This is a genomic window from Streptomyces sp. TSRI0281, assembly GCF_001905125.1.
In the GTDB taxonomy this organism is placed as follows: domain Bacteria; phylum Actinomycetota; class Actinomycetes; order Streptomycetales; family Streptomycetaceae; genus Streptomyces.
Window position 1 is genome coordinate 1 of record NZ_LWLE01000003.1, and the last position, 57,671, is coordinate 57,671.

General features: G+C 69.0%; 48 protein-coding genes, 1 tRNA gene and 3 pseudogenes (1 of these 52 running past the window's edge). 30 read left to right on the forward strand and 22 right to left on the reverse strand.

Annotated features, from left to right (window positions below; translation table 11 throughout):
* Positions 1-150: 150 nt before the first annotated feature.
* From A6A29_RS08375 to A6A29_RS08395, 5 genes are all read right to left on the reverse strand, one after another.
* Positions 151-726: a hypothetical protein gene (locus A6A29_RS08375; protein WP_073719372.1), complete on the reverse strand. Its 576-nt coding sequence runs from the start codon at positions 724-726 to the stop codon at positions 151-153.
* 200 nt (positions 727-926) lie between these two features.
* Complete coding sequence (locus A6A29_RS08380; RefSeq protein WP_073719373.1) at positions 927-1,418, reverse strand: zinc finger domain-containing protein; 492 nt, start codon at positions 1,416-1,418, stop codon at positions 927-929.
* Between the two features lie 115 nt (positions 1,419-1,533).
* Positions 1,534-2,193: a hypothetical protein gene (locus A6A29_RS08385; RefSeq protein ID WP_143196960.1), complete on the reverse strand. Its 660-nt coding sequence runs from the start codon at positions 2,191-2,193 to the stop codon at positions 1,534-1,536.
* An 804-nt stretch (positions 2,194-2,997) separates the two neighbouring features.
* Positions 2,998-3,864, reverse strand: a complete 867-nt coding sequence (locus tag A6A29_RS08390; protein ID WP_073719375.1) for an HIT family protein — start codon at positions 3,862-3,864, stop codon at positions 2,998-3,000.
* Positions 3,858-4,346 carry a TIR domain-containing protein gene (locus A6A29_RS08395; RefSeq protein ID WP_073719376.1) on the reverse strand — a complete coding sequence of 163 codons (489 nt, stop codon included), beginning with the start codon at positions 4,344-4,346 and terminating at the stop codon, positions 3,858-3,860. Before A6A29_RS08395 ends, A6A29_RS08390 begins: the two co-directional genes overlap by 7 nt.
* Before the next feature lie 345 nt (positions 4,347-4,691).
* Between A6A29_RS08395 and A6A29_RS08400 the strand changes: the two genes are divergently transcribed.
* The gene (locus tag A6A29_RS08400) at positions 4,692-5,183 is read left to right on the forward strand and encodes a toll/interleukin-1 receptor domain-containing protein (RefSeq protein ID WP_073719377.1); all 492 of its coding nucleotides are present in this window, start codon (positions 4,692-4,694) and stop codon (positions 5,181-5,183) included.
* 102 nt (positions 5,184-5,285) lie between these two features.
* Here the strand turns inward: A6A29_RS08400 and A6A29_RS08405 are convergent, their stop codons facing one another.
* Positions 5,286-5,489, reverse strand: coding sequence for a hypothetical protein (locus A6A29_RS08405; protein WP_073719378.1), 204 nt, complete (start codon positions 5,487-5,489; stop codon positions 5,286-5,288).
* A gap of 95 nt (positions 5,490-5,584) precedes the next feature.
* Complete coding sequence (locus A6A29_RS08410; protein WP_241838387.1) at positions 5,585-6,940, reverse strand: tetratricopeptide repeat protein; 1,356 nt, start codon at positions 6,938-6,940, stop codon at positions 5,585-5,587.
* Positions 6,941-7,201: 261 nt separating this feature from the next.
* Here A6A29_RS08410 and A6A29_RS08415 point away from each other — a divergent pair, with 261 nt between their 5' ends.
* From A6A29_RS08415 to A6A29_RS08435, 5 genes are all read left to right on the forward strand, one after another.
* Complete coding sequence (locus A6A29_RS08415) at positions 7,202-7,387, forward strand: hypothetical protein (RefSeq protein WP_073719379.1); 186 nt, start codon at positions 7,202-7,204, stop codon at positions 7,385-7,387.
* A 125-nt stretch (positions 7,388-7,512) separates the two neighbouring features.
* Complete coding sequence (locus A6A29_RS08420; RefSeq protein ID WP_073719380.1) at positions 7,513-9,420, forward strand: nucleotidyltransferase domain-containing protein; 1,908 nt, start codon at positions 7,513-7,515, stop codon at positions 9,418-9,420.
* Positions 9,417-10,535 carry a hypothetical protein gene (locus A6A29_RS08425; protein ID WP_158074375.1) on the forward strand — a complete coding sequence of 373 codons (1,119 nt, stop codon included), beginning with the start codon at positions 9,417-9,419 and terminating at the stop codon, positions 10,533-10,535. The genes A6A29_RS08420 and A6A29_RS08425 overlap by 4 nt, the downstream gene beginning before the upstream one ends.
* Positions 10,516-11,307, forward strand: a complete 792-nt coding sequence (locus tag A6A29_RS08430; protein ID WP_073719382.1) for an SDR family NAD(P)-dependent oxidoreductase — start codon at positions 10,516-10,518, stop codon at positions 11,305-11,307. Before A6A29_RS08425 ends, A6A29_RS08430 begins: the two co-directional genes overlap by 20 nt.
* A gap of 30 nt (positions 11,308-11,337) precedes the next feature.
* Entirely contained in the window at positions 11,338-11,775 is a 438-nt protein-coding gene (locus A6A29_RS08435) for an NUDIX hydrolase (protein WP_073719383.1), read from the forward strand.
* Between the two features lie 162 nt (positions 11,776-11,937).
* On the opposite strand, the gene A6A29_RS08440 is transcribed toward A6A29_RS08435, so the two are convergent.
* The 4 genes from A6A29_RS08440 to mobC all read right to left on the reverse strand — a co-directional run bounded on the left by A6A29_RS08440 (position 11,938) and on the right by mobC (position 16,417).
* On the reverse strand, positions 11,938-13,107 hold the full coding sequence (locus A6A29_RS08440) for a helix-turn-helix domain-containing protein (RefSeq protein WP_073719384.1): 1,170 nt from the start codon (positions 13,105-13,107) through the stop codon (positions 11,938-11,940).
* Entirely contained in the window at positions 13,094-13,888 is a 795-nt protein-coding gene (locus tag A6A29_RS08445) for a hypothetical protein (RefSeq protein WP_073719385.1), read from the reverse strand. Before A6A29_RS08445 ends, A6A29_RS08440 begins: the two co-directional genes overlap by 14 nt.
* A 381-nt stretch (positions 13,889-14,269) precedes the next feature.
* Complete coding sequence (locus tag A6A29_RS08450; RefSeq protein WP_073719386.1) at positions 14,270-15,919, reverse strand: relaxase/mobilization nuclease domain-containing protein; 1,650 nt, start codon at positions 15,917-15,919, stop codon at positions 14,270-14,272.
* Positions 15,920-16,417 (reverse strand): plasmid mobilization relaxosome protein MobC, encoded by a 498-nt coding sequence (gene mobC / locus A6A29_RS08455; protein WP_241838388.1) that lies wholly within the window; start codon positions 16,415-16,417, stop codon positions 15,920-15,922.
* Positions 16,418-18,539: 2,122 nt separating this feature from the next.
* On the opposite strand from mobC, the pseudogene A6A29_RS08465 reads away from it, so the two are divergent.
* Positions 18,540-18,752: pseudogene (locus tag A6A29_RS08465) on the forward strand (excisionase family DNA-binding protein).
* Positions 18,752-19,962 (forward strand): annotated as a pseudogene (locus A6A29_RS08470) (tyrosine-type recombinase/integrase). The pseudogenes A6A29_RS08465 and A6A29_RS08470 overlap by 1 nt, the downstream one beginning before the upstream one ends.
* Positions 19,963-20,179: 217 nt before the next feature.
* Here the strand turns inward: A6A29_RS08470 and A6A29_RS08475 are convergent.
* Positions 20,180-20,253 (reverse strand) — tRNA-Gly (locus tag A6A29_RS08475).
* A gap of 534 nt (positions 20,254-20,787) precedes the next feature.
* Here A6A29_RS08475 and dcd point away from each other — a divergent pair.
* A complete protein-coding gene (dcd, locus tag A6A29_RS08480; RefSeq protein WP_073719389.1) occupies positions 20,788-21,363 on the forward strand; it encodes a dCTP deaminase in 576 nt (191 codons plus the stop codon).
* A gap of 10 nt (positions 21,364-21,373) precedes the next feature.
* On the forward strand, positions 21,374-21,871 hold the full coding sequence (locus A6A29_RS08485) for a phosphoribosyltransferase (protein WP_073719390.1): 498 nt from the start codon (positions 21,374-21,376) through the stop codon (positions 21,869-21,871).
* A gap of 65 nt (positions 21,872-21,936) precedes the next feature.
* Here the strand turns inward: A6A29_RS08485 and A6A29_RS08490 are convergent, their stop codons facing one another.
* The 4 genes from A6A29_RS08490 to A6A29_RS46325 all read right to left on the reverse strand — a co-directional run bounded on the left by A6A29_RS08490 (position 21,937) and on the right by A6A29_RS46325 (position 27,485).
* On the reverse strand, positions 21,937-22,893 hold the full coding sequence (locus tag A6A29_RS08490) for a Yip1 family protein (protein ID WP_073719391.1): 957 nt from the start codon (positions 22,891-22,893) through the stop codon (positions 21,937-21,939).
* A gap of 262 nt (positions 22,894-23,155) precedes the next feature.
* The gene (locus A6A29_RS08495) at positions 23,156-24,274 is read right to left on the reverse strand and encodes an FG-GAP repeat domain-containing protein (RefSeq protein WP_073719392.1); all 1,119 of its coding nucleotides are present in this window, start codon (positions 24,272-24,274) and stop codon (positions 23,156-23,158) included.
* Positions 24,275-24,580: 306 nt separating this feature from the next.
* Entirely contained in the window at positions 24,581-26,848 is a 2,268-nt protein-coding gene (locus A6A29_RS08500; RefSeq protein WP_073719393.1) for a (Fe-S)-binding protein, read from the reverse strand.
* An 82-nt stretch (positions 26,849-26,930) separates the two neighbouring features.
* Complete coding sequence (locus A6A29_RS46325; protein WP_385732377.1) at positions 26,931-27,485, reverse strand: sugar transferase; 555 nt, start codon at positions 27,483-27,485, stop codon at positions 26,931-26,933.
* 654 nt (positions 27,486-28,139) lie between these two features.
* On the opposite strand from A6A29_RS46325, the gene dnaK reads away from it, so the two are divergent.
* The 4 genes from dnaK (at position 28,140) to A6A29_RS08530 (ending at position 32,357) form a co-directional block, all read left to right on the forward strand.
* Positions 28,140-29,987: a molecular chaperone DnaK gene (gene dnaK, locus A6A29_RS08515; RefSeq protein WP_073719394.1), complete on the forward strand. Its 1,848-nt coding sequence runs from the start codon at positions 28,140-28,142 to the stop codon at positions 29,985-29,987.
* The gene (gene grpE / locus A6A29_RS08520; RefSeq protein ID WP_073719395.1) at positions 29,984-30,634 is read left to right on the forward strand and encodes a nucleotide exchange factor GrpE; all 651 of its coding nucleotides are present in this window, start codon (positions 29,984-29,986) and stop codon (positions 30,632-30,634) included. Before dnaK ends, grpE begins: the two co-directional genes overlap by 4 nt.
* 93 nt (positions 30,635-30,727) lie before the next feature.
* Positions 30,728-31,909, forward strand: coding sequence for a molecular chaperone DnaJ (dnaJ, locus tag A6A29_RS08525; RefSeq protein WP_073719396.1), 1,182 nt, complete (start codon positions 30,728-30,730; stop codon positions 31,907-31,909).
* Position 31,910: 1 nt separating this feature from the next.
* Positions 31,911-32,357: a heat shock protein transcriptional repressor HspR gene (locus tag A6A29_RS08530; protein WP_073719397.1), complete on the forward strand. Its 447-nt coding sequence runs from the start codon at positions 31,911-31,913 to the stop codon at positions 32,355-32,357.
* 130 nt (positions 32,358-32,487) lie between these two features.
* On the opposite strand, the gene A6A29_RS08535 is transcribed toward A6A29_RS08530, so the two are convergent.
* On the reverse strand, positions 32,488-33,489 hold the full coding sequence (locus A6A29_RS08535; protein WP_198953027.1) for a helix-turn-helix transcriptional regulator: 1,002 nt from the start codon (positions 33,487-33,489) through the stop codon (positions 32,488-32,490).
* 110 nt (positions 33,490-33,599) lie between these two features.
* Between A6A29_RS08535 and A6A29_RS08540 the strand changes: the two genes are divergently transcribed.
* Complete coding sequence (locus A6A29_RS08540; protein WP_198953037.1) at positions 33,600-33,920, forward strand: hypothetical protein; 321 nt, start codon at positions 33,600-33,602, stop codon at positions 33,918-33,920.
* Positions 33,917-34,234 (forward strand): (2Fe-2S)-binding protein, encoded by a 318-nt coding sequence (locus A6A29_RS08545; protein ID WP_073719400.1) that lies wholly within the window; start codon positions 33,917-33,919, stop codon positions 34,232-34,234. Before A6A29_RS08540 ends, A6A29_RS08545 begins: the two co-directional genes overlap by 4 nt.
* Positions 34,235-34,339: 105 nt before the next feature.
* Here A6A29_RS08545 and A6A29_RS08550 read toward each other — a convergent pair whose 3' ends face one another.
* Complete coding sequence (locus A6A29_RS08550; RefSeq protein WP_073719401.1) at positions 34,340-34,741, reverse strand: pyridoxamine 5'-phosphate oxidase family protein; 402 nt, start codon at positions 34,739-34,741, stop codon at positions 34,340-34,342.
* Positions 34,742-35,052: 311 nt separating this feature from the next.
* On the opposite strand from A6A29_RS08550, the gene clpB reads away from it, so the two are divergent.
* The 6 genes from clpB (at position 35,053) to A6A29_RS08580 (ending at position 41,316) form a co-directional block, all read left to right on the forward strand.
* Complete coding sequence (clpB, locus tag A6A29_RS08555; protein WP_073719402.1) at positions 35,053-37,638, forward strand: ATP-dependent chaperone ClpB; 2,586 nt, start codon at positions 35,053-35,055, stop codon at positions 37,636-37,638.
* A gap of 153 nt (positions 37,639-37,791) precedes the next feature.
* A complete protein-coding gene (locus A6A29_RS08560; protein ID WP_073719403.1) occupies positions 37,792-38,349 on the forward strand; it encodes a YbjN domain-containing protein in 558 nt (185 codons plus the stop codon).
* Positions 38,350-38,668: 319 nt separating this feature from the next.
* Complete coding sequence (locus A6A29_RS08565) at positions 38,669-38,971, forward strand: WXG100 family type VII secretion target (RefSeq protein ID WP_073719404.1); 303 nt, start codon at positions 38,669-38,671, stop codon at positions 38,969-38,971.
* 66 nt (positions 38,972-39,037) lie between these two features.
* A complete protein-coding gene (locus A6A29_RS08570) occupies positions 39,038-39,331 on the forward strand; it encodes a hypothetical protein (protein ID WP_073719405.1) in 294 nt (97 codons plus the stop codon).
* 31 nt (positions 39,332-39,362) lie between these two features.
* Entirely contained in the window at positions 39,363-40,061 is a 699-nt protein-coding gene (locus tag A6A29_RS08575; protein WP_073719406.1) for a hypothetical protein, read from the forward strand.
* A 25-nt stretch (positions 40,062-40,086) separates the two neighbouring features.
* Entirely contained in the window at positions 40,087-41,316 is a 1,230-nt protein-coding gene (locus tag A6A29_RS08580; RefSeq protein ID WP_073719407.1) for a hypothetical protein, read from the forward strand.
* A gap of 100 nt (positions 41,317-41,416) precedes the next feature.
* Here the strand turns inward: A6A29_RS08580 and A6A29_RS08585 are convergent.
* Positions 41,417-45,783: pseudogene (locus A6A29_RS08585) on the reverse strand (FtsK/SpoIIIE domain-containing protein).
* A gap of 242 nt (positions 45,784-46,025) precedes the next feature.
* On the opposite strand from A6A29_RS08585, the gene A6A29_RS08590 reads away from it, so the two are divergent.
* The gene (locus A6A29_RS08590; RefSeq protein ID WP_073719408.1) at positions 46,026-46,967 is read left to right on the forward strand and encodes a hypothetical protein; all 942 of its coding nucleotides are present in this window, start codon (positions 46,026-46,028) and stop codon (positions 46,965-46,967) included.
* A 3-nt stretch (positions 46,968-46,970) separates the two neighbouring features.
* Here the strand turns inward: A6A29_RS08590 and A6A29_RS08595 are convergent, their stop codons facing one another.
* The 3 genes from A6A29_RS08595 to A6A29_RS08605 all read right to left on the reverse strand — a co-directional run bounded on the left by A6A29_RS08595 (position 46,971) and on the right by A6A29_RS08605 (position 49,862).
* On the reverse strand, positions 46,971-47,555 hold the full coding sequence (locus A6A29_RS08595; RefSeq protein WP_198953028.1) for a sigma-70 family RNA polymerase sigma factor: 585 nt from the start codon (positions 47,553-47,555) through the stop codon (positions 46,971-46,973).
* Between the two features lie 131 nt (positions 47,556-47,686).
* The gene (locus A6A29_RS08600) at positions 47,687-48,472 is read right to left on the reverse strand and encodes a LamG domain-containing protein (protein WP_073719410.1); all 786 of its coding nucleotides are present in this window, start codon (positions 48,470-48,472) and stop codon (positions 47,687-47,689) included.
* A gap of 208 nt (positions 48,473-48,680) precedes the next feature.
* Positions 48,681-49,862: a pyridoxal phosphate-dependent aminotransferase gene (locus A6A29_RS08605; RefSeq protein WP_073719411.1), complete on the reverse strand. Its 1,182-nt coding sequence runs from the start codon at positions 49,860-49,862 to the stop codon at positions 48,681-48,683.
* Between the two features lie 755 nt (positions 49,863-50,617).
* Here A6A29_RS08605 and A6A29_RS08615 point away from each other — a divergent pair.
* The 7 genes from A6A29_RS08615 to A6A29_RS08645 form a co-directional block, all read left to right on the forward strand.
* The gene (locus A6A29_RS08615; RefSeq protein WP_073719413.1) at positions 50,618-51,139 is read left to right on the forward strand and encodes a DUF2617 family protein; all 522 of its coding nucleotides are present in this window, start codon (positions 50,618-50,620) and stop codon (positions 51,137-51,139) included.
* 98 nt (positions 51,140-51,237) lie between these two features.
* Positions 51,238-52,836, forward strand: coding sequence for a polyamine aminopropyltransferase (locus tag A6A29_RS08620; RefSeq protein ID WP_073719414.1), 1,599 nt, complete (start codon positions 51,238-51,240; stop codon positions 52,834-52,836).
* Between the two features lie 129 nt (positions 52,837-52,965).
* Complete coding sequence (locus A6A29_RS08625; RefSeq protein WP_073719415.1) at positions 52,966-53,868, forward strand: SRPBCC family protein; 903 nt, start codon at positions 52,966-52,968, stop codon at positions 53,866-53,868.
* 22 nt (positions 53,869-53,890) lie between these two features.
* The gene (locus A6A29_RS08630; protein ID WP_073719416.1) at positions 53,891-54,685 is read left to right on the forward strand and encodes an aldose epimerase family protein; all 795 of its coding nucleotides are present in this window, start codon (positions 53,891-53,893) and stop codon (positions 54,683-54,685) included.
* A gap of 30 nt (positions 54,686-54,715) precedes the next feature.
* Positions 54,716-55,255 carry an orotate phosphoribosyltransferase gene (gene pyrE / locus A6A29_RS08635; protein WP_073719417.1) on the forward strand — a complete coding sequence of 180 codons (540 nt, stop codon included), beginning with the start codon at positions 54,716-54,718 and terminating at the stop codon, positions 55,253-55,255.
* 189 nt (positions 55,256-55,444) lie between these two features.
* Positions 55,445-56,467 carry a class II fructose-bisphosphate aldolase gene (gene fbaA, locus A6A29_RS08640; protein ID WP_073719418.1) on the forward strand — a complete coding sequence of 341 codons (1,023 nt, stop codon included), beginning with the start codon at positions 55,445-55,447 and terminating at the stop codon, positions 56,465-56,467.
* 99 nt (positions 56,468-56,566) lie between these two features.
* Positions 56,567-57,671: the 5' portion of a MalY/PatB family protein gene (locus A6A29_RS08645; protein ID WP_073719419.1), read on the forward strand. The gene runs 59 nt beyond the window's last position; only the first 1,105 of its 1,164 coding nucleotides appear in the window; the start codon lies at positions 56,567-56,569; its stop codon lies beyond the right edge, outside the window.

Here is a 57,671-nt window from a genome sequence, read left to right on the forward strand (position 1 = left end):
CCAGTGGGTCAAAGTTCGACCGCCCAAACTGGGTCAGGATTCAGCCGCCGCCGACACACGCACCGGATCCGGTCCATGCCCGCTGCAGTCACCACTTACCTCGGCTTCGCCCGCTGATTCACTTCAACCTCGATGTTTCCGTTCCAGGCATTACGGAGATGGCGAGGAGGCTGACGGCATCGCCGATTCCGCAGATCGGCGGGCATCAAGGCGCGAGACGGCTTCTGCCTCGCGCGTGGCGAACTCTCGCCGCTTTGTGCGGGCGCGTTGAAGAGAGCGGATCGCCTCTGTTGTGGCCGCCACCATGGGCAGAAGAGTGATGAAGACGAGGCCAGCAGCGATGGCCAGCAGGCAGAACCTTGCTGTCGCCGGGTCCGCCCCGCTGATCTCACCTGGCCCGCCACTTTCGGCCAACCAGCTCAGCGCGTTGATCACACATATGACCATGGCGATCCCGAGTTGGGTCCATGCCAAGTAGAGAAGGACCGAAGGCAGCGCACGCCGGTCCTGCCGACCGACGGACATCCAGTTTCTGCGTGCTTGAGCGAGGCCGGCCTCATTGTCGACGACGGCGATGGCGCCGAGACACTCCGCAGCCAGACGATCCCGCTCGTCGCGTACCGCCCACACACGCTTCATCACCTGGTGAACTTCGACAGTTCCGATTGCCCAGACCACAGGTGCCACGGCTGCGACAGTTGTCGCGTAGGGCTCAGACATATCCATGTCATCATTCTGCGATCTGGCCAGGTGTGTCGCCCTTGGATTTCGGGATCCTCTGAAGCCGGCGTCTACGCGAATCACGATCTTCACCGCTTCTGCGGGCCATCCCCAATCCGCAGCCGCGGTCGGCTGAATTTCTGGGTTGCGGGACCGGCTCCCTTACTGGGGTTTTTGGGGAGGCAGCGCGGCCGGGCGAAAAGACTTCAGCGGGTGCCGTAAGCCTGGTGGTACGGCAGTTCCGCGTCGGTGGCCCTGAGGAAGTGCGGGGCTCGAACCCGCCCGCCGGCTGTGTGGCAGGCATCGCCGATTCGTGCCCCGCAGGCGCGGCAGTCCCAGTCCAGTGCTTCCTTGATGCCTTGCGCCTTGATCTCCTCCAGCACGGCGGTCCGTTCTGCCCACCACGCCCTTCGATCAGGTTCGTCGGCAGGGGAGTCCGCTTGCCGTTTCCGGAAGGCGGCCTGCCGCGTGGGATCCGCGAGCGGACCCGACAGTGGCTTTGTCAGCACGGCGTCTTCAGCGGACCGCTTGATCGCTTCGATCTCTACCTCGACGTCTTCCATCTCCAGGCGGATGTACTGCTCGAAGTCGGCAAGGGTGGCGTCGGGCTGTGACGCGGCAAATGCGGTGACCTGGACATGAATCATGCGAAGGATGTGCAGCGTCTGCTGGTCTTTATGGTTGGTGAACTCGCCCATGGAAGGTCCTTCTGGCTGAGATGGGAAGGGTCGGACTCAGTTGGCGAGCAGGGTGTTCTCCAGGCGCTGCACTGCGTCTTCGTGGGGCCGCATGTGTGGCTGCATCACCCACAGGTCATCGTGGAACGGGTTCGAAGCCCAGTGACTGCCATGTCTTCTGCACCACAGACGTCTCCCTCGCGAGCCTGGCCGTGTCGTCGCGTTCGTCGACTGGGATGTCGATGGGAAACGGGTGAGTGGCCACCAGCGCCGCCGAGTTCGTCGTCCAGCGGAGCAAGCGCCCGATGAGCAGCCGGCCCACGCCGCCGAGACCACGCCAAGCGGGGGCAAGCCTGGCTCGGTCAATCAGGACAACGTGGGTGCCACCGATCAGACACTCCTCGACCTCAGCGTGCAGTCCCATGTCGCCCGAGGAATCGAAAAGCCGGGCGAAGTGCTCGTAATCGGAGCTACGGGAGTCCAACGAGTCGTAGATGCGGTGGATCCGCCACAGGTCGAGGGTGAGGCCCGACATCTTGAAGATGGTCAGCTCCTCGCCGTCGTCGCGTGGAGAGCGTGACAGGGATACATCTGGCGAGAGGAGTCCTTCGCCCTCGGTGACCTCCTCGTCGTCCATGGGTTCCCACACGGGGAGCACGGCCTTGCAGCTCCATTCCAGCGTCGCGGGGTCGTCATCCGCGTCCGTAGCCACCAGTGACGCGCTGGAGCTGAAGCGCAGTTGGAGGCGGGGTAGGTGAGTCAGAAGGTCCACCCCGATGGGGGCTGCGGCTGTCATGTTGGCAAAGCTAGACCGGTGAGGGAGGGTGCTGGGTGCCCTTTCTGGGAATGCGCGGCAGAGCCGCTGAGCGGGGTGCCGTCACTGCATGACGCATCGCCTTCTTCGCTTCACGTTCCGATCGGCGTGACTCGAGAGTGTCCCAGATCACTAGGGGTGAGGCGGGGCCGCGAGGAGCGGAGCTTCTACACAGGGCGGACGGAGCGGGTCGGTGCAAGGCGTGCCCCAAGATGGGGCACGCGGAGGGCGCTCCACGCCTCAAGAGGCTTAGACAACAAACAAGGCCCTGGTCGCTGACCAGGGCCTTCATTCAAGTGCGGATGACGGGAATCGAACCCGTGCTATCAGCTGTGGGAATCTTGATCCGGAAGTCCTTGCTTGGCCCTCTGAATTGCTGCGATACCTCCCCGGGCGGCGACCCCAAAGGCCGCGGACGGATCCGTGATCGACGGTGGTTGACCGCCCTAGGTGGTGCGGCCCTTGAGTTCATGATGTGTCGCCGCACACACGCCTTCCAACTGTCCGCGTGACTGCATGGAGGCGCCCCTACAGGTTCGGGGGCAGGCGGGGTGAGTGATCTGCGCCGCCGGCTAGAGCACTGGGCAAAGAACAGGACAACGGGAAGACAAGGCTACGGCCAAGCCTAGGCTCGGCCGCCTCCACAGCAGATGCTATGGCGTATATCTGCCCAGTAACTGATCCGCAGGCTCGTGTTGGCGCCCCAGAACCCCCACAACCAGGCTCGCCTACGAGGTTCACTCTCCTACTGCGGACCTCCATAGATTCTGTTACTTCAAGAAATACCTAGTTTCCGAAAATTAGCCAAGCGGTGATCGCTAGGCCAGCCAGGATTAATGGAAGGTATACCGGCGCAACCGCCCATGAGCGGATGTCAGGTTTGTCGGGCCAGTAGTTAGATCTGGTTCCAGATGGCGAGGCGAGGGTGGGGTTCATGGAGAATGCTGGGATGGGGCGGCCGGATGCGACCTCATCATAGAGCTTGCGGAACGCACGCTCTTGCTTGAGATAGTTGGCATCAAGGACACCGAAAACGAGTACTGCTAGACAACCGATCATCCCAACTGGGATCGACTTGTTGGTAATTGCGTATCCGTAAGTGAGTGTCACAATTGGGAGTAGCCACGACTTGGAAGATGATGAGGCTTGGGACATTCGAGTAATCACCGATTGGATAAAAGACAGATGTTGTCGCCGATCCTCGGCTGATGCCACGCTATCCTCGTTCGGGAAGACTCTCTGAATAGTAATTAGGGTCTGATCTTGGGCCGAGTCGGCCTCGGCCGCGCCTACTGGCCAACTAAGGGTCATACGGTCGTTTTGCCAGCGAGGCAGCACATGGAAATGTACATGCGGCACGGTCTGGGTGGCGGATGCTCCAGTCGATTGGATCAGGTTCATCCCGTCAGGTGAAAGGGCGGAGCGGACCGCACGAGCCGTTTGGTGAACACCTTCGCCCAATTCGCGGCTTTCGACCGCTGTCAGATCCGTGAAGTCTGCTACGTGTCGGTTTGGGATCACCAAAGTGTGCCCGCGTGTAGCGGGATCCAAAGGGAAGAACGCGGTGATCTTGTCATTCTGGTAAATCACCCTGGCGCTGGTATTTTCGCCCGTGATGATTGCACAGAAGGGGCAAGAAGTAGGTTCTACCATGAGCGCTTAATTACCCCCTGGCTTGACCAGTGCTCCAGATTTCCGGTCAGTTTGCGGTAGGTGGCTTGGCTGTCGATTCGCCCACGCCAGTCCAGTGAGGTTGGGTCAAATATCGGAATCTGACCCACGTTGGCAGCTCTGGCGAAGGGGTCCGCACCCGCAGTGTCGACATCCCCAAAGGAGGAGAGTCCATGGATTCTGATTCCGAGCATGGGCTTTTTGTCGACCCACGCCTTCTCGATCTCGTAGATCACCCACGGCCGGCTCGCTGTATTCTTGCCGATCAATACGATCACGGCCTTCTTGTAGGCCATCTGATCGTGGATCCATTTTTTGATCGACAGGTCACCGCTCCTGCGCACTTCCTCCCATTTCTGGGGGTTTAGAACTGGTTGTCCCTCGAGGGCATTGATGTTGCGAACCAGCTGTACACGGTGGACATCCTGTCCGTAGTGAAAGCTGTAGAAGACTGACTTGGCCATGCCGTCTCCTCCTGTGGAGTGCCGAGGTGGTTGACAGAGACTTTAGCTGCCTGGTGGGGCACGCTTCAGCGAAACCGGTAGCAAACTGAGGATGCGTTGCTCCGACTGTCAGGTGCTCCAGAGTGACGGTGGCGCAAGCTAGTTCGGCGCGGGGCGAGCGGCCCATCGAGTGCGTCCCGGGGTGAACGGCAGTGAGTTGAACTGCGGCACGGCGGACGGTATCGAAGACACGGCTGACGCTCAGCAACTTGACGGATAGTCCCTGCCCGTATGTGGAACGCTTCCGTCCGCCGGGACATGGGTAGAGCCGTCCTGGACGGGCATCGATCAATTAGGCGGCATCTAGTGTCTAGAATCTTTATAAACTATCGCCGGGAAGGTGGTGCTTATGCTGCGGCCCTCCTTGATGAATTACTTTCAAGGCGCTTTGGGGGAAATCAAGTTTTCCGCGCAGCGAGATCCTTGCGCCCGGGTGTGGATTACTCGGATGAAATTCTTGCCGCTGCAATGAACTGTGCCGCCATGCTCGTGGTTGTTGATAAAGGGTGGGCGGAGTATTTCGAATCCGGGGATTGCGATCTTTCGGTAAATGATAGCTGGGTGGCCGAAGAGATCGAAGTGGCAATCAAGAATGCGCGAATAGTGATCCCCGTGCTGCTATCGGGCGCTAAATTTCCAGCCTCGGGTCGTCTTTCTGGGGGGATTTCGCGCGTGACAAGACTTCAGTATTTAAGGTTCGATTACAGGAATACTCGACAAGATGTCGAGTTCATGAGTGAATGGATTGTTTCCTTGTGTCCTCAAGTGCATCGCATTCGAGGTGATTATGGTCGGTAATTTTGATCGGCTAAAGGGTCAATGTGGTGGCTGAATCAGGAACGCCTTGCTCGGGTCGACGTCCGATGCGCAGGTGAGGATGGGCAGCTCGCGGTCGGGCGATCACGTCATCTCCATGATTGCCCGGCACATCATGTGGGCTGCATGGATCGACTGGCCGTCGGCCACGCTCGTGTAGAGGCGCGCGGCGTAGTTGATGGCATCGGTGTCGTCAATCTCATCGGCCATGGCGATCGCGAACGGGACCGTCTCGACAAGGCGCTTGCTCTGAGCCGCGGAGTGACAGGAGTTCAGTAGCACCAGCAACGGAGGCTCGTCGACCGCCTTGATGCCGCTGGAGAAAGCTCGGGCGGAGACGATCGCCCCGCTGTGAGGTTCGTCGAGGTCCTGCTCGAAAACGATCAGGTCCTTGTCACTGTGCCCAGAGAAGTGAACGACGTGGGGCCGGTGCTGGCCGCCCGCTCGCGGAGCTCCTGGGCCTCCGGGATGCCGTCGTACCGGCGCAGACGAACGCGCATGTCCTGGAGCGCTGCCTGCACCTTCACCGAGCGGATGCCGTCGGCGCAGTCCAGGAATTCGCTCCAGGTGGCCATGGCGCCGTCGATGTCGCCTTGTCGTAGGCGGACGCCGCCGAGGTCGGCGAGGACGATGGCGCGGGTGCGGCGGCGGTCGAGGCCGTGGATGTCCAGGGCGAGGTGGAGGTGTTCTTCGGCGGCGTCGAGGTCACCGAGGCGGGAGAGGATCATGCCGGATTCGTGGGCCCAGCGGCCGGGGGAGTAGTGGGCGGCCCAGGAGTCGCCGGCTGCGGCGGTCGGCTTGCCGATGGCGGTCTCGGACAGGGCGAGGTGCTTGGTGGCCATGCGACGGTCGTCGTCCTGGGCGGCGGCGTTGGCGAGGGTGGCCTCGTAGTAGGCGACTGCACGCGCGTTGTCGAGGTGGCGGCCGTACTCCACGCAGGCTTCGCCGAGCTGGACGGCTTCGGCGCGATAGCCGAGGTCGACGCACTGCACGGCGAGGCCGCGGAGAGCCGTCGCAGACAGCTCCGGATCACCGGCCTCCGCCGCCAGGCGGAAGGAGTGGGCGTAGTAGCGCTGGGCGAGGCCGCGCAGCTCTGGGGTGTCGCCCTCGTCCTGCGCCATCCAGCCGGCGAGGTGGACGAGCTGGGAGGTGGCGGCGAACAGGTCGCGGCCGGTGGCTTCGGTGAAGTGGCCCTCCAGCCAGGGGGCGACGTCTTGGGTGAGGTAGCGGACGGCCAGGTGGCGGGCGTGCCCGCCACCGAGTTCGGAGGCGGAGTCGCCGAGGGCCTTGACCATGTGGCGTACGGCGGCCACCTCGCCCTGGCCGACGCGGACGGCTCCAGGAAGGGCGGTCTTGGTTCGGCGGGTGATGCTGTCCATGTCGGGCAGGCCGAGTGCGGACAGCGCGTATCCGCTGGAGGCGAGGATGAACTCCCGGCGTTCCACGTCGCTCCTTCCCAGGTGCAGGACTGATGCAACGCTATCTGTGTGGGGTGCCGCAGGCGTGCGCTCCGAGAGGTTGATCGCCTCGGGATCCAGTGCCAGCACCTGCGCGATGTAGGGCCACCAGTGGCCGGGGGTTCGTTCGCCTTCTATCCACCGCCGGGCGTGCTGGCGCTGCAGGCGGCGCGGGTCACCGCATTCGGCGAGGCCGAGGGCACGCGCCAACTCCGAGGGGCCCCAGCCGCGTTCCTGGCAGGCCCGCTTGATCAGTTCCGCGACCGCCGGGTTCCTCGGCACCCCGTCACCCTCCCCACCTGGATTACGCGGGATTACATCCTGGGCCCTGTCCCGGGAGTACGGCCCGTCGTTCACTGAACATCACCCCGCAGATCTCCGAATGGCTCGAACAGGCCCTGTTCAGGGCCTGTTGGCGCCTGCCCGGACACGTTGAGAGGAACCGACGGTGGCGATGCCCACTGACAACGCACGGACCCGCACGATCCCGCTCTCGCGCCAGCCCAGTGCGGCACAAGGCTCCGTCGTCCGAGAGGCGGTCCGATGAGCCGTTCCTACGTACCCGACCCGCTGGAGACCGCCCTGAGCTGGGTGTGGGCCCTCGGCACGGCTGCCGGGCTCGTCATGGTCGGATTTCTGGCCCACGCCGAGCGCTCCTCCGCACAGGTCCCGTTGGCGCAGGCGACCCTCAGCGCCGAGGACGTTCTGTTGGCCGACGGCCCCGTATAGGCACTCTGGCCCGTCCTTGCCTCTCAACCCGGGTGTGAGGTCGGAGCCCCATCCAGTTCTCGCCGCAGGGCGTTCACGGCGCCTTGCAGGCGTACCCGCTCCGCATCACCAGCGAAGGGAAGCCGATGTCCAGTCCGTACAACAGCGACACGTATCCCCTCCCCGTGTCGGTCGCGTTCAGCGGCCCCGACAACACAGGGAAGACCAAGCAGATCGGAATCCTCGCCCGGCGCATGGGCCCGGCCGCGACCTCAGCAGGCCCGCTCGACCACTACGACCCCCGCTGGACCGCCATCAAGGCCGACGGCATGGCCCGCTGGTGGTTCGAGACCGGCCCGGTCGAGGAGGTCGCCGACGTCCTCGCCACCTCCTACCTGGAACGCTCCCAGCACCCCTTCTCCGCGCCGGTGCGCCTGCTGGACCGAGGCATCCCGATGCTGGAGGCGTCCGTCGCCGCGACGGTCGCTGTACGAGACGACCTGGACGCCGCGCAGGCCGCAGACCGAGCCCGACTCCTGCTTGCCCCGTACGAGACCGACCTGCGAGCCGCCGAGGAGAGCGAGCACACCCTCGTCCTCCTGCACTGCGACGACCCGGAGGAAGGTACCCGCCGGAGCCTGGCCCACGAGGTGACCGTCACCGACATCTACGCGGCGTACCAGCGTCACCTCCATGAGCAGATCAACCGCCTCGTCGACGAGGGACGCTTCCCGATGGCGATCCGCATCGGCGATCGGCCGACCGTCGCCGTCCAGGACGAGGTGCGCCGGCTTCTGGCACCCCTGCACCCGGACGTTCCCGGGAAGGCTCTGGCAGGAGTGCATGTCATCGCGCTGGGCGGCATGTCGGAGAGCGGCAAGAGCACGGCTGGCGAGTACCTGCGCACCCAGCACGGCCACGCGCGCCTCAAGATCGGGTACCTCATTGAGGGCGCGGCTGGCCGGGCAGGGATACACGATCCGTACCGGCTGGGATCGGTCGTGCAGGCCGAGTTGATCGTGGACTCACTGGACCGCTTCTGCCAGGCCCACCACTTCATCGACTCCGTCAGCATCGAGTCGCTGCACGACTTCGATTCGACCGCTGAACTCGCCCGGATGCTCGGGGCCCAGCTCACCATCGCCTATCTGGACTCCTCCGAGGCCACGCGCACCCGGCGGGGCACCGTCGGCACCCAGGACGTCGTCGACCGCGACCTCATCAAAAGCGCACGAGGCGCAGACAAGATCGTCTCCATCGCCCACGAGATCATCGGCAACGACGGACCGCGCCTGGAGCTGGAGCGGCGGCTGGACCGCATCGCGCTCAACCGCCGCTGGCCGGAGCACCAACCCTCCACCATGCCGGTCAACGCACTCGGACTCCCCGTGCACCTGGAGTCCTACCTGGCGGAATTCCTCGACCGGACCACCGGCCTGCGCCCGCTGATTGACCTGCTCGCCGTCACCGGCAGCGGAGCCCGGGGCAAGTACCAGCACGGCTGGAGCGACCTCGACGTCCTTGTCGTGGCCGACACGTCCTCCCTCGACGAGATGCGCCAGATCCTCGCGGATCTGGAGACCGAACTCGGCGGGGTCAAGCTGGGCATGACCGTACTGACCCGTGCCGAGTGCCGGGCCGGCGCCATCACCTCTCGACTCCTTCACGTCCTCGCTCTCATTGGCAGCGGGTTGCTGGTCCCCTTGTGGTCCACCCCCGGCCTGGCTCTTCCCGCTCCGGACGCGGCCACCGACGTCGCTGTAAGCCTGCGCGACGGCATCCAGGCCGCCATCGAGATCCGCCGCCAGTTCCTCAAAGGAAGCCCCGACCTCCGCGCCCTCTACAAGGTCACTGCGCTGCTTGCGAAGGTTCAGCTCCGTTTCAGTGGGATCGAGTGCCCCTCCGACAGCGACGCCCTCACCGTCCTCCTTGACGCCACGCGGCAGGACACGAGCCTGATCACCACCGCTCGCACCGAGCCGCTCGCTGCCGAAGCGCTCGCACTCCTCGTTCTCCAGGCTTGGCTGGACACCCTCCCCAGGGAGACGCGGTGAGCGCGAACGTCCGACGGCCCATGGCAGCAACGGGTGTCTTTTATAAGCCAGTGGCGAACCAGGAGCGGGCCGAAGTCGAGGCGAAGGGATGGGCACAGCTCTCCTCCCGCATCGCGGTTCCGGCCCTTCACGGGCAGATCGCGATACAGGACAGACAACTCCTTGCCTACGAGGACGTTTTCGCCAACGGCCGGTGCGAACTGTTGATGGGCGATGTGATCGCCCTCGCCGACCGCGATTCGGCCGTCCAGCCCCGTCTGGCCCGCCTCGTGGACGGGGTCTGCGCCGACCTGCGAGCAGCGGCTGAGGAAACCGGGAGGAGCGTGCCGCTGGTCGAGTGCGTCCCGGACCTCTACCTCGAACGCATTTGCCCCGGTAGCCGACTCGACCGCTGGTATCTGCGTCGCGACCTGTCACTTGCCCTGCCCCACACCGATACGACCCTCAGCCTCCGGGAGCTGGCTGGCTTCACCCTCACTGCCAACGGCATACCGCTGACGTTGAACGTCGCCGACACCATCGACAACGTCCGCCTTGCCCTGGCTCCCGATCGCCGCAGGCTCGCCGTCCTCACGCAGGGCGATCCCACGGAGCCCAACATCGCCGACCCGCTGTGCTGGCTCGACTTTGAGTTCGCCGGGCGCAACACCATCGCGGGCGAGGCCGCCAACCTGCTCTGGTACCTGATGGCCCTGGGCGGCTGGCTCGTTCCCCGCTACCAGCCCGATGTGTACGCCCGCACCCTCCACCTCGCCGTGCCGCCCCTGACCCGCCCGCGCATCGAGCACCTGGAACTGCACCGGCCCAGTCGGCACATCGATGTCCGATACTCCTGGAACACCGGCCCCGGCCGCGCTGCGGCCATCACCCGTGTCCTGGACGGCCTTCGCATGGAGAACGGCAGCGGCCTGGAGGAGATCCGTGCCTTTCTCGCCCTGCGCGTTCTCGGCGTCATCCCGCCCTCCCGGCTGACCGGGCACGACCTCCTGCTCGTCCTGATCAAACTCGCCGAGAGCCAGGACCCGCACACGACGCTCGACACTTTCTTCACCACCGCACCGGCCCCGTACCTCCACCCCGGCGAACGGAGCAGCAATGTCCCTGCCCCTGCTTGAGACTCCTCTCCAGACCCGGCCGCTCCAGGGCCGCACCGCCCTGGTCACCGGCGGGGCCACCGGCATCGGGGCCCAGATCGGACGGGCGCTCGCCACCGCCGGAGCAACCGTGGCGGTCAACCACCTCGGCCAGGACCCCGACGCCCACGCCCTCCTCGCCGACTTCGAGCGCGCGGGCAGCCCCGGGATCGCGGTGAACGCCGACCTGACTGATCCAGGCAGCGTCCAGACCATGGCCGGCCTCGTCCGCGCCGAGATCGGACCCGTCGACATCCTGGTGAACAACGCCGGTTCCTACCCCCGCGTTGCCTGGCATGACACCGACGAGACCGCTTGGAACTACTCCCTCGACGTGAACCTCACCGCTCACTACCGCACCTGCCACGTGCTCACCCCTGGCATGATCGAGCGCCGCTGGGGCCGGATCGTGAACATCGGCAGTGTCAACGCCCGCGCCGGCCGGACGAACCTCGTCGCGTACAGCACCGCGAAGGCCGGGCTGCTGGGACTTACCCGCTCTCTCGCCCGCGAACTGGGCCCGTACGGAATCTGCGTCAACACCGTCATGCCCGGGGCCATCCAGGTCGAGGCCGAGAACACCCTCCCCGCCCAGCACCGCGCGCGGCCGGAAGACCAAATCAAGCGCCAGTGTGTCCCGCGCCGTGGCCGGCCTGAGGATGTCGCGGCCCTGGTGGCGTTTCTCGTGGGCCCCTCCGCCTCGTTCATCACGGGGCAGTCCGTCCACGTCGACGGCGGCTGGCTGCTGCACTGAGACCACCAACAAGCAAGGAGACAAACCGAAATGATGGAACGAGTCCGCGCCGTCCTCGTCACCGCAGACGACACGATGCTGGTCATCCGCCGTACCCGGCCCGGCATCCCCGAATACTGGGTCCTGCCCGGCGGCGGCGTCGAACCCAGCGACGAGTCCCGGGAGGCGGCCCTCCACCGGGAGATCCACGAGGAGATCGCAGGGAAGGCCGCTATCATCCGCCTCCTCCACACGATGGAGTCCGACGACGAGCGTCAGCTCTTCTACCTCGCCCGCATCGCGACTTGGTCCTTCGACGACCGAACCGGTCCCGAGTTCAGCGCCGAAGGCCGCGGCGAGTACGCGCTAGAGGAGATTCCGTTGACCATGGAGGGGCTCGACGGTATCGAGCTCAAGCCCGAGGAGATCGCCCACGTCCTACGGGGAGCCATCAATGCGGGAAGCCTCGGAGTCGAGGCATCGCTCTGAACCTCTGAGTACGTCAGCACGCCATCAGGGCCGACTCTGAGATGAGTCGGCCCTGATGGCGTCCGTACGCGCTCCGGCTTAACGTCGCTTCGATGCCGCACGTCCTGGGCGTAGTAACGGGAGACGAGCCCCGCCCGCGTCTCCTCGGGCCGATCGGCGCTCCTACTGGACCAGCCGGAGCACCGGCTTCTGTTCCTGAACGTCCAGCAGGTTCTGCACCCTCTCGCTTGTCCACGCCAGCTCATGAGCCAGTCGGGAGATCGATAGGCCAGCTTCGCTGGCAGCCAGCTCGAAGGCCCGGCCAAGCAGTGAAGGCCGTTCACCAGGGAAGTTCGAGACGGATTCGGCGGTGAAGCCCGGCTGGCCGTCGAGAGCGCGTAGACGCTGGTACGTCCGGCTGGCAGTCGCGTCGGAGATCAGCCCCAGCTCGCGGCATCGGTAGACGAGCGAATGGAGGGAGACTCCCCAGACCCCCCTGAGCTCGGCCAGGCGTGCAAGATCCATTCGCCGCGGCAGGAACGGCAGGATGCTGTCCTGGGGGGTCAGGAACTCGGCGGCGAAGGCATCAGCCTGCTTCTCCTGACGGCTGTCACCGGTGGCATCGGCGTGAAGCACGAGGTGGCCGAGCTCATGGGCAGCTGTGAACCGGTGCCGGTAGATGTCGTCGGCCCGGGCGGCGGTTAGAACGACGAGTGGCCGTGCTGCGCGGGTGGAGAAGGCGTCCACGCTCGCGGCGGAGGGATCGCTGGCAGGCGGCATGACCACCACGATCCCGTGGGACTCCATCCGCCTCACCAGATGCGTGACAGGGCCGTAGCCGAGGCCCCAGCGCCTGCGGAGCTCACGAGCAGCGGAAGCGGGGTCGGTGGACAGCTCTTCGCCGGGATGGACCTCCCCACCGGCGAAGCCGGGCAGATCGACGAGGGGCAACTGGACTCGCTGTTCCAGCGCGTATGTGAGCTCCCAGACCTGCTCGGCGAACGCGAGCGCACGTTCCCGCTGGGACTTCGGTGTGCTGCGCAGGCTTCGGAAATGCGCCATGGAAGCGTCAAGCCGATTAGCCGGCCTCCCCAGCAAAAAGAACGTCACGGGAACCCCGAGGACCTCTGCGAGCCGGGGGATCAAGTCAGGTCGTGGCTTCGACACCCCTGTCTCGTACTGCCCCACGGCTGCAGGCGTCACCCCGAGCCCGGCCGCCACGTCCTTCTTCGTCATCTCCGCCAGACGACGAGCTTGCGTCACCCGGGTGGGATCGAAGAGGTCGTAGACGGCGCGGGGCGTGACGCCTCGTTCTTCCGTACCGGGAATGAGGTCTTGCTTAGTGGGTCGCATCGTCTTCGCTGCTCTGGTCCTCAATGGGTTCTGCCTCGGTCTGCACGGGTACGTGCAGGGCCTGGTCCGAGGCGGCACGAGAGGACAGCGTAAGGGTGGGTTCGAGTCCTTCGGCGAAGCCGGTGTGTGCCGTGACCTGGCCCGGAATGCTGATCGGGCGCAGCGTGTACGAGGTGACCTCCTGAGGCAGGTGGAGCGGCTCCGGATCGGTTGCCCACTCCAGCTGCCGGTTCATCCCGAGCGCCGCGATGCCCCAGTACGCCTCAAGGAGCTCGGAGGCGTTGCAGGCGAAGGGAACCAGAACCAGCTGGGTGCCCTCCGGGACTGTCGCCAGAGCGCCGCGCGGCTCGGCGATCGGGACGGCCGGCCCGAAGTCGAGGTCGAACGGAACCTGAGTGTGCTTCGGCGCCGGTGCGAACGTGAAGAGTTCCCGCACCAGCCGGGACTGGCTGGGGATGCGTGCGCTACGTACGTCCGACTTGGTGTTGGAGTACCGGAACGGGTAGATCAGCCCCTTGCCGATGAGCATCAGCTCGTACGAGAAGCCGAATGGCTTGACCGCGCGGGCGCCAGGAACCTGCTTCAGTTCGTCCTGAAGCCGCTCGTACTGGTTCTCGTACCGGCTGGTGCCGTAGACGCGGGTGGTGCGGGAGGCGGCTTGTTCCTGCGCGGCCTGTGCGTTGGCCTGCATGTTGCGAAGGCCCTGCCCGACGCGGCAGCGTGCATCTGCTGCTTGCTCGCCGAACACGTCGGTCGTCCACAGTGACGAAGGCATACTCATGCGGACGACTCCTCGGGTCGGACTACGCATCGAAGCATTCCAGTGCGGCTTTGACTTTAGTTGATGTCGGAGATTTTGCACAACTGCTTTGGTGCTCGGCGTTTCTGTTGCCCATTCGTCACTGGCGTGGCCCCGAGGAGGTCTTCGCGCGTGGAGGAGATGCTGGGCCATTGAGCATGGGTGCTGGAGTCTGTGCTCCCTGCCCGGGAGCTGCCTGTTCCCTAAAGGAACAAGGCATGCGTTCCCTGAGTGAACGCCTGCGCCGTCCCTCAGGGAACGGCGCAGGCGTGGCGGAACTTGCCTCTGCCGGCTGATGGCTGCGTTCCTCGGGCCCAGACCTCTCACAGGCGGCGAGCCAGAGTGGGCTTCTCGGGGTGAGGTTCAGCGCGTGCGGCGCTGCTGGCGGGTATTGGTCTGGCGGTAGGCGGCCGACGGGGATGCCGGGGCGCTGCTGGTGGTGCCAGCGGTCAGGTCGGTGAGGCGGTGGAGACGCCAGGTGAGGACTTCGCTGAGGCTGGTGGCGGTGTCGGTTTCCCGTCGGACGGTGGCTTGGGTGAGGAGAGCTGTGGGCTTGTGGCCGACGGCTTCAGCCCGCGCGAGGGTGGCGGCGAGAGACGGCCAGCCGGGCTCCGCGAGAATCTGTTCGGCCAGCTCGGGAAGAGCCCGGCGAAGTGTGTTTTCCTGTCGGCGACGCAGAGTCTCAGTCAGCCGTTCCCCGCGCTGCCGAAGCGTGGTCAGGGGCTTGGTGGCGGTGGCCCGGTAGGCGGTGCGGAGTTGCGGGATGGTCTGGCGGGCGGCTTCAGCCTGCTGGTGGTGTTCCCGGGTGCGATGCCAATGCTGGGCGGCGATGACCGCGAGCAGGAGGGCGTCGAGGACGATCGTGAGGAGGGCTCCGTCCTGTGGGGCGGGCTCGCGCAGGACCGCCTTCACCGCGCAGCGGGTGGCCTGGGCCTGCTGGTGCGGGGCGCGGATACGGGATCGGGCGGCGCGCTCGAAGACGGTGGCGGCTTGGACGAGCTGTGGCCGGAGGCCGACAGGGGCTACCAGAGGGAGTGCGTCGAGGGCCTCGGCGAGGACGGTGATGTGGGCCTGTCCTGCCTCGTCCTCGTCGCGGGCGAGGTGGTCAGGCGTTTGGTCGACGGCGACGGCGAACCGCCGCCAGGCCGTGGCGCCAGTCCGCTCCGTCAGTTTCGTCTCGGTGGCTGTCAGGCGTTCGGCGATCTTGGGATAGGAGAGGTCGGGGGCGAGGGTGGAGCCGGAAAACCACACCGGCTCGCCTTGGGCATTGGTGTCGCCGTTGAGGGCGACCTTGTAGCCGCGGACATCGCCGGACGGCAGGTACTGGACGTCGACGAGGGCACCGGTCCCCTCGACGATCTGGAAAAGCTCCGCTGCGGTCGTGGCCGCCGAGACTGCTGTGCGGACGATGGTGCGCAGGTGCTCGCGGGAGGTGCGGGCATTGCCCGTGCGGCGGGCCTTCTCCTGCTCGGCGCGGGTGGGGCGTTTGGCGGCGGTGCGGTCTCCACGCGGCACCTGGCGGAGCCCGTATTCCTTCTCGATGGCGACGAGTTCGTTGTCGGCGCGCAGGAAGTCGTTCCAGTTCCGTGATGGGCGTAGGTCGCCTCGGACCTTGGTGGCGACGATATGGATGTGGTCTTCGGCGTGGCGGACGGCGACCCACCGGCAGGCGTCGGGGTCGCCGGCCGGAGCGATGCCGGTGGCGTTGAGCACGCGGCGGGCGACGGTGGCCCACTCCTCGTCCGACAGGGCCCGGTCCTCGGGTGCGGCCCGGACCGAGCAGTGCCACACATGCTCCTTCGGCGCCTTGTCACCGGCCTGCTTCACGCGCAGGTCGAGGGCTGTGGTGAGTTGGGCGAGGGTGGCCTCCGGGGCGCGGCCGGGGTCGGGGGCGAAGCCGTCCCACGAGGCGACGAGGTGAGGGTCGGTGTGCTCGTTGGCACGACCGGGTCCGTAGAGGTAGTTCAGGACGCCGCGGGTCTTGTGACCGGGCTTGACGATGTTCGCGATCAATCAGACTGCCCGGTGCTGTGTGGCGGCCACGTCGGCGGCGGTGTCGATCGATGTGGCTGCCTGGCGGGCCAGGACCAGAATCCGCGCGGCCTCCGTCAGCACCGTCTTGCCCCCAGGGTGTGGATCGCCTCCTGCGTTGAGGCGGTGGGCGATCTGGTTTACGTTCGTACCGATCCGCGCGACCTGCGTACGCAGCGCGGCAAGCTCGTCGATCAAGTCGTCCACCGCGGTGCGCCCGTCGGGCAACGCGTAGCCGCCGTGGAGGTGGGCCATGACCAGGGCCCCGACGAAGTGAGCGCCGGCCAGCCCGAGCCGCTGTGCCTCGGCCTTGATCTCACTCTTCTCCTCAACGCTGTAGCGGACATCGACTCGCTCAGTGCGCTGGACGTCGTGGCGCGCACGACGGCAGGCGACCCGGTGGAGCGCAGCTTCTTCAGCGGCCCGCACCACACCGTCGTTCGTCCTGGGAGCGCCCTCGCTCCCAGGTGTCCCCGTCACCCCTGGGGCGGGCACTGCGTTGGACCGGCCCTTGGACGGTCCAACGCCATACCTTGCTCCGCCTGGTGCCTGGGGGCGATTCATCTGCCGTCTCGGTCCGCTGGGGGGTTCGTGCTGCGCGCCGTGCATGGGTCCCTTTCCGAGGTGGGAGTTGGGCGTCGTACGATGGCCGGTCTTCGGCCCTGGACGGTTGCGCTGGCCGGGACTCGGTCAGGGCCTTCGTGGGTGAGGGGCGACCGGGGAAGAGTGCTGCATGGACCACGTCATTGATCTCGATTTGGTCGCTGCCGAGATCGCCGCGCGTCTTGGCCGCCATCGGCATGAAGCGCGATGCCGGTCCGAGGGACCTGGGCACGGCTTGTTGCACACGCGGCGGGGACCGACTGCGTTGGCTGCTGGTCCCCGCTGGCTTTGTCCCGCCCTCGGAGCTCTGAGGCGTGAGCTCGGGGGCCGACCGTATGGCGTAGAGGGTCCGCACTGACCTGCGGTTTCCCTGCCTCTTCGGGGACCGGTCCCCGAAGAGGCAGGGAACAAGAAGAAGCTTGGTGGGGACCGGTCCCCACTGAGTCGGGGACCGGTCCCCGACTGCCCGTCAGGGGGACCGTCCCCAGGGGACCGAGCTGTGCGGGGACCGGTCCCCACTGTCCCCGCACCTCGCGGACCGGCCGAGGTGGCGAGGGCGCTACACCGTCGGGACCGGTTCATCGAGGGCTGCCAGCAGAGCTGCCAGGTGCACCTCCGACCGGGTCATTTTGGGGCTCGCTGACCCGCCACTGGGGCTGGCGGCTGAGTGGGGCGCTACTGGGGCGGGGCTCCGCTCGCGAGTGATCCACGCTCGCCAGTCGGAACCCCACGCGGCACCCGAGCGTGGAGATGCGCCGGCCCGGAAGGCCCGCCACTTGTCGTCCGCCACTCGTACGCCCTCCTCGCCAAGGCGGGTGAGGTGCCCCTCGCTCCGCAGCCAGGAGTCGCTGCCCGCGTCGATCTGCCATTGAGAGGCGGGGATGGGTGCACTGCTGCTGTACCTACTGGTTCCTATTGGTTCACTTCTGTTCTGGGGGTCGGATTCTATTCTCCCGAGGTATCGGAATTCGGCACCCTCCGGGGTTGGATTCTGTACCCCGGGGCCGGATTCCGGCCCGTCCGAATTGCTGCTGGAGGTATCGGATTCCGGTACCTCGGGGGTTGGAATCAGGCCCTCCTGATGGGTCGGATTTCGAACGCCCTCGGTAATGAAACGGGCGGCTTCGGGGAGGCGGTAATACGTTTCCCCGCGAGGCCCTTTGCGTGCGTCGAGGCGGACTATCTCGCCGCTGGCGACCAGTTTGTCCAGCGCGTCTCGGACGGCGCTGCGCGACGCGTTCGCGCAGCGCATCAGGGCCGGGACGGAGGCGTAAGCCGTGCAGGTGCGGTCGATGCAGCGATCGGCGATCAAGGTGAGGACCATGCGGGCAGTGCCTTTGCTGAGGCTGTGGTCCCATACCCAGACGCGGGCATCGTGGCTCATGGTTCGGCGGCTCCTCGAAGCAGGGGGTGGTGGCGGTGGCCGCGAATCGCCGCGACGGCGGTGCTGCCGTCGGACGGAGCTGGCGCACCGAAGACCGATCCGGGCGGCCTTCATTTCAGCGACTGGACCAAGAAGGAAGCCACATCACCTCGCGTAAGTCCAGGGTTACTTCGCACAAAGCGAGCAGCTGACGGCGAACGTCGGCTGAACGCGGTCCAAAAACGATAGACCCGAATCGGCCGTTCACCAAGAAGTTCATGCCGATGGCGCCCGTGACCGAGTCGCCTTTGGCTTCAGATCGGCAAAATTTGGGCCGGATCCCCAACTCCGATACTGCCGAAATCTGCTGGGAGTCGAGGCAACATAGACGCACATCGCCGGTTAACCAAACCGGCGATGCAGAGGTATCACTTGCGGGATGCCGAAATAGTCCCAGCGGGGGCGGCGCGATAGCTCGCAGCGGTTGCGATGCCCGTACGTCTGCCTCAGTGGGCGTGCCCCTCGCATGGGCGCATCGGTTGTTGACCCGCCGCCTCGTAGAAGGAACACCCTTGCCCCGACCCTCAGTGATCACCACCCCATGGCCCGCCGACACGTGGGAGGAGGCGGCCTCGAATGGCTGACCGCCTTCTCGGTGTGGCCGAGGCAGCCGAACGTCTCGGTGTCGGTGAGTGATTCATCCGTCGCCTCGTTTCCGAGCGCCGTATCCGATACGTCAAGGTCGGCAAGCACGTCCGCATCTCCCACACCGCGCTGGACGCTTACATAGAGGCGCGCACGGTCGAGCCGGTCCGTACTCGCCGCTCCGGATTCAGGGCTGCGGCCTGATGGGCCGTCCGCGCCAGAAGGCTCCGCGCCGCACATTCGGCGCGATACGACAACTGCCCTCGGGGCGCTATCAGGCCCGCTACCCCAGTACGGCCGATGCCACCCTGCGGCCCGCGCCGGAAACCTTCGAGACCAGGCGCGATGCAGAGGCGTTCCTCGTCCAGGTCCAAGCGGACCAGATGCGGGACGACTGGGTCGACCCGACCGCCGGCGAGGTCTTGTTCGCCGACTACACCACGCGCTGGATCGCTGAACGCGGCCTCGCCCCGACCACTGCTGAGTTGTACCGCCGGTTGTTCCGGCTCCACCTGGAGCCGACGTTCGGCGAGATGAACGTCAACATGATCAGCCCCGCTCGGGTCAGAGCCTGGCGGGCGGAGCGGATGTCCGCCACCGGTGCCACCACGGTGGCCAAGTCGTACCGGCTCCTCAAGGCCGTGATGGAGACCGCAGTCGAGGACGACATGCTGCGCAAGAACCCCTGCCGTATCCGTGGGGCAGGTCGCGAGGACGCCGACGAGCGGCCGGTGGCGACGGTCGAGCAGGTCTTCGCCGCGGCGGAGGTGATCGGTCTGCGCTGGCGCCTCATGGTTCTGCTCGGTGCCTTCGCCTCGATGCGGCCCGAGGAACTCGCCGAGCTCCGGCGGCGGGACGTGGACCTCGACGCCGGCACGCTCTGGGTTCGCCGTGCCGCACCGGAGCTCAACACAGGTCACCGCGTGGTCGGCGCTCCCAAGTCCAGGGCGGGCCGACGAGAGATCGTGCTGCCGTCATTCCTCCACGAGGACGTCCGTCGGCACCTGGAGTGGTTCGCCCAGCCGGGTCCGGACGGGCTCGTCTTCGTCGGCGAGAGGGGGGGGCGGTACTGCGCGGCACCACGTTCGGCCGCAAGTGGCGCAGGGCCCGGGACAAGGTGGGGCTGCCCGAAGGCTTCCGCTTCTACGACCTACGGCACACGGGCAACACGCTGGCGGCCGACACCGGTGCCAAGCTCAAGGACCTCATGGTCCGAGCCGGCCAGTCATCCGAGCGCGCGCAACTGATCTATCAGCACTCCACCAAGGAGCATCAGCGCAGGCTCGCCGCCAACATCGATCTCGACGTGCGCCGCCAACAGTCGGCTGCAGCCTCGGGGCGTGGTGGGGCGACCATTCACCCGCTGGTGGCACGTCCGCCCGGACCCTCCGCCCCACGGGCTGCGCGGCGTTGATCGCGCAGGAGCAGACAGTCCGCACTGTGCGTGTGACGCAGGCCACTTGGGAGGGATCTCGCGATGCGGGACCCGGTAGTGGAGCGTTCGCCCTCAGGGGTGACGAATCCACTATTGATGCAGATGGGAAGGGTCGTTATGGCACGCGAATGGCACGAGCCCTAAGAATGGTCTAGGCAACAAACAAGGCCCTGGTCTCCGACCAGGGCCTTCATCATGGAGCGGGTGACGAGAATCGAACTCGCGCTCTGAGCTTGGGAAGCTCATGTTCTACCATTAAACTACACCCGCGAAGCTCGCCGATCATCGGCGGTGCATCGTCGCACACTGTACCCCATGGCAGGCCCCCGGCGTATTCGTCGCGGGGTCCGGTCGTCGTTCCGGGGGGCGGGAGGGGTGGATGCGGTTGTGAGGGGCGGGAGTTGGGGGCGTAGCGTGGGTTGTCGGAGTGCCGCGTGGAGCGGCGTCCTGTTCATCCCCTAATGTGGCGTTCTCGTCCAAGGCTTGGTTGGGGAAGGGACTTGATGGAGTCGATGGAGCGCACCGTCGTCCGCTGTGCCGAAGGGCACGTTTTTGCTACCTCGTCGTTCCCGATGCAGCAGCTCGGGGCCGGCCGGATCGGTCCGGGGCGGCTTATTCGGTGTCCGCGTTGTGCCCGGTTGCGGCATGCGGTGCCCGTGGTGTTCGAGGAGCGGTAGGTACGGGGCCGAGGGGCGGCGTCCGCAGGTTCGCGGGGGGCGTCGAGGGGTCCGGGCAGTGGTGGAGGCAGGCGCGCGGGAGCGGTCCGGTTGGGGCGGGCTCGCGCGTTCTGCGTATCCTCGGGACGTGCTTCTCTCAGATAAGGACATCCGGGCCGAGATCGACGCCGGGCGGGTCCGCATTGATCCGTTCGACCCGTCGATGGTGCAGCCATCGAGCATCGACGTGCGGCTGGACCGCTACTTCCGGGTGTTCGAGAACCACCGCTATCCGCATATCGACCCAGCCGTCGAGCAGGTCGACCTGACCCGCACGGTCGAGCCGGAAGGGGATGAGGCGTTCATCCTGCACCCCGGTGAATTCGTGCTCGCCTCGACGTACGAGGTCATCTCGCTGCCCGACTATCTCGCGTCGCGGCTGGAGGGGAAGAGTTCGCTGGGGCGCCTCGGGCTCGTGACGCATTCGACGGCCGGGTTCATCGATCCGGGGTTCTCGGGGCATGTGACCCTGGAGCTGTCGAATCTCGCGACGCTGCCCATCAAGCTGTGGCCGGGAATGAAGATCGGGCAGCTGTGCATGTTCCGGTTGAGCTCGCCCTCCGAATTCCCGTACGGCTCCGAGCGGTACGGATCGCGTTACCAGGGTCAGCGCGGGCCGACCGCCTCCCGGTCGTACATGAACTTCCATCGGACTCAGGTGTGAGGGCGGATCGATGAGCGGGGCACGCGAGAACCTGACGTACGAGGGCTTCGGGCTCGCTGTGCGGGAGCTGGCCCAGGCGGTGGCCGACGACGGGTACGAGCCCGATGTGGTGCTCAGCATCGCCCGGGGCGGGGTGTTCGTCGCGGGCGGGCTCGCGTACGCGCTGGACTGCAAGAACATCCACCTCGTGAACGTGGAGTTCTACACCGGGATCGGCACCACGCTGGAAATGCCCGTCATGCTGGCGCCCGTTCCGAATGCCATCGATTTCTCGGACAAGAAGGTCCTGATCGCCGACGACGTCGCCGATACGGGCAAGACCCTGAAGCTGGTCCGGGACTTCTGTATCGACCATGTCGCGGAGGTACGCAGCGCGGTCATCTACGAGAAGTCGCACTCACTCGTGAAATGCGAGTACGTGTGGAAGAAGACCGATCAGTGGATCAACTTCCCGTGGAGTGTGGAGAAGCCCGTCGTACGCCGTGAGGGGCAGGTCCTCGACGCCTGAGAAGGCGTGAGTACGGCGAAGGGCCCCTGGAGCAACCACATGGTGCTCCAGGGGCCCTTCGTCCGTCAGATCGTGCCCAGCTTGATGATCGACAGCAGGGCGATCAGCTGGATCGCCGAGGCGCCCAGCGCCTTCGGCCACGGCAGGTCGTGCGACTTGCTCACCATCGACGTGAACAGCGCTCCGGCCGCCAGCCAGGTGACCCAGCCGATCACCTGGACCAGGGAGTTCTCGCCGCCCAGGAAGAGCGCGAAGAGCAGGCGCGGGGCGTCCGTGATCGACATGATCAGCATCGAGAGGCCCACGGTCGGCTGCCAGGAGCCGGTGCCGCCGAGCTGGCGGGCCAGGGTGTGGGTGACCGCGCCGAGGACCAGGCCGCCGATGACGAAGCCGATGCCCGTGATGACGACGTACGGGACGGCCGTGGAGATCGTCGCGTTGATCGCCTCGTCGCGCGCCTGGTCGAAGCCGAAGAGCGCGAGCAGCCCGTACAGGAACGTGACGATGAGCGCCGGGCCCCAGACGGGGTAGTCGCGCATCTGCCAGAACGTCGGGCCCGGGCGCAGCACCATGCCGGTGAGCAGGTCCTTCCAGGGCAGGCGTGGGCCTGCGGGCTGGGCGGGGGCCTGGCCGGCGCGGTAGGTCTCGCCGCCGCCGTACGGGTCCTCGTCGACTCTGAACGCCTGGGTGTGACCCGGGCTGTTGGCGTACGGGTCGTGGTGCGGGGGTTCCTGGTACGGGTCGCCGAAGTACTCGGGCTCCCCGTGTCCGTGGGCGCCGTTGCCGCCCTGCTGTCCGTTGCCGCCGTGTCCGCCGCCGTGCCCGTTGCCGTAGCCGCCGTTGTACGGGGCGCCCTGGGGCGCGCCGTACGGCGGTGCGCCGTTGCCTCCTGCCGGGGGCCACGACTGCCCGCCGTACGGCGGCTGTGGTGCTTGGCCTCCGTACGGCTGCTGCTGCGGGTGCTGCTGCGGTTGTCGCGGGGTGCGGTTGTCCCGGCCGCGTCCGATCCTGAATCCAGCCACGGAATCGAACGTACCTGGTCCGTGCGGGTGTCGTGAGAGGGCCGGGGGAACCGGCGCCCCATTGCTGCCGAGCTGTGACATCCCCTAGGGGGACCCTGGGGGGGTTGGGCGGGGGGTGGCCGGGGGGTGACCGAGGGACGGGCGACGCGGTGGCGGGACCGGTGGCAGAGCCTCTCAAGGGCGGAAGCAGAACCTCTCAAGGGCGGAAGCAGAACCTCTCAAGCGCGGAAGCAGAGCCGCTCAGGGGAGGAAGCAGAGCCGCTCAGGGGAGGAACAGGGCCGTGCTGAACGTGATCAGGGGGCGGCCGGGTGTCCTCGCAGGGAAGAGCGCGATCAGGTCCTGCCGCTCGCCCCGGTGGGTACGGACCACGGTGTCCGCCTTCTTGTCGCCGTCGAAGTCGGCCCGCGCCAGGAGCGTGGTCCCGGTCCCGGTCCCGGCGGCGGTGGTGCGGAGAGGGGCCTTCGGGACCTCCGCGGCCTTGAAGCGATACGTGCCGCCCGGCCGGGTCGGGCCCTGCGGGGTGCCGAGCAGCAGGGTGGCCTTCGCGGCCGCGCCGGCGGTGTGCGGGCGGGTGGCGTGGACCAGGTCGTCGTAGCCGTCGCCGTTCGTGTCGGCCTTCGGTTCGGGGGCGTAGAGGTACGGGCCGCCGCCCGGGAGCGACTCGGCGGCGCGCGGGGCTCCGGCGCGGGTGAAGGGGCCGCGCAGGAAACTGACCCTGCCCCCGCCGGCCGTGACGGCGAGGTCGGTGCGCCCGTCGCCGTCGAAGTCGCCGCAGACCGGCTGCTGGGGCCAGTCGTTGCCGAAGCGGGCCTTCTGCGGGATGCGCAGGGTGACCGCCTTGCCGGTCAGGCCGGACGGGGAGCCGAAGAGGATCTGGAGGGGTACGGGCGGGGCGCCGATGCCGTTGTACGGGGGGTCGGTGGAGACGATCAGGTCCGTGAAGCCGTCCCGGTCGAGGTCGCAGGCCGTCTCGGCGTCGAACGCCGCGGGGAGCGTGTCCCCGGACTTGGCCGCGTTGGCGTGGGCGCTCAGCAGTTGGCGGGCGGCCGGGTCCAGGCCGCGGGCCTCGGAGCCGTACACGACGCCGATGCCCGCGTCGTCCCCGTGGCTGTCCTCGGGCGCCTTCACCAGGTCGTCGATGACCAGGTCCCGCAGGCCGTCCCCGTTGAAGTCGTCCGGGGTGCGGCTGCCCTCGCCGCGCGGGACCGAGGCGCCGGGCGGGGTGTCGCCGTTCTTGCCGGGGGCGGCGGACGGGGAGTGGGCGGCGGAGGGACTTCCGCAGGCGGTGAGCACCACGAGCAGCGTGGCGCAGCCCGCCGCGAGCGCGGCCGCGGTCCTGGCGCCCACCGTTGCCGTCGGCTGCGTGATGCGTCTGCGCACGGGGTCCTCATCCGTCGAAATCCGTGGTCGGTCGTGGTCGGCCGTGGTCGGTCGGTCGCCCGCGTGACCGGACGTCTCCGGTCCGCCGCCCGTGGCCGGGACGTACGCCCGTGGCCTGGACGTACGCCGGTGGCCGGGACGTACGTGAACCGTCGTCCGTCGTCCGTCATGCGTGCGCGCCACATGATGCTGCAGTTCGCCCCGCCACGTACATGTCCCGGCCCACATGCGACCGTGCTCACACGCAGAAGCGGCCGGTCCTGCCCCCGAGGCAGGTCCGGCCGCTTGCGGCGTCGTACGGATCGGTTACGCCGCCGGTTCGGGCTCCGGCGCGTCCGCCGTCTCCGGCTCGTCCGCCGGGTCGGCGGGCGTCTTCACGGACTCCAGCAGGAGCTGCGAGACGTCGACCACCTGGATCGATTCCTTGGCCGTGCCGTCGTTCTTCTTGCCGTTGACCGAGTCGGTCAACATGACGAGGCAGAACGGGCAGGCGGTGGAGACGATGTCCGGGTTGAGGGAGAGGGCCTCGTCGACGCGCTCGTTGTTGACGCGCTTGCCGATCCGCTCCTCCATCCACATCCGGGCACCACCGGCGCCGCAGCAGAAGCCGCGCTCCTTGTGGCGGTGCATCTCCTCGTTCCGCAGACCCGGGACCTTCGCGATGATCTCGCGCGGCGGCGAGTAGATCTTGTTGTGACGGCCCAGGTAGCACGGATCGTGATACGTGATCAGGCCCTCGACCGGGGTCACCGGGACCAGCTTGCCCTCGTCCACCAGGTGCTGGAGCAGTTGCGTGTGGTGGATGACCTCGTACTCGCCGCCGAGCTGCGGGTACTCGTTGGCGATGGTGTTGAAGCAGTGCGGGCAGGTGGCGACGATCTTCTTCGACGACTTCGGCTTCCTGGTCGCCTCGTCCTCGTCGTCCTCGCCGAACGCCATGTTCAGCATCGCGACGTTCTCCTGGCCGAGCTGCTGGAACAGCGGCTCGTTGCCCAGACGACGGGCCGAGTCACCCGTGCACTTCTCGTCGCCGCCCATGATCGCGAACTTGACGCCCGCGATGTGGAGCAGTTCGGCGAACGCCTTCGTCGTCTTCTTGGCCCGGTCCTCCAGGGCGCCCGCGCAGCCGACCCAGTACAGGTAGTCGATCTCTCCGAGGTCCTCGACGTCCTTGCCGACGATCGGGATCTCGAAGTCGACCTCCTTGGTCCACTCGACGCGCTGCTTCTTGGCGAGACCCCAGGGGTTGCCCTTCTTCTCCAGGTTCTTGAGCATCGTGCCCGCCTCGGACGGGAACGCGGACTCGATCATCACCTGGTAGCGGCGCATGTCGACGATGTGGTCGATGTGCTCGATGTCGACCGGGCACTGCTCCACGCAGGCACCGCAGGTGGTGCAGGACCACAGCACGTCCGGGTCGATGACGCCGTTCTCCTCGGCGGTGCCGACGAGGGGGCGCTCGGCCTCCGCGAGGGCGGCCGCGGGAACGTCCTTGAGGGCCTCGGCCGAAGCCTTCTCGTTGCCCTCCATGTCCTTGCCGCCACCGGCCAGCAGATACGGGGCCTTGGCGTGCGCGTGGTCGCGCAGCGACATGATCAGGAGCTTCGGGGAGAGCGGCTTTCCGGTGTTCCAGGCGGGGCACTGCGACTGGCAGCGGCCGCACTCGGTGCACGTGGAGAAGTCGAGGATGCCTTTCCAGGAGAACTGCTCGACCTGTGAGACACCGAAGACGTCGTCCTCGCCCGGGTCCTCGAAGTCGATCTCCTTGCCGCCCGACGTCATGGGCTGGAGTGCGCCCAGGGCGACGTCACCGTCGGCGTTCCGCTTGAACCAGATGTTCGGGAAGCCGAGGAAGCGGTGCCAGGCCACACCCATGTTGGTGTTGAGCGAGACCGTGATCATCCAGATCAGCGAGGTGCCGATCTTGATCATCGCGGTGAAGTAGATGAGGTTCTGGAGCGTGCCGAGGGCGAGCCCCTTGAAGGCCAGCACCAGGGGGTACGAGACGAAGTACGCCGCCTCGTAGCCCTCCACGTGGTGGATCGCGCCCTCAAGACCGCGCAGGGCCAGGATCGCGAGGCCGATGACGAGGATGACGTACTCGACGAAGTACGCCTGCCAGGCCTTGGAGCCCGCGAAGCGCGACTTGCGGCCGGCCCGGGAGGGCAGGTTCAGCAACCGGATCGCCATCAGTGTGACGATCCCGGCCACCGTCATCAGGCCGATGAACTCGATGTACATCTCGAACGGCAGCCAGCCGCCGATGATCGGCAGCACCCAGTCGGCCTGGAAGAGCTGTCCGTACGCCTGGAGCAGCGTCGGCGGCAGGGTCAGGAAGCCGATGGCGACGAACCAGTGGGCGAAGCCGACGATGCCCCACCGGTTCATCCGGGTGTGGCCGAGGAACTCCTTGGCCAGGGTGATCGTGCGCTGCTTGGGGTTGTCGGTGCGGCTGCCTGCCGGTACCGGCTGTCCGAGTCGGACGAACCGGTAGATCTGCGCGACGGCTCGGGCGATGAGCGCAACGCCGACGACGGTCAGCACCAGCGACACGATGATCGCGGCGAGTTGCATTAGGGGGCTCCTCGGGCCTGCGAGGGTGGGGATCCAGCACTACTAAGCAGTAACTTAATCAGTCTGTGCTGACACTATCCACTTATTCCGCGACGCTGTAGCCGGGCAAGCGGTGATCTGTGTCGCTCAGGTGTGCCTTGCCGCGCCGGGCGAGCCCGCGAAGCGCCGCACGCAGCGGACGGTGTACGGATTCCGCCAGGATGACGAGGTCGAGCACCGTTCCGCGGTGCTCGGCGTAGTGCTGGTCGAGCAGATCGGGTTCGTCCCAGGGCATCCCGGAACGGGCCCGTACCTGGGCCAAGCCTGTCAGGCCCGGTCGCAGCTCCTGACGCCAGTGCCCGGATCCGGCCCCCGCGGCCCCCGGGTCGCCCGGCGCGAGCGGGGTCGGGCCGACGAGGGAGAGGTCTCCCCGTACGACGTGGGGCAGCCGGGAGAGGATGTCGAGCCGGAGCCTGCGGGTGCGCAGGGAGCGCAGTTCGAAGGCCCGGCCGTGCAGACCGGTCAGGGTCCGGCGCTCCAGTACGCCGCCGGGCGGGCGTTTCACCATCAGCGCGAGGGCGCCCGCCGCCAGGGCGGGGGTGGCCAGGGCCAGGAGGGCCGAGCCGATCATCAGGTCCAGTACCCGTTTGGCCGTCACGCGGGAGGTGAAGAGGCGTACCGCGTCCAGGACTGTCCACGCCGCCGTACGTACCGCCGCGCGCAGCGATGCCGGTCGCGTCGCCGTTCGTCGGGGCCGTGCCCGTCCGGGGCCGTACGCGGCGGACCGGCCCCGGACGGCGGACCGGCCCCAGTCGGCGGACCGGCCCCACGCCCCGGACCGGCCCCATGCCCCGGACCGGCCCCGCGCACCGGACCGGCCCCATGCCCCGGACCGGCCCCGCGCACCGGACCGGCCCCGCGCACCGGACCGGCCCCACGCCCCGGACCGGCCCCACGCGCCGGGTCGCCGCTGCCGCTCCGCGCGCCGCCGTCTGGGGTTCTGCCTCGCGTTCCGCATCGCGTCCGCCCGGGGTTCGAGGTCCGATGGTGTGCCGCTTATGACCGGCTCACGGCATTTTGTGACAGAACGATGCCACGGTGCGATGGTGGGGCGAGGGGTGCGCGGGGCGTGGCGCGGGATGTGCTGCGGGATGAACCGCGTTCAGACGGGTCGGCGTCTCGGGGAAAGTCCTGGTAGCGCTGGGGGTGAGCACCTAAGTTGAGTCGCTGCGGCTCAGGTCTGTTGACTCTGGGGCGGGTGTCATGCATTCTTGAGTCAGATCCACTCAAGTAGTCAGTTGGAGGAATCGAAATGGCACGTGCGGTCGGCATCGACCTGGGCACGACTAATTCCGTCGTCAGCGTTCTCGAAGGCGGCGAGCCCACCGTCATCACCAACGCCGAAGGCGCCAGGACCACGCCGTCCGTCGTCGCCTTCGCCAAGAACGGCGAGGTGCTCGTCGGCGAGGTCGCCAAGCGCCAGGCAGTCACGAACGTCGACAGGACCATCCGCTCCGTCAAGCGCCACATGGGCACTGACTGGAAGATCGACCTGGACGGCAAGAGCTTCAACCCGCAGCAGATGAGCGCCTTCATCCTGCAGAAGCTCAAGCGGGACGCGGAGTCCTACCTGGGCGAGAAGGTGACCGACGCGGTCATCACCGTCCCGGCGTACTTCAACGACTCCGAGCGCCAGGCGACGAAGGAGGCCGGCGAGATCGCGGGCCTGACCGTCCTGCGTATCGTCAACGAGCCGACGGCCGCCGCTCTGGCGTACGGGCTCGACAAGGACGACCAGACGATCCTCGTCTTCGACCTCGGTGGCGGCACCTTCGACGTGTCGCTCCTGGAGATCGGTGACGGCGTCGTCGAGGTGAAGGCCACCAACGGTGACAACCACCTCGGTGGTGACGACTGGGACCAGCGCGTCGTCGACTACCTGGTGAAGCAGTTCGCCAACGGGCACGGCGTGGACCTGTCCAAGGACAAGATGGCTCTCCAGCGTCTCCGCGAGGCCGCGGAGAAGGCGAAGATCGAGCTCTCGTCCTCGACCGAGACCACGATCAACCTGCCCTACATCACGGCGTCCGCCGAGGGCCCGCTGCACCTGGACGAGAAGCTCACGCGCGCCCAGTTCCAGCAGCTCACCGCCGACCTTCTGGACCGGTGCAAGAACCCGTTCCACAACGTCATCAAGGACGCGGGCATCGCGCTCTCCGAGATCGACCACGTCGTTCTCGTCGGTGGCTCGACCCGTATGCCGGCCGTCGCCGAGCTCGTCAAGGAGCTGACCGGTGGCCAGGAGGCCAACAAGGGTGTGAACCCGGACGAGGTCGTCGCCATCGGCGCCTCGCTCCAGGCCGGTGTCCTCAAGGGTGAGGTCAAGGACGTCCTGCTGCTCGACGTCACCCCGCTGTCTCTGGGTATCGAGACCAAGGGCGGCATCATGACGAAGCTCATCGAGCGCAACACGACCATCCCGACCAAGCGCTCCGAGATCTTCACGACGGCCGAGGACAACCAGCCGTCCGTGCAGATCCAGGTCTACCAGGGCGAGCGCGAGATCGCGGCGTACAACAAGAAGCTCGGAATGTTCGAGCTGACCGGTCTGCCGCCGGCCCCGCGTGGTGTGCCGCAGATCGAGGTCGCCTTCGACATCGACGCCAACGGCATCATGCACGTCGCTGCCAAGGACCTCGGCACCGGCAAGGAGCAGAAGATGACCGTCACCGGTGGCTCCTCGCTGCCGAAGGACGAGGTCAACCGGATGCGTGAAGAGGCCGAGCAGTACGCCGACGAGGACCACCGTCGTCGTGAGGCCGCCGAGTCCCGCAACCAGGGCGAGCAGCTCGTCTACCAGACGGAGAAGTTCCTCAAGGACAACGAGGACAAGGTTCCCGCCGATGTGAAGACGGAGGTGGAGACCGCGCTCGGCGAGCTGAAGGAGAAGCTCAAGGGCGAGGACACCGCCGAGATCCGTACCGCCACCGAGAAGGTCGCGGCCGTCTCCCAGAAGCTGGGCCAGGCGATGTACGCCAACGCCGAGGCCGGCGCGACGCCGGGCGCGGACGTGCCGGGCGACGGGGCCAAGGCCGATGACGATGTCGTCGACGCGGAGATCGTGGACGACGAGAAGGACACCAAGGGCGGTGCGGCGTGACCGAGGAGACTCCGGGCTTCGACGAGAAGCCCGACGTCCCCTCCGGCGCCACCTCCGACGACGCCGAGCCGAAGGCCGCCGCTCCCTCCGAGGAGGAGGCGGCGGCCCCGGCCGGGGATGCTCACCAGACAGCAGGTCTGACGGCTCAGCTGGACCAGGTCCGCACCGCGCTCGCGGAGCGCACGGCCGACCTCCAGCGGCTCCAGGCCGAATACCAGAACTACCGCCGCCGCGTGGAGCGGGACCGGGTCACGGTCAAGGAGATCGCCTCGGCGAACCTCCTGTCCGAGCTGCTGCCCGTGCTCGACGACGTCGGCCGCGCGCGGGAGCACGGCGAGCTGGTCGGCGGCTTCAAGTCGGTGGCCGAATCGCTGGAGACGACCGTCGCGAAGCTGGGCCTCCAGCAGTTCGGCAAGGAGGGCGAGCCCTTCGACCCGACGATCCACGAGGCCCTGATGCACAGCTATGCGCCGGACGTCACGGAGACGACCTGCGTGGCGATCCTGCAGCCTGGGTATCGCATCGGCGAGCGCACCATCCGCCCCGCGCGGGTGGCCGTCGCCGAGCCGCAGCCGGGTGCCACGCCGGCGGCGGCGAAGGAAGAGAAGGCAGATGACGAGGAGAGCGGTGGCACCGAGGAGGTCTGACATCCCGTCCGACCATCCCGGTGCTCACCGCCCGGCCGAGCGACCGGCCAACAGGCCGGTCGCTCGGCCGATCGTCCGGAAGGAGGGACGTCGATGAGCACGAAGGACTTCGTCGAGAAGGACTACTACAAGGTCCTCGGCGTCCCCAAGGACGCCACCGACGCCGAGATCAAGAAGGCGTACCGCAAGCTCGCCCGCGAGTTCCACCCGGACGCCAACAAGGGTGACGCCAAGGCGGAGTCGCGCTTCAAGGAGATCTCCGAGGCGAACGACGTCCTCGGTGACACCAAGAAGCGCAAGGAGTACGACGAGGCGCGCGCCCTCTTCGGCAACGGCGGCTTCCGCGCCGGTCCCGGTGGCGCGGGAGGCAACTTCGACCTGGGCGACCTCTTCGGCGGCGCCCAGCGGGGCGGCCAGCCCGGTGGCGCCGGCGGGTTCGGCGGCGGTGGCGGTCTGGGCGACGTCTTCGGCGGCCTGTTCAACCGCGGCGGTACGGGCACGCGTGTGCAGCCGCGCCGCGGCCAGGACATCGAGTCCGAGGTGACGCTCAGCTTCACCGAGGCGGTCGACGGGGCCACGGTCCCGCTGCGGATGTCCAGCCAGGCGCCCTGCAAGGCGTGTTCGGGCACCGGCGACAAGAACGGCACCCCGAGGGTCTGCCCGACCTGCGTCGGCACCGGCCAGGTCTCGCGCGGCAGCGGCGGCGGCTTCTCGCTCACCGACCCCTGTGTGGACTGCAAGGGCCGGGGCCTCATCGCCCAGGACCCCTGCGAGGTCTGCAAGGGCAGCGGCCGGGCGAAGTCGGCCCGCACCATGCAGGTCAGGATTCCCGCGGGCGTCCTGGACGGCCAGCGGATCCGGCTGCGCGGCAAGGGCAGCCCGGGGGAGCGCGGCGGTCCGGCCGGCGACCTCTATGTCGTCGTCCATGTCGACGCCCACCCGGTCTTCGGCCGCAAGGGCGACAACCTCACCGTCACCGTGCCCGTCACCTTCGCGGAGGCGGCGCTCGGCGGCGAGGTGAAGGTCCCCACGCTCGGCGGACCCGCGGTCACCCTGAAGCTTCCGGCCGGCACCCCCAACGGGCGTACGATGCGGGCCCGCGGCAAGGGCGCGGTACGCAAGGACGGCACCCGCGGCGACCTTCTGGTCACCGTCGAGGTGGATGTGCCCACGGACCTCCCGCAGGAGGCCAAGGACGCGCTGGAGACCTACCGGAAGGCGACCGCGGACCAGGACCCGCGGGCGGAGCTGTTCCAGGCTGCGAAGGGAGCTTGAGATGGACGGCCGTCGACGTAATCCGTATCAGCTGACCGATGAATCACCTGTGTACGTGATCTCGATCGCGGCCCAGCTCTCGGGCCTCCACCCGCAGACGCTGCGTCAGTACGACCGTCTCGGCCTCGTCTCCCCGGACCGCACGGCCGGGCGCGGCAGGCGCTACTCGGCCCGCGACATCGAGCTGCTGCGCACCGTGCAGCAGCTGTCGCAGGACGAGGGCATCAACCTGGCCGGCATCAAACGCATCATCGAGCTGGAGAACCAGGTCGCCGCCCTCCAGCAGCGCGTCGCCGAGCTCTCGGCGGCGGTGGACGGCGCGGCGGTCGCCATGCAGCAGCGCGAGGCGCAGGTGCATGCCTCGTACCGCCGTGATCTGGTGCCGTACCAGGACGTGCAGCAGACCAGCGCGCTGGTGGTCTGGCGGCCGAAGAAGCCGAAGGGCTGAGCCGGGCGGCGCTGCGAGGCGGCCGGGCGGCGCCGCGAGGCGTTGCTCCGGAGCCCATACGTGAACCGCAGGGCCCGTCACCCGGGAGTCCACTTCCGGGAGGCGGGCCCTGCGGCGCGCTCCGGGGCGTTCAGGAGTCCTGGTCGAGGATTCCCGACCGGGCGATCAGATAGCCGAGCTGGGCCCGGCTGCTGCTGCCCAGGGCGGCGGAGAGCTTGGCGACGTGCGCCCGGCAGGTCCGGACGTTCATGCCCAGACGCCGGGCGATGGAGTCGTCCACATGGCCCTCGACGAGCAGTTGGGCGATGGAGCGCTGGACCCCGCTGATGCCCTTGGGCGTCGGTTCGTACTTGACTTCCTCCCGCAGCGGCGCGGCGCGGCTCCACAACTGCTCGAAGACCTTGGCCAGGTACTGCACGAGCCCGGGGTGGCGCAGTTCGAGCGCTACTCGGCGGTCGTCCGTGGCGGGGATGAAGGCGACGGTGTGGTCGAAGATCATCAGCCGTTCGATGAGCTCTTCGAGGGTGCGGATCTCGACCTTGCCCGCCGTCATGCGGTCCGCGTACGTCAGGGTGCCGTGGCTGTGGCGGATGGTGTGCTGGTAGAGCGAGCGCATGCCGACGCCGCGTTCGGCGAGCATGTTCCCGCGCTCCACGGCGATGTTGAGGGTGCCCTCGCTGCGGCCGCCGCCCGGCTGGATGGTCAGGACCTCCGACCGGCATTCGGCCATGGCGAGCTCGATGGAGGCGTTGATCCGGTCGATTCCCTCAAGCACCGTGATCGCGTGCGTGGTGGGTGTCTGGGCGCTGATGGCCATGAACGGTTCGAAGGTGTCGGTCAGCTCGACGGAGAGCTGTCTGCGGGCCTGGATCTCCCGCTCGATCGGATGGAGCCGCTGCGTCAGCGCGGCGGACGGCGGTACCGGCCGGAGCCAGGCGTCGTCGGCCGGATCGGGATGAAGCAGGGCGAACTCCAGCAGACAGGGCGCGGCCGCCACTTCGGAGCGGGCGATCTTGCCCACGCTCAGCGCGCTGGCGTAGAGCCGTATCCCCTCCTCGCACAGGGCGGTGACAGAGTGGGGATGTGTCGTATTTGTGCTGTTTATTGTCAATTCTCCACCCCCCAGGAACATGAAACTACAGGAACATGATGCATCGATCCTGTGGCATTGACGTGCCTGAATGAGCCATCGTCTTGTCATGCGGGGGAGAGGAAACCTTGGAAGTGAGGACGAAGCCGACTATGGGTAGCAAAATGCTTCGCTCGGCGCTTGCCGCGGCCTTCTCCGCTGGGCTGGCGATCGGAGCGATCAGTATCCAGGACCTGGTCTGGGACAGTGCGCCCACCGACATGGCAGGCGCGCAGACGCAGGCCGCACCCCCGCCGGATCTGGTGTGGGACGTGGCGCCGGCCGGGGCGAAGGCCTCGTACGTCCGGGCCCTGCCCCCGCCGGACCTGGTGTGGGACGTGGCGCCGGTCGGATCGAAGCCGGCGCAGGCCCGGGACGTGGCCCCGCCCGATCTGGTGTGGGACATCGCGCCACGAGCGACGGCGCGGGCATGATCCCCCCGGACGACCGCACCTTCCGGCGGGAAATGGCCACGGCGTACCGCTCAGGGTGGCATTTCATCGATCTGCTCACGGCACTCCCCCACCGTGGCGATTCGTTGATGGTCACCCTGTTCGGAGAGCCGATCGTCGTGGTGATGGAGGAGGACGAGGGCGTCCGCGCCTATCGCTGTCTCCGTCGGCCCCGCGGTGCCCCGCAGCCGGTCCGCTGTGCCGTGAGGTACGGCATGATTTTCGTCAATCTCGACCAGCGTGATCATGAGCTGTTCGAAACAGAAGCCATCTCCGCCACCCCCCGCAGTGCCTGAGCGATTCCCCCGTCGTTCCCTATCGCTCAGGCGCTTCCCCCACACAGCGGCGCCACCGTGACCTGAACACGGTGGCGCCGTTGTGCTGTTCCGTCGCGGGCCGGCTCAGGCCCTGCCGAGTGCCCGGTCCAGGGCGATCTCGATGACGACCCGGTCCGGGCTGGGCTTCGGCGTGCGCTCGTAGCGCTCCGTGTAACGGCGTACCGCGTCGTCGACGCTCTCCTGGTCCATGCGGATCGTCGCGCGGCCCTCCAGCGTCGCCCAGCGGGCGCGGTGCGTCTGGCAGACGGCGACCCGTGCCCCGTCCGGGCCCGCGGCCAGGATGTTGGCGACCTTGCGGCTGTTCTTGTTGGTGATGACGCGGGCGAGCCCCGCCTCGGGGTCGTACGTCACGCCGACGGGCACCACGTGCGGGGTGCCGTTCGGGCGGAGCGTCGTCAGGGTGCACAGATGGCGCTCGCGCCAGAAGGCCAGGTACTCGGGGCTGGGATCGCGTACGTCGGGCATGCCCGAAGCGTAGGCGCCCGAGGGGGCGTGCTGCGGTGGCGGGCCGGGGTGGCGAACGGTTCACTCGGATCAGGGCCCGGAACGGATCAGCGCCGGGGCGGCCGGAGGCGGACCGGACCGGGGCCGGGACCGGCGGTGCCCGGGCGTGGATATGTGTCCTCGGGCCGAAGTCGTCACAGGCCGAGGTACGTCTTCAGGCTTGAGTGGAATAGACTCAACTTTGTACACCTTGATTGAGTCAATAGGGACCGGGCGCCGCCCGGTCCCCCGCCGGACCCGAGAAGCACCACCGCAAGGAGGAGAGAGCGCACGTGGACGCCGAGCTGACCAACAAGAGCCGGGACGCCCTCAACGCGGCCACCAGCAGGGCCGTGAAGGACGGGCACGCCGACCTGACCCCCGGGCATCTGCTGCTCGCGCTGCTGGAGGGCGAGGACAACGAGAACGTCATCGACCTGCTGGCCGCCGTCGACGCCGACCAGGTCGCCGTGCGCGCCGCGACCGAGAAGCTGCTCGCCGCACAGCCCAGCGTCACCGGGTCCACCGTCGCGCCGCCGCAGCCCAACCGTGAGCTCCTCGCGGTCATCGCGGACGCCGCGCAGCAGGCCAAGGAGCTCGGCGACGAGTATCTGTCCACCGAGCATCTGCTGATCGGCATCGCGGCCAGGGGCGGCCGTGCCGGTGAGATCCTCGGTGAGCAGGGGGCCAGTGCGAAGAAGCTGCTGGACGCGTTCGAGACGAGCAGGGGAGGGCGCCGGGTGACCACACCGGACCCGGAGGGCCAGTACAAGGCGCTGGAGAAGTTCGGCACCGATTTCACGGCCGCCGCACGCGAGGGCAAGCTCGACCCGGTCATCGGGCGTGACCAGGAGATCCGCCGCGTCGTCCAGGTCCTGTCCCGCCGCACGAAGAACAACCCCGTGCTCATCGGTGAGCCCGGTGTCGGCAAGACCGCCGTCGTCGAAGGTCTCGCCCAGCGCATCGTCAAGGGCGACGTACCCGAGAGCCTGAAGAACAAGCGCCTCGTCTCCCTCGACCTGGGGGCGATGGTCGCGGGCGCGAAGTACCGCGGCGAGTTCGAGGAGCGCCTGAAGACCGTCCTCTCCGAGATCAAGGAGAGCGGCGGCCAGATCATCACGTTCATCGACGAGCTGCACACCGTCGTGGGCGCCGGAGCGGGCGGCGACTCCGCCATGGACGCGGGCAACATGCTCAAGCCGATGCTGGCCCGCGGCGAGCTGCGGATGGTCGGCGCCACCACGCTGGACGAGTACCGCGAGCGCATCGAGAAGGACCCGGCCCTGGAGCGCCGCTTCCAGCAGGTCCTGGTCGCCGAGCCGTCCGTCGAGGACACCATCGCGATCCTGCGCGGACTCAAGGGCCGCTACGAGGCCCACCACAAGGTCCAGATCGCGGACTCCTCGCTGGTGGCCGCGGCCACGCTCTCCGACCGCTACATCACCTCCCGCTTCCTGCCCGACAAGGCCATCGACCTGGTCGACGAGGCGGCGTCCCGGCTGCGCATGGAGATCGACTCCTCGCCCGTCGAGATCGACGAGCTCCAGCGCGCCGTCGACCGGCTGCGCATGGAGGAGCTGGCCCTCAAGAACGAGACCGACGCCGCCTCCAAGCAGCGCCTGGAGAAGCTCCGCCGCGACCTCGCCGACAAGGAGGAGGAGCTGCGCGGCCTCACCGCCCGCTGGGAGAAGGAGAAGGAGGGCCTCAACCGCGTCGGTGAGCTGAAGGAACGGCTCGACGAACTGCGGGGCCAGGCCGAGCGCGCCCAGCGCGACGGCGACTTCGACTCCGCCTCCAAGCTCCTGTACGGGGAGATCCCCGGCCTGGAGCGCGAGCTGGAGGAGGCAGCGGAGGCCGAGCAGGAGGCCGCCAAGGACACGATGGTCAAGGAGGAGGTCGGCCCGGACGACATCGCCGATGTCGTCGGCTCCTGGACCGGCATCCCGGCCGGACGGCTGCTGGAGGGCGAGACCCAGAAGCTGCTGCGCATGGAGGAGGAGCTGGGCAAGCGCCTCATCGGCCAGCGGGAGGCCGTGCAGGCGGTCTCCGACGCGGTACGGCGCACCCGCGCCGGGATCGCCGACCCGGACCGCCCGACCGGCTCGTTCCTCTTCCTCGGCCCGACCGGGGTCGGCAAGACCGAGCTGGCGAAGGCGCTCGCCGACTTCCTGTTCGACGACGAGCGGGCCATGATCCGCATCGACATGAGCGAGTACGGCGAGAAGCACAGCGTCGCGCGGCTCGTCGGCGCGCCGCCCGGCTACGTCGGCTACGAGGAGGGCGGCCAGCTCACCGAGGCGGTCCGCCGCCGCCCGTACAGCGTCGTCCTGCTGGACGAGGTGGAGAAGGCCCACCCGGAGGTCTTCGACGTCCTGCTCCAGGTCCTCGACGACGGCCGGCTCACCGACGGCCAGGGCCGGACGGTGGACTTCCGCAACACCATCCTGATCCTGACCTCCAACCTCGGCAGCCAGTTCCTGGTCGACCCCCTGGTCAAGCCCGAGGTGAAGAAGGAGCAGGTCATGGATGTCGTACGGGCGTCCTTCAAGCCGGAGTTCCTCAACCGGCTCGATGACATCGTGGTCTTCTCCGCCCTGTCCGGCGACGAGCTCTCGCACATCGCGGGGCTCCAGATCGGCCGCCTCGCCAAGCGGCTGGCCGACCGCAGGCTCACCCTCGACGTCACGCCCGAGGCACTGGCCTGGCTGGCCGAGGAGGGCAACGACCCGGCGTACGGAGCCCGGCCGCTGCGCCGCCTGATCCAGACGGCGATCGGGGACCGGCTCGCGAAGGAGATCCTCGCGGGCGGGATCACGGACGGCGACACCGTGCTGGTGGACCGGGCCGACGACGGGCTGAGCGTCGGCCGCGCCTCGTAACATCCCGGCCGGACATCCCGGCCACCCGGACCCCGGCGGGCCCGGTCCGCACCGGCCGCGTGTCAGCTTGTGGCGGATCGGGGCCGCCGGGGCTTGCCATGCCCCGCCCGCCATGGGGGAGGATGGCCGCAACCATCACGAAGGGAAATAACGGTGAGCATCGATCCGTCCTCGATTCCTAATTTCGGGGGCCAGCCCGAACCGCAGGCGGCAGGACCGGAGGGCCCCGTCGTCCCTGACCAGGACCTCGTCAAGCAGCTCCTGGAGCAGATGGAGCTGAAGTACGTCGTCGACGACGAGGGCGACCTCGCGGCGCCGTGGGAAGAGTTCCGGACGTACTTCATGTTCCGGGGCGAGGACGAGCAGCAGGTCTTCTCGGTCCGTACGTTCTACGACCGCCCGCACGCCCTCGACCAGCGTCCCGTCCTCCTGGACGCGATCGACGACTGGAACCGCCGCACCCTGTGGCCGAAGGTCTACACGCACGCCCACGAGGGCGAGGAGGGCGAGGCGGGCTCCGTCCGGCTGATCGGTGAGGCACAGATGCTCATCGGCACCGGCGTCAGCCTGGAACACTTCGTCTCCTCGACCGTCAGCTGGGTGCGCGCCTCGATCGAGTTCGACAAGTGGCTCGTGGAGCGCCTGGGCCTGGAGCCGGCCGAGGACAAGGCCGAGGAGAAGGCCGAGGGCGACACGCCCGCCGAGGGCTGAGCCGCCCCCGCGAACGGGAGCCCGGCCGGACAGGGACACGCGTGTCCCCGACCGGCCGGGCTCTGTCATGTCCGCCCGCACCGGCCGGCATGGCCCGCACCGGCCTGGCCCGCACCGCGCCGGCCCCGCACCGCACCGGCCCCGCGGAGTCGGCGCGGGCGATGGGCCGTTGCGCGCCATGGGGGCCTGATCAGGGCGCGGGCCCGCCACTTTCGTCACTGTTCCGCAACAGGCGTGAACCGCCCCGCCGGGTGCCCCGTACAGCCCGGTGTGCGCGGCTCAGCGGCCGCGGCGACCCGGAACGAGAGAAGGAGCCGACATGGCGGCCAACGGCAACATCAACATCAGCCCGGAAGAGATGCGGGAGGCCTCGACCTGGCTGCAGCACCAGAAGGAACTGATGCAGCAGAGCCTCCACGAGGCCAACACCAAGATGGACGAGATGGTCGAGGCGGCCTACGCGACGCCGGGCTCCGAGACCAAGTTCCGTCCGTTCTGGGAGGAGTACAAGAACGGCACCGACAAGGCGATCGAGGGCCTTCAGGGCGTCAGCGAGTTCATCAAGCAGGTCGCCGACGCGTTCGTCGACACCGACGACCAGACCTCCGGTTCCATCGGCTGATGTGCCCCTGTGTCCGGTCCCGCCCTTCCGCGGCGGGACCGGGCGGTGGCACGGGAGGAGCAACCGATGACCCGCATCAGCATCCCCCTCGACGACCTGAACGAGACGGTCAAGTCGCTTGAGGACATCGGGGAGCGGATCAACAAGACCGCACGGCTCAGCGACATCGGATCGAAGGAAGAGGTGGGCGACGCGAAGCTCGCCGACTCCCTCGCCGACTTCGACAGCGCATGGGGCAGGGGCCACGAGAAGGTGCAGGAGAACGTGAAGGTCTTCTCCGAGAACACGAAGAAGATCTCCGACGCCTTCACGCAGACGGACGACGAGACCGTCAAGACGCTGGACAAATCCAAGGCGTGACAAGAGCCTGCAGGCAGAAGGGACATGCGTCATGACGCATCCGGTCACGGACCGGGCTACGGGGGCGCCCGCGCACTACAAGCTGCGCTTCCCCGGCTCCTGGTGGCATCTGGACCTCGACCCGAGCACCCGGGACGCGTCCATCCGCCGCCGTATCGAGCAACAGGCGAAGGGAGTTCCACAACTCTCCCGCGAGCGGCTCGACGGCCTGGTCCGCGACACCCGCCGAACGGCCCGCGAGGCCTACGCCCGGGGAGCGCTCCAGGCGTCGGGGATGGTCAGGTTCCCCGGCGGGGACTCGATGCTCAGCGCCACGTCCGTCGTGCTGCGGATGCCCGTGCCCGAGGACGAGGCGGCGGATCTGGCCGATGTGCTGTTCGGGGCGAGCATGCTGGCCGGGGACCCGCAGAGCAGCGGATACCCGCCGCGCGAGGTGGATCTGCTGGAGTTGCCGGACGTCGGACCGGTCGGGCGGATCGCCTCGGTCGAGGACATCGACTACCGGGGCACGCCGGTGCGCACGGCGCTGCTGCACACGCTGTTCCCGATACCGAACCGCCGCGAATACCTGCTGGTCTCCAGCTCCACGCCCAACGTGGACCTCAAGGACCAGTTCTTCGAGGTGTTCGACGCCATCGCGGGGACGCTGCGCTTCGTGGAGGCCAGGAGCGAGGGCACGGCCGGGCCGGCCGCACAGAGCCCGCAGGGCACGGACGAGAACGGAAAGTGAGGGCGGGTCAATGGTGCGGCCAGCGGTGTCCGACTGGGAGACGGTCTTCGGGTTCTCGGACCCGACGCCGGGCGATGCGGAGATGCTCGGGAGGCTCGCGGGCCGGTACCGGTCCGTCGCCGACGACGCGGACCAGGCGCTCCCCATCGTCAGCGGCCTGAAGAACGGTCAGCTCGGCGAGGGCAAGGCCATGGAGAAACTCCGGGACAAGCTCGGGGACCTGGCCCATCAGGTGGAGAAGCTGCACAGTTCGTACGACAAGGCGGCGCGCGCGCTGGACACCTACGCCGACCTGCTGGGGGACCATCAGCGCAAGGCCGACAACGCCCTGGTCGAGGGGCGGGACGCCAAGGAGCGGCTGCAGCGGGCCACCGAGACCGCCGCGGCGGCGGGGTCCGTGATCAGCGGGCTGGACGCGGCGGACCCGCCCCCGCCGGACGACGAGGCGGCCCGGCGCAGTGCGCGGCAGGCCATGGAGGACGCCCGGAACGACCAGTCCGCGGCGCAGGGGAACGTCGACGGCGCCCAGCGGGATCTCGACGCCGCCCGCATGCTCGCCGAGGACGCGCGGGAGCTGCGCGAGACGGACGCCTCGACGGCGGCCCGCGCCCTGGACGACGCGACGAGCGAGGCGGTCCCGGGCAAGAGCCTGTGGGAGAAGATCAAGGAGATCTTCAAGAAGGTGCTCGGCTTCATCAGTGCGGCCCTGGGCATCATCGCCATGCTCATCCCCGGACTTCAGGGCCTGGGGCTCATCCTGACGATCGCCAGTCTGGTCACCGCCGCCATCCCCTTCATCATGAATATCGTCGACAGCATCCAGTCGGGCGAGTGGGATGTGCTCGACATGGTCCTCGGCGGCCTGGGGCTGGTGCTCGGCGGCGTCGGCCTGATCAAGATCGCCAATCTGGGCGGGATCGCGAACACCCTCAAGTCCGTCACGAGCAACCTCAAGACGATACAGATCAACATCAAGACCGTGATCCCCACCATCAAGTCGTTCACCGGGTTCAAGAACCCGGGCGACCTGATCGTGAACATCGTGAAGAACCTTCCCGGTGGGCTCAAGACGCCGGACATCATCAAGGGACTGCCGGGCATCACCAACATCTGGACGAAGACGGCGGGGTGGCTCGACCAGAGCTCGAACCTCATCGGACTGGCCGGCCTCGCCTGGGCGATCAACACCGCCGTCCCCAACGGGTCGAAGAGCACGGTCACGCACGACCCCGGTTACGTGGAGGGATCGACCTGATCCGGGCCGCGTCCCGTCATGCGTGAGGGCTCCCGCCCCGGCTGTCGCCGGGGCGGGAGCCCTCTGCCGTGAAGTGCCGGAACTCCTCCTGTGCGGGCGCTCAGCTCCCGGCCGGCGGAAGCACCGTCTCCGGGACCTGGACGGTACGCAGCACGCCGTCGCCCAGGTGCAGGATCGCCCGCCCCGGGCGGGTCGCGCCCAGGCGGCTGCGGGGCACCTTGACGCCGATCAGTTCGCCGTCGCTCATGTTCTGCGGCTTCAGCAGCAGACCGCACCGGTTGCGACGGGCCTCGGTGTGCCAGCCGGAGAAGCCGGAGGAGAGCCGGTCGGTCTGCCCGGAGATCACCAGGCCCCGGCCGCTCTCGGCACCGGACTTGGCGATCTGGGTGAGGACGGGCTCGGCCTTCGTCTTCAGCAGCAGATCGGCGTCGTCCAGGACCACCACGGCCCCCTGCGGCGAGGACGCCAGCGCCTCCTCCAGCGCCGTGGGGTCGATGTCGGACTCGTCGAAGACCGCGAGGACCCCGGGCCGTCCGGTGAGCCGGCGCAACGGTGACCTGGCGGGCGCGCCGATGACGACCGACATCCCGGACGACAGCAGCGACAGGGTCAGCGTCGCCAGGACGGTGCTGCGGCCGGAGCGGGCGGGTCCGGCGACGAGGAAGGTCGGTGTGACCCCGAAGTCCGGTCCGTACGCGGCGAGTTCGTCGCCGCCCACACCGGACATGGCCCACCGCGCGGACGGCAGTGGCTGTGGCACGTACCGGACCGCTTCCTCCCAGGTGAGCCGGTCCGGCAGGGTGTCGACGCGGAACGGCCGGGTGGAGGCGGGTAGTTGGGCCGCCCGTTCGCCGCAGTACTCGGCGATCTGGATGAGCGCCGCAGCCTGCGCCTGGCCTTCCGGGTTGTCCGTGAGGAGCGCGATCTGCACCTCCGCCTTGTCGGCCACACGGAACGCGCGGCCCGGCGGGATCTCGTCGGGCACGTTGCGCTGGGTGATGCCGATCATCCCGTACTCGGACTTCTCGTTCAGCTTCAGTACGAGCTTGTCCTCGGTGGAGCCGTTGACCCGGCTGGAGAACAGCGCCCGGTCGCCGGTCATCACCAGGTGGATGCCGACGCTCGCGCCGTCCCGGAGCAGGGTCAGCACGGAGTTCAGCAGGTTCCCGGAGTCGTACTCGCCGAGCTGCTTGTCGAAGACCTCCCACCGGTCGATGAACAGCACGATGTGCGGCGGCCGTTCGTCCTCCGGCAGGGCGCGCCGGAGCTCCGGCAGGTCGGCGCTGCCGCGGGCGGCGAGCATCTCCTGGCGCCGGGCCAGCTCCCCGTTCAGCCGGGCGAGCAGCCGGGCCACCCGGTCGGGCTGGGTGCGCATGGTGATGGCCCCGCAGTGCGGCAGCCTCTCGATGGGCAGCAGCGCGCCGTTGCCGCAGTCGATGCCGTACATGTGCAGCTTGTCCGGGGAATGGGCGAAGGCCAGGGTGCCGGCGATGGTGCGCAGCGTCTGTGATCTGCCCTGCCGGGGCGAGCCGATGATGTGCAGGTGCCCGAGCGTCGCCGGGTCGATCACCAGGGGCTGCCGGGCCTGTTGTGCGGGCAGGTCCACCACGCCGTACGCGACGGGCGCGAGGTCGTAGTCCGAGGGCGGGGGCGCCGGCAGTTCGCCGGTGACCAGGACCTCGGGCAGCGGCGGGAGCCAGGGGCTGTGCTGCGCGGGGATGCCCATCTCCCGGTCCGCCTCGCGGATCGCGGCGACGAGCCCGGTCAGGTCGGTCTCCACCTCGGCGGGTACGGCCGCGCCGCGGGGCCGCGCGGGGAGCGGCTCGCCGAGCCGTTCCCAGCCGACCGTCACCGCCCAGGGCGCCGGCAGCGAGGTCGCCGAGGCGCCGGGCCGACGGCCGCCTACCCGTCCGGACTGGAACGGCACGAGGGAGTTCTGGCCCAGGCGCACATAGGCGCGGCCGGGGGTTCCCTGCGAGATCCCGGCGGCCTCGGGGGAGTTGAGGACGTCCTGGCTCTCGCCGGCGTCCGTCACCCGGAGCGCGATGCGCAGGTTGGTGTTGGCGCGGATCTCCGAGGAGACGACGCCGCTGGGGCGCTGCGTCGCCAGGATCAGGTGGATGCCGAGGCTGCGGCCCCGCTGGGCGATGTTGACCAGACCCTTCACGAAGTCCGGCAGGTCGCGCACCATCGAGGCGAACTCGTCGATGACGATGAGCAGCCGGGGCATCGGCGCGCGGCCCGCCGGGTTGCGCTCCAGCAGGTCGACGTAGTCCTCGATGTCCTTGGCGCCGGCCGCGGCGAGGATGTGCTCGCGCCGGGTGAGTTCCGCCGTCAGCGACACCAGGGCCCGCTCGACGAGGTGGGCGTCGAGGTCGGTGACCATGCCGACGGTGTGGGGCAGGTCGACGCAGTCCTTGAACGCGGAGCCGCCCTTGTAGTCGACCAGGACGAACGTCATCGCGTCCGGACGGTTCGCCACCGCGAGCGAGGCGACCAGCGTCTGGAGGAGTTCGGACTTGCCGGAGCCGGTGGTGCCGGCGATCAGCCCGTGCGGGCCGTCGCGCCGCAGGTCCAGGTGGAACGGGCCGTCCAGGGAGACGCCGACGGCCGCCCGGGTCGAGCGGCCCCCGGCCGTCCAGCGCGCCCGGATCGCCCCGGCCTGCGGCGGGTCGAGGGCGAGGACGTCGAGCAGCCGCGCGGAGCCGGGCAGCACCGCGGCCTCCTCGTCGGCCCCGCCCGGGTCCCGCAGCGGGCCCATCGCGCGGGCCAGCGAACGGCACCAGTCCAGGGACACCACGTCGGGCCGGATGCCCCCGACGGTGCCCCTCCCGGAGCGTCCCACCCGCACGGTTCCGCCGGGCTCCTCGGCGACGACGGCGTGGCACTCCTCGGGCAGCAGCCGCTCCTCGGCGTCCAGGCAGAGCGCACGGACGCCGACGGCCGGTCCGTCGCGCAGGATCTGCGTCACGCCGGGCAGCGAACGCAGCTTGCGGGCTCCGTCGAGGATGACGAGCACATCGGGCCCGGCGGGCCGGCTCCGCCGGTCCTTGCGTCCGGCGCGCTCGACGATCAGCGCGGTGAGTTCGGCGACGCGCCGGGCGCAGGTCTCCGTGCCGTAGCCGATGCTGGCCGGGGTGTCGCCGGACTTCTTGCGCACATGAGGCAGCCAGCGCAGCCAGGACCAGCCGTCACGGCCCCGTTCGCCGGTCGTCAGCAGATGGATCTGGAGATCACGGGGGCTGTGCAGGACGGCGGCCTGGGCGACCACCCAGCGCGCCACGGCGCGTGCGACCGTGCCCTCGCCGGCGATGCCCAGGACGTCGTGCTCCCGCAGCGGCACGGTCACCGGGACGTCGTACGCGGTCCGCGGGTCCTCGCGGCGGTGTTCGTCCTTCGTCGGGTCCTGGAGGACCACCTCGGAGTCCTGATCGGCGGTTCCGATGCGCAGTTCGAGGAAGTCGGCGTCGGAGGTACGGCGTTCCCACAGACGGCGCCGGGGGCCGACGGCGGTCAGGACGACCTCGGCCGGGTCCGGGAAGCCGCGGCGCCGGGCGGTGCGTTCGGCCGTCAGGGCGTCCGCCGCGTCGCCCTCGATCCGTGCCTTCTTCTCCTCGTAGGCGGCGACGCTCTCGGAGTGGGACTGGCGCCCGGTGCGCCGGCTCATCACATAGTTGCCGACGATCGCGACCGGGGAGAGCAGTCCGAACAGCAGCATCGTCATACGGTCGAACAGCAGTGCCGCGGCCCCCGCCATCACCAGCGGGGCCAGCGCCGTGATCCACGGGAGCGGCCGGGCGGGGAGGGCAGGGTGAAGCGGGTGGCGTTCTCGGCCGGCCGCAGCCGCGGCGGCCGGTTGTAGTCAAAGCCGGTGCCGTCCTCCGACGGCTGCACGGCCGCGTCCGGCTTCTGCGGGAGGGCGAGTTCGAGCAGGCTGTCCCCGACGAGGAGCTGTGCGCCGGCCGGCCAGGCGGCCGCCTCGGTGAGGTCCTCGCGGTCCAGTTGCAGGGTGCCGTCGGCCGGCGCGGAGGCGTCGGGCGAGATACGGCAGCGTCCTCCGGGGCCCACCGCCAGGACGGCGAACGGACGGTCCGGTAGGGAGCGCAGCACCTGGGCGGCCCCGTCGTGGGCCAGCCCGATCCGGTACTCGCCCATGTCCAGCCGGCGCACGGCGCCCGCGCCGGCCCCGCCGACCGTACGGACCTCCACCAGCCCGTTCGGTTCGGCCGACGCGGTGCCCGCCGGGCCGCCCAGGCCCACGATGGCCGCGTGGTGCAGCGGCGCGTCCCGCAGCCGCATATCGGCGGGCAGCAGCCGGTCGCCGGCGTACAGGCCGAGGCCCTCCGGGGGCCGTTGGACGCCGCCCGCCCCGGCCAGCGCCTCCGCGACAGCGCCCACGGGCGTGTCGGGGTCGGCGTCGAGGTGGACGTCGAACGCGTCACCGCCCTCCTCGACCACGGTCAACATCAACGACACGAGAACGTCCTCCAGCCGACGTGAATGGGGGCCCCGGCAGCCGCAGTCGGCGGCTCCCGTGCCACTGATGGGACCTACGGAGCGCGTCCGCGGATGGTTCACCGGTGCGGCGGGTGAACCATCCGCCGACGGGCGCCGTAGTGGCCATCGGGTGCACCGCGCGGCAACTACGCCGCTCTCGTTCCCGATCGTCCCGGCTCCGCCGCCGGGGCGTCCCGACAAGGAGTCAGAAGATGATCTGGTACGTCCTGGCCGCGGTGCTGGGGCTGGCGCTGATCGGGGCGGTGGCCGCGCTGATCGTCACCGAGCGACGGCCCCGCCCGCCGAAGCCCCGTGCCGCCTCGGTGGCCGTCGTGGGCCGGGAGGCGTTGGACGTGGTCAACGCGGGACTGCGCCGGCTGACGGGCGAGTGCCTGCGCTCCGGCCGGCCGCTGCCCGACCTGTACGCCGTCGTCTACTCCGAGGAGCGGCTCGCCCTGCTGCTCGCCGGTGCCGAGGAGTCCGCCCCCGCGCCCTGGACCGTCGAGGCGGACGGCGAGCGCTGGACGATCTCGCCCGACGCTCTGCACCGCCCCGGCCCGGAGGGCGAACCGGCCCTGCCGTACGCGCTGACGGTGACGGTGGGCCTGGACGGACCCGACCGCGTGCTGGTCGACCTCTCCCGGGCGGCCGGGCCCGTCTCGGTGACGGGTCCGGACAAGGAGGTGCACAGCCTGGTGCGGGCCGTCGTCAGCGAGGCGCTCGCCGGACCGGTGGGGGCGCTCGCCGAGGTCACCCTGGTGGGATCCCTGGCCGACGGCCGGCTCCTCTTCGGCGACGAGCCGCGGACCTCGCGTCTGCACAGCGCGGCCAGCCTGGAGGAGGCGTTCGCCATGGCGGCGTCGGCGGGCACGGGCGCGCCGGAGTTCGGCTCGCCCGACGTCACCCAGATCTACCGGCTGATCGAGGGCACCAGCCGGATCGCCGTCCAGGGCGAGGCGCCGCATCTGTTCGTCGTGGACTCCTCGCAGCTCCCGCGACGGGAAGGGGCACTGGCCGGTATGCGGCGCGGGGACGCGCTGCTGGTGATCGGCGAGGCACCCACGGGGTGGCGCTGGCGTGCCGATGCGGGCGGTTCGCTCGACACCGGGCCGCTCGGCCTGGAGATCACCCGGCACGCGGGACGTCTGGCATGAGTGTCATCCGGCCTCGCGGTACAGGCCGCCGGCGTACAGCCCCCGGTTGTGCAGTGCCTCCCGCAGGGCGCGGGCGGCGTAGTACGTACGGGACTTGACGGTGCCCGGGGGCACACCGAGGACCTTGGCGGTCTGGTTGACGCTGCGTCCCAGGTAGTGCACGTGCATCAGGACCTCGCGATGTGCCGGGCGCAGGTCCCGCAACGCGTCGATGAGTACCTGGGAGGTGAGTATGTGGTCCACGCCGTCGGACACCGGCAGATGGGCGAGTTCGGGGTCACCGGTCTCCAGCGGTCTGGCCTGGCGGGCCCGGTGGCCGTCGATGACCAGGTTGCGCAGCGCGGTGAACAGCCAGGGCCGTACCGCGTCCGTGGTCGGGTCGAGTTCATCGGCGTGCCGCCAGGCGCGTATCGCGACTTCCTGGAGGACGTCCTCGGCGCGATGCCAGTCGCCTTCCAGCCGACGTGCGGCGAACTGCAGCAACGCGTTCCCGTGCAGGTGGTAGAAGGCTCTGAGGAACTCGTCGGGGTGGGGTTCCGCGGCACGGGGGCCAGGTATGAGGTCTTCGGGCGAAGCGCTGGCCGACAAGGGCCTTTCCTCTCCGGTCATCTGTGGGGAGACGGGGCCGCCGGCTGCGGGACAACCGGCGGGCACCGCCGCGAGCCGCCGTGCGGCGCCCGTCAGCCTGCGGCGGCGGTGAACTCGCCCCGTCGCGCCGTTCAGCCCGGTTCGCGAGAGGAAAGCGAGCCCACCTCACGGGAGGTCAACTCCCGGTCGTAGAGATGTACGTCGGCGATGTCACCGTTCCAGAAATCGGCTGCCTTCCCATGGAACTTTCCGCGCCCGATCACCGCGGTGCCAGTGGGCTCCACGCTGTTGGAGGCCACCCTGGTTCCCGCCGGCCGGCCGTCCACGTAGACCCGCATCCGGTGGTCCTTCTGACTGTACGTGCCGGTCAGGTGGTACCAGCGGCCGGGCTGCGGCTTCTCCGGCGTCGTCGCGACCGTACGGGCTCCGCTGAAACTGAAGGCGAAGTTGCCGTCCGGGCCGGAGTACTGGAGGAAGAACGCACTGGTCCGGTCGCCGTCCAGGGACAGGGCGGTGCGCATGCCGGTCATGCCCTGGGGGCTGAGGCGCACCCGCGCGGCGACCGAGTAGTCCTGGTCCGCGGTGTCGAGCCGGGTGTGGGAGTCCGCGTATCCGGTGGTGCCGTTCAACCGCAGCGCACCGCCTTCGGGTCCGTCGGTCCACTGCGTGCCGCCCCTGACCGAGGCGTCGTGCTCGCCGGCCTTCGCGGTGCCGGACCGGTGCAGGGGCCACCAGCCGAGGCCCTGCAGCGACTCGGCGTCACCGCTCGGGCTCGACGCGGCCGGTTTCGCCCCGGCCTGGTCCTTTCCGTCCGGTTCCTTCTCGGAGTCCTGGCCGCGCACCAGTTGGACGACGACGAAGGCCAACGCGACGGTCAGTACGGTGATCGTGGTGATGAGCGGCCATCTGCGCGTCATGAATTTCCTCAGGAGATGCGACATAGATGTGTCACTGGTGATCACGGGGGCGAACCGGAAGTGGTTCAGTGTGCACGTACTTTGTGACATGCCCGGAGGACGGCGCACCTGTCCGCCCCCGGAGGCGCGCCTGTGCGCCGGGGGACCCGGACACGCCTTGTCCGGGGCCGCGGAATAAGGGGAGTGGTGACGTTTGGGCCGCGCGGGTTCAGGACGCCAGGCCGCGCAGCCGGTCGACCGCCTCCCGGAGGACGTCGTCCTTCTTGCAGAAGGTGAAGCGGACTTGGCTGCGGCCGGCGTCCAGGTCGTCGTAGAAGACGGAGTTGGGGATGGCGACGACGCCGCAGCGTTCGGGAAGGGCACGGCAGAAGGCGTAGGCGTCCTTCTCACCGAAGGAGGTGATGTCGGTGGTGATGAAGTACGTGCCCTGAGGCCGGTAGACCTCGAACCCGGCCGCGCGCAGGCCGTCGCCGAGCAGGTCGCGCTTGCGGCGGAGGTCGGCGCGGAAGCCGTCGAAGTACGAGTCCGGCAGCCGCAGCGCCTCGGCGATCGCGTACTGGAAGGGTCCCGCGCTGACGTACGTCAGGTACTGCTTGGCCGTCCGGACGGCGGAGACGAGCGGGCCGCTCGCCGTGACCCAGCCGACCTTCCATCCGGTGAAGGAGAAGGTCTTGCCCGCGGACGAGATGGAGACGGTGCGCTCGCCCATGCCGGGGAACGAGGCGATCGGGATGTGCTCGCCCTCGAAGACCAGGTGCTCGTACACCTCGTCGGTGACGACGAGCAGGTCGCGTTCGCAGGCGAGCGCGGCGACGGCGGCGAGTTCCTCGCGGGTGAGGACCGTGCCGGTGGGGTTGTGCGGGGTGTTGAGCAGGATCAGGCGGGTGCGGGGGGTGACGGCGGCGCGGAGTTCGCCGAGGTCGAGCCGGAAGGTCCCCGTGTCCCGGTCGGGGCGGAGGGTGACCGGGACCCGGGTGCCGCCCGCCATGGCGATGCACGCGGCGTACGAGTCGTAGTAGGGCTCCAGCGCGATGACCTCGTCGCCCGGTTCGAGCAGGGCGAGCATCGCGGCGGCGATGGCCTCCGTGGCGCCCGCCGTGACCAGGACCTCGGTGTCGGGGTCATGGGTGAGGCCGTAGCGCCGCAGCTGATGGTCCGCGATCGCGGTACGGAGTTCGGGCACGCCGGGCCCCGGTGGATACTGGTTGCCGCGCCCGTCGCGCAGGGCGCGGACGGCGGCCTCGCGGATCTCGTCGGGGCCGTCGGTGTCGGGGAAGCCCTGGCCGAGGTTGAGGGAGCCGGTCCGTACGGCCAGCGCCGACATCTCCGCGAAGATCGTCGTGCCGAACCCGGCGAGGCGGCGGTTGAGCAGTGGTCGTCCCTGAGTCATGAGCCATCCTGTGCCGAAGCTCTGGAGTTGCTCAAGTCTGCTTTGGCTCCGGCGGGGCGGGGGCATCCCCCACACACGCAAGGAGCGACATGAACATGAAGCGGGGGATTCCGCTTCGGGGGACGGAAGGATGGGGGGACAGGTGGGAGTCTTCTTCACGGTAGTGATCGTGTTTGTGGTGATCGGATTCGTGCCGGCGCTCGTGGTGCGGGCGGTCAACCGGCGGATCGGAAAGCGCCGGACCGCGGGGGGCGCGGCGGCCGGGGGCAGCTGGTGGGCGGGCGGCGGGGGCGGCTCGTCCTGCGGCGGCGGCGGTGGCCACTTCGGCGGGCACTCCGATGGGCACTCCGGTGGGCATTCCGGTGGCCACTCGTGCGGAAGCAGCAGTTCGTCGTGCGGGGGCAGCAGCTCCTCGTGCGGCGGTGGCGGGGGCGGCTGCGGCGGAGGCGGCAGCTGACCGAGGAGATGTTCCGTCAGGTGTCCGGTGGGTGAACTCCCGCCGGACACCTTTTCGTTGATCAACGCGTGGGGTTCGAGTTGAACAGGTGAACCGGGCAGCCCCCGAGGGGATGGAAAGCACGTCAAGTTGGGCAAAAACGCTGTGAGTGAGGCGTACTTCGTGATTCCCTCGCAGTACAGAACATTCAGCCCTCGGACCCCAGTTGGACCTGATCGGGCGTTCCCCCAGTCCTATGCGCGTCGTTACGGGGGGCGCTCCCTGTCCATGTGTCCATGTGTGTTTGCGGAGCCGACCCATGCTCACGACCCTCCAGACGGCCTATTCCGATACCCGAGCTGCCGACCTGGCCTGGGCGTTGGGACGGGAGCCGCTGCCCGCCCTCGCCGTCCTCGACCTTCAGCTCGCCGACGCCACCGTCCAGTTGAGGCTTCTCGGTGCCTCCCATCAGGTCCTCCTGGATGAGGAGAGCGGCACCTGTTCGGAGACCGTTGCCTGCATTCCGGGCAGCAGCACGCCCCTGCCCCTCGGTGTCGCCAAGCGGCTCGGGGACTGGGAGTACGAATTCGCCGCGCGCGTGGAGACGCTCTCGGAGGGCTCGTTCGCCGGGCGCGCCCAGGAGCTCCTCGCCCTGGTCGCCGACCATCCGCACGGTCTCGCGGGGACCTTTCCGGGCAGCCCGCACGCCTTCACGGCGATGCTGGCGCAGCGGACCGAGGGGCAGGTGCGCTGGCGCACCTGGCACGCGTACCCGCAGGAGGGGCAGTTGGTGGTGACCCGCACCCGGGTGGGTCTGCGGATGCCGGCGTCAGTCTCCTGAACGGGCGGGCCGCCATGGGGACTTCTCCGGTCCGCCCCAGGCACTTGCACCCGTGTGGGTGACAGGTGGCGACCGGTTCGTGACGTAGCGTTCGCTTCATGATCGACCAGCAGGTGTCGCTGCGAGGGGCCGGGGCGGGGCTTCCCGTGCGGCCCCGTACCGGCCGGTTCCTCGTGCTGGCCGCCGTCTTCATCTGTGCTGCCTGCGGTCTGGTCTACGAACTCGAACTGGTCGCTCTCGCCTCCTACTTGATCGGCGACTCGGTCACGCAGGCGTCCGTCGTGCTGTCCGTGATGGTGTTCGCGATGGGCATCGGCTCTCTTCTCGCGAAACGTTTACGCTGCCGTGCTGCAGTCGGTTTCGGGCTCATCGAGGCCGCCCTCGCGCTGATCGGCGGGACCTCGGCGCTCGTGCTGTACGCCTCGTTCGCGTGGCTCGGGGAGTCGCGGTACGCGCTGGTCGGGTTCTCGCTGGCGATCGGGGTGCTGATCGGTGCGGAGATCCCGCTGCTGATGACGCTGATCCAGCGCGTCGACCGGCAGGACCCGGGCGGGGCGGTCGCGGATCTCTTCGCCGCCGACTATGTCGGGGCGCTGGTCGGGGGACTGGCGTTCCCCTTTCTGCTGCTGCCGGTGCTGGGCCAGCTGACCGGTGCCCTGTTCACCGGTGCGGTGAACGCGGCGGCGGGCGGGGCGCTGGTGCTGTGGCTGTTCCGGCGCGACCTCAGCTCCCGGTCCCGGTGGTTACTGGTCCTCGCCAACCTCTCGGTGATCCTGCTGCTGGCCGTCGCCACGGTGCTGGTCGACGACTTCGAGCGGGCGGCGCGGCGGGCGGTCTACGGGGACAACGTGCGGGTCGCCGTGCAGACCGAGGTACAGGAGGTCGTGCTCACCGGGGCCGGCCGCGACTCCCTCGATCTGTATCTGGACGGGCGCCTGCGGGTCAGCGCCCGCGACGAGTACCGCTACCACGAGGCGCTGGTGCACCCGGCGATGAACGGGCGGCACGAGCGGGTGCTGATCCTGGGCGGCGGCGACGGGCTCGCCGCCCGCGAGGTGCTGCGCTACCGGGACGTCCGGGAGCTGACGGTCGTCGAGCTGGACCCGGCCGTCACCCGGTTGGCCCGTACGGACCCCGCTCTCCGGGAGCTGAACGCGCACGCGTACCGGGACCCGCGGCTCGCCGCGGTCGGCGGGGACGCGTTCACCTGGCTCCGGGCCGGTGCCGACCGCTACGACGTGGTGATCTCCGACCTGCCGGACCCGGGCATCACGGCGAGCACCAAGCTCTACTCCGCGGAGTTCTACGGACTGATCGCGGAGTCCCTCGCGCCGGGCGGGCGGCTGGTGGTGCACGCGGGGCCGCTGAGTGTCCGGCCGGGGACGTTCTGGACGGTGGAGGCCTCGGTCCGGGCGGGCGGCCTCACGCCCAGGCCGTACCGCGTCACCGGCAGGCTCTCCGGTTTCGCGGCGAGCCCGGACCGGGTCAACGGCGACGGGCGGGACCCGCACGACTGGGGCTTCGTCCTGGCCTCCGCGGGCGGGCCGCCACCGCTGGGGCTGGCCGCCGGGGCCCCCGGACTCCGGTCGCTGGGGGAGCGGGAGGTGCGCACGGCGGGGCGGTCCGCGGAGAGCGTACGGGTGACGGGGCAGCCGCCGTCGACGCTGGTCCACCCGCGTTACTGGGAGGGGAAGTGATCCTTGGGGCGGGTGGGGTGTCCGGGGTGTGGTGCTCGGGGGCCGGCGGGGGCTCGGCGGGGCCGGTGGAGGGAGTGCGGGGTGCGGAAGCGCTGACGTACCGGCCGGGGCTGAGTAGGCTCGGTTTCCATGGAGCATGAGGTGTTCGTTCCGGTTCCGGCCCCGTCCCTTCGGCGGACGCTGGGCGATCCTGCCCGCGTCGCCCGCTGTGTACCGGGTCTCCAGCAGGACGCCGACACGTCGGCCGGGCCCTTGGCCGGCCGGCTGAAGATCCGGGCCGACGGGCACACGATCACGTACCGGGGCGCGCTGCGGCTGTCCGGCCCGGACGGGGACCGCTTCTCGGTGACCGGTGAGGGCGCGGAGGCCCGGGGTACCGGTGCGGTGAAGCTGGAGCTGACCATCGGCCTCACGGAGACCGACGGCGGTACGACGCTGACGTTCACGGGGACGGCGAGCGGTGACGGCCGGCTCAAGGAGCTGGACGCGGCGGCCGCGCTCTCGGCGGCCCACCGGCTGCTGGACCGCTTCACGCAGCAGCTGGTGACGGAGACGCTGGCCTCCCACGAGGGGGAACCGGGCTCGCCCGTGGCGGGCTCGGCCGGGGACGCGCCGGCCGATGAGGGGGGTGCGTCGGCCCCCGAGGTCCAGGCCGAGGTTGCGGCCGAGGCCGACGACGAGGCTCTGCTCGGCGATGACGATGACGATGACGCCGATGTCGAGGGCGGGGCACCGGCCGGCAACGGGTCCGTGTTCGACGCGCCCGTGCCGCCCCCCTCGCTCGACCCCGTCGTCGAGGTGGAGTTCACCGTGCCGGACGAGCCCCCGGCCGAGGCCGCGCATGCCCGGCGGACCATGATCGGGCGCAGTGCCGAGGAGGTCGACCACGCGCCGCCGCGCGGCCGGTACGCCCCCGTGCCCTCGCCCGACGCGAGCGGTGCGGGCACCGTCCTGCGCTGGGCCGCCCCCGCCGCCGCCCTCGCGATCGCCTCCGCCGTCGTGCTGGGCCGGGCGCTGCGGCGCCGGAGGTAGCGGCGCCAGTAGTGTCGGGGGTGTGAGCAGAGCTGCGAAGAACGTCCGGCTGACCGTCGGCGACGCCGAGTTGACCGTTGACCCCGCCCATGGCTGCCGGATCAGCAGCCTGCGGATCGGTGGCACCGAACTGCTGCGCCAGGGGGAGCGGTACGGCTGCTTCCCGATGGTGCCGTGGTGCGGACGTACCGAGAACGGGGTGTTCCGCAACGGTGACGCGGTCCACCGGTTGCCGCTGAACTCCCCGCCGCACGCCATCCACGGCACCGGCCGCGACACGGCCTGGCGCACCGCCCGGGAGGATGCGACGGAGGCGGCCTTCTACTACGACCTCGCCGAGCCCTGGCCGTACGAGGGCCGGGTGACGCAGACCTTCGAGCTGGCCGAGGACTCGCTCACGCTGCGGCTGTCCGTCGAGACGTACGGGAACTCCTTCCCCGCGCAGGCCGGCTGGCATCCCTGGTTCCGGCGGAACACCGGGGGCCGGGACGCGCAGCTCACCTTCGACGCCGCCTGGCAGGAGGAGCGCGGCGCGGACCATCTGCCGACCGGCCGGCGGATCGACCCGCTGCCCGGCCCGTGGGACGACTGCTTCGGGATGCCCGACGGCGTCGATGTGAAGCTCACCTGGCCGGAGCAACTGGAACTGACGGTGAAGAGCCGGGACGAGTGGGTCGTGATCTACGACGAGCAGGAGGAGGCGGTGTGCGTGGAGCCGCAGTCCGGGCCGCCGAACGGGCTGAACACCACGCCCCGGCTGGTCACTCCGATCGACCCGCTGGAGATCGCGACCACCTGGAGCTGGGTGCGGCTCTGAGCGGGGGCGGCAGCGCTTACCCTCGTTGACATGACTGACGTACGCGCTGACCTGCTCCAGCAGATCAAGGACAAGGCCGTGGTGCACGGCAAGGTGACCCTCTCCTCGGGTCTGGAAGCCGACTGGTACATCGACCTGCGCCGGATCACGCTGGACGGCAAGGCCGCGCCGATGGTCGGCCAGGTCATGCTCGACGCCACCGCCGCACTGGACTACGACTGCGTCGGCGGTCTGACGCTGGGCGCCGACCCGGTCGCCACGTCGATGCTGCACGCCTCCGCGGCACGCGGGGGGAGCCTGGACGCGTTCGTCGTCCGCAAGGCGCAGAAGGCGCACGGTATGCAGCGCCGTATCGAGGGCACGGACGTCAAGGGCCGTCGCTGCCTGGTGGTCGAGGACACCTCGACCACCGGCGGTTCGCCGCTGACCGCCGTCGAGGCGGTGCGCGAGGCGGGTGGCGAGGTGGTCGCCGTCGCCGTGATCGTGGAGCGGGGTGCCGCCGCGGCCATCGCCGAGGCCGGGCTGCCGTATGTCCAGGTCTACTCGGTGGCTGACCTCGGCCTCAGCTGATACATGGCTTGACCTGCGGTTTCTCTCCGGGGTGGGAGGTTTCACGTGAAACCTCCCACCCCGGACGCGTATCCGTGGGGGTCCTCCGGGTGGAGCCGGGGCGGGAGTCTGGGAAGATGGGGGCGACGATGACGTCGCCCCAGGTCAGGGACCAGCACTGCACACCCGCACATCCCAAGGAGCGGTCAGATGCCCATCGCAACCCCCGAGGTCTACGCCGAGATGCTCGACCGGGCGAAGGCAGGAAAGTTCGCCTACCCGGCCATCAATGTGACCTCGACCCAGACCCTGCACGCTGCGCTGCGCGGCTTCGCGGAGGCCGAGAGCGACGGCATCGTCCAGATCTCCACCGGTGGGGCGGAGTTCCTGGGCGGCCAGTACAACAAGGACATGGTGACGGGCGCCGTAGCCCTGGCCGAGTTCGCGCACATTGTCGCCGCCAAGTACGACATCACGGTCGCGCTGCACACCGACCACTGCCCCAAGGACAAGCTGGACACCTATGTGCGTCCGCTGATCGACATCTCCGCGGAGCGTGTCGCCAAGGGCCTCAACCCGCTGTTCCAGTCGCACATGTGGGACGGTTCGGCCGAGACCCTCGCCGACAACCTGGCCATCGGTCAGGAACTGCTCGCCAAGGCCGCCGCCGCCAAGATCATCCTTGAGGTCGAGATCACCCCGACCGGTGGCGAGGAGGACGGCGTCACGCACGAGATCAACGACGAGCTGTACACGACCGTCGACGACGCGCTGCGTACCGCCGAGGCGCTCGGACTGGGCGAGAGGGGCCGCTACCTGCTGGCCGCCTCCTTCGGCAACGTCCACGGCGTCTACAAGCCGGGCAACGTCGTGCTCCGCCCCGAGCTCCTGAAGGACCTCCAGGAGGGCGTCGGCGCCAAGTACGGCAAGTCCTCCCCGTTCGACTTCGTCTTCCACGGCGGCTCCGGCTCCACGGCCGAGGAGATCGCCACCGCGCTGGAGAACGGCGTCGTGAAGATGAACCTCGACACCGACACCCAGTACGCCTTCACCCGGCCGATCGTGGACCACATGTTCCGCAACTACGACGGCGTCCTGAAGGTCGACGGCGAGGTCGGCAACAAGAAGTTCTACGACCCGCGCAGCTGGGGCAAGTCCGCCGAGGCGGGCATGGCCAAGCGTGTCACCGAGGCGTGCGCGAACCTGCGCTCCACCGGTACGAAGCTGAAGTAGTCCGTACGGACATCCGTCGTGGGCCCGGTACCCCTTGGGGTGCCGGGCCCATGGCATGTCCGGGCGGCATCCATGACGCACTGAAGTGAGGGATCCGTTGTGAGTACGCCGATTTCGTCCTACGACTTCGACACCGTCGTCGACCGCCGCGGTACCTGGTGCATCCAGTGGGACGGGGTCGCCGACCGGTTCGGAGTGGACGGTCTGCTGCCGTTCACCATCTCCGACATGGACTTCGAGACGGCGCCCGAGGTACTGAGCGCGCTGCGGGCCCGTCTCGATCACGGGGTGTTCGGCTACACCACCTGGCAGCAGGACGACTTCCGGTCGGCGATAGCCCACTGGTACGCGACCCGCTACGGCACCACGATCGACACGGACCGGCTCGTCTACGCGCCCTCGGTGCTCAGCCAGCTCTCGCAGCTGTTGCAGATGTGGACGCGCGAGGGCGACGGGGTCGTCGTCCACACCCCCACGTACGACGGTTTCCGCAAGGCGGTCACCGGGCTCGGGCGGGAGCTGCGGGGCGTTCCGGTGGGCGACGCGGAGGCGCTGGAGCGGGAGCTGGCGCGGGCGGACGCGAAGGTGCTCGTGCTGTGTTCGCCGCACAATCCGACCGGGCGGGTGTGGACGGAGGCCGAGCTGGAGGCCATGGCGGAGTCGGCCCGGCGGCACGGGGTGGCGGTGATCAGTGACGAGATCCACGCGGACTTCGTCCACGAGGGGTACCGGCACGTGCCGTGGACGCGGGTGGGTGGCGACGGGCGCTGGGCGGTGATCAGCTCCGCGTCGAAGTCGTTCAACTTTCCGGCGCTGACGGGTTCGTACGGGATCGTCGGCGATCCGGCCGACCGGGCGGAGTTCCTGCGGCGCATGGAGACGGCGGAGGGGCTGGCCTCGCCGGCCGTGCTCTCGCTGACCGCGCACATCGCGGCGTACCGGGACGGCGGGGCGTGGCTGGACGCGGTGCGGGCGTATGTGGCGGGGAACCTGGAGCTGGTCGCGGAACGGCTGAACACGGCCTTCCCCGAGCTGGGCTGGGAGCCGCCGCAGGCGGGCTACCTGGCGTGGATCGACCTGCGGCCGCTGGGCGTGGACGACGAGGCGTTGCAGCGGGTGCTGATCGAGCGGGAGAAGGTCGCGATCATGCCGGGGGCGGTGTACGGGGCGGAGGGGTTTCTGCGGCTGAATGTGGGGTGTCCTC

Excerpts from the sequence above, each read along its gene's own strand:
- A6A29_RS08375 (WP_073719372.1), bottom strand. The coding sequence starts at position 726 with ATGGATATGTCTGAGCCCTACGCGACAACTGTCGCAGCCGTGGCACCT.
- A6A29_RS08380 (WP_073719373.1), bottom strand. The coding sequence starts at position 1,418 with ATGGGCGAGTTCACCAACCATAAAGACCAGCAGACGCTGCACATCCTT.
- A6A29_RS08385 (WP_143196960.1), bottom strand. The coding sequence starts at position 2,193 with ATGACAGCCGCAGCCCCCATCGGGGTGGACCTTCTGACTCACCTACCC.
- A6A29_RS08390 (WP_073719375.1), bottom strand. The coding sequence starts at position 3,864 with ATGGTAGAACCTACTTCTTGCCCCTTCTGTGCAATCATCACGGGCGAA.
- A6A29_RS08395 (WP_073719376.1), bottom strand. The coding sequence starts at position 4,346 with ATGGCCAAGTCAGTCTTCTACAGCTTTCACTACGGACAGGATGTCCAC.
- A6A29_RS08415 (WP_073719379.1), top strand. The coding sequence starts at position 7,202 with ATGAGCCGTTCCTACGTACCCGACCCGCTGGAGACCGCCCTGAGCTGG.
- A6A29_RS08420 (WP_073719380.1), top strand. The coding sequence starts at position 7,513 with ATGTCCAGTCCGTACAACAGCGACACGTATCCCCTCCCCGTGTCGGTC.
- A6A29_RS08430 (WP_073719382.1), top strand. The coding sequence starts at position 10,516 with ATGTCCCTGCCCCTGCTTGAGACTCCTCTCCAGACCCGGCCGCTCCAG.
- A6A29_RS08435 (WP_073719383.1), top strand. The coding sequence starts at position 11,338 with ATGATGGAACGAGTCCGCGCCGTCCTCGTCACCGCAGACGACACGATG.
- A6A29_RS08440 (WP_073719384.1), bottom strand. The coding sequence starts at position 13,107 with ATGCGACCCACTAAGCAAGACCTCATTCCCGGTACGGAAGAACGAGGC.
- A6A29_RS08445 (WP_073719385.1), bottom strand. The coding sequence starts at position 13,888 with ATGAGTATGCCTTCGTCACTGTGGACGACCGACGTGTTCGGCGAGCAA.
- A6A29_RS08485 (WP_073719390.1), top strand. The coding sequence starts at position 21,374 with ATGAGCGGGGCACGCGAGAACCTGACGTACGAGGGCTTCGGGCTCGCT.
- A6A29_RS08500 (WP_073719393.1), bottom strand. The coding sequence starts at position 26,848 with ATGCAACTCGCCGCGATCATCGTGTCGCTGGTGCTGACCGTCGTCGGC.
- dnaK (WP_073719394.1), top strand. The coding sequence starts at position 28,140 with ATGGCACGTGCGGTCGGCATCGACCTGGGCACGACTAATTCCGTCGTC.
- dnaJ (WP_073719396.1), top strand. The coding sequence starts at position 30,728 with ATGAGCACGAAGGACTTCGTCGAGAAGGACTACTACAAGGTCCTCGGC.
- A6A29_RS08530 (WP_073719397.1), top strand. The coding sequence starts at position 31,911 with ATGGACGGCCGTCGACGTAATCCGTATCAGCTGACCGATGAATCACCT.
- A6A29_RS08535 (WP_198953027.1), bottom strand. The coding sequence starts at position 33,489 with ATGTTCCTGGGGGGTGGAGAATTGACAATAAACAGCACAAATACGACA.
- A6A29_RS08540 (WP_198953037.1), top strand. The coding sequence starts at position 33,600 with ATGGGTAGCAAAATGCTTCGCTCGGCGCTTGCCGCGGCCTTCTCCGCT.
- A6A29_RS08545 (WP_073719400.1), top strand. The coding sequence starts at position 33,917 with ATGATCCCCCCGGACGACCGCACCTTCCGGCGGGAAATGGCCACGGCG.
- A6A29_RS08550 (WP_073719401.1), bottom strand. The coding sequence starts at position 34,741 with ATGCCCGACGTACGCGATCCCAGCCCCGAGTACCTGGCCTTCTGGCGC.
- A6A29_RS08565 (WP_073719404.1), top strand. The coding sequence starts at position 38,669 with ATGGCGGCCAACGGCAACATCAACATCAGCCCGGAAGAGATGCGGGAG.
- A6A29_RS08570 (WP_073719405.1), top strand. The coding sequence starts at position 39,038 with ATGACCCGCATCAGCATCCCCCTCGACGACCTGAACGAGACGGTCAAG.
- A6A29_RS08575 (WP_073719406.1), top strand. The coding sequence starts at position 39,363 with ATGACGCATCCGGTCACGGACCGGGCTACGGGGGCGCCCGCGCACTAC.
- A6A29_RS08590 (WP_073719408.1), top strand. The coding sequence starts at position 46,026 with ATGATCTGGTACGTCCTGGCCGCGGTGCTGGGGCTGGCGCTGATCGGG.
- A6A29_RS08600 (WP_073719410.1), bottom strand. The coding sequence starts at position 48,472 with ATGACGCGCAGATGGCCGCTCATCACCACGATCACCGTACTGACCGTC.
- A6A29_RS08605 (WP_073719411.1), bottom strand. The coding sequence starts at position 49,862 with ATGACTCAGGGACGACCACTGCTCAACCGCCGCCTCGCCGGGTTCGGC.
- A6A29_RS08615 (WP_073719413.1), top strand. The coding sequence starts at position 50,618 with ATGCTCACGACCCTCCAGACGGCCTATTCCGATACCCGAGCTGCCGAC.
- A6A29_RS08620 (WP_073719414.1), top strand. The coding sequence starts at position 51,238 with ATGATCGACCAGCAGGTGTCGCTGCGAGGGGCCGGGGCGGGGCTTCCC.
- A6A29_RS08625 (WP_073719415.1), top strand. The coding sequence starts at position 52,966 with ATGGAGCATGAGGTGTTCGTTCCGGTTCCGGCCCCGTCCCTTCGGCGG.
- pyrE (WP_073719417.1), top strand. The coding sequence starts at position 54,716 with ATGACTGACGTACGCGCTGACCTGCTCCAGCAGATCAAGGACAAGGCC.
- fbaA (WP_073719418.1), top strand. The coding sequence starts at position 55,445 with ATGCCCATCGCAACCCCCGAGGTCTACGCCGAGATGCTCGACCGGGCG.